The following is a 57671-nucleotide window of genomic DNA, read 5'->3' as shown; positions in this document are numbered from 1 at the left end:
TAGGCCTATACGCCTTACTTGGTGTTAGGAAGCGTAAGATTGGTACGATGCTATTTTATGAAAATATGATGATGGGGATTGGCGCAGTTGGCGTGGGGATTGTACTTGGCACATTGCTGTCCAAACTGTTCGCGATGATGTTCCTCAAGCTGTTGGATTCAACGATTGAAGTCAGCTTCAGCATTTCGTCCGAGGCGATCGTGAACACGCTTATCGTATTTGCGATTATCATCGTGGTGACTTCAATCCATAGCTATCGCTTAATCTATCGCTTTCAGCTCGTGGAATTGTTCAAAGCGGAGCAGGAAGGGGAACAGGTACCGAAGCCTTCCGTTTTCTCTGCCATACTTGCCATTGGACTCATCATTCTCGGTTATTGTACTGTATTTCAACCCATGACGACGTCAGCGCAAATGGGGCGGAATTTCCTCCTTATTTTCGGCAGCTTGATCGCGGGCACTTACCTGCTGTTTCGGTATGCACTTATTTACATCTTGAAAATCGCCCAGAAGACGAAATCTCGCTACTATAAGGGCATGAACATGATCTCCACGGCCCAATTAATTTATCGCATTCGCGGGAATACACGGATGTTCACCATGATTGCACTGCTCAGTGCGTTGACGCTCTGTGCAGTTACGGTAGGTTCAAGCGCGTTTTTTACAATTACGAATGACGCTGCAGATGAAGCGCCTTTCAGCTACATGCACATTTCGCAAGGAACAAAGTTTGATGGGCAGGTTCTTTCCATATTGGAGCAGGATGATGCACACCCAATTTCGGAAAAACTGGATGTGCCCATTATCCGAGTGAAGGCGGACGTGACTAATTTCTACTATCATCCATCGAATTATGATGTGAAAGCCGTTCCGATTAAGTTGATTTCGGCCTCGACATACAATAAGACTTCCGATTTGTTGAATCGACAAGGCCTGATTGAACTGAAAGACAACGATATCGCCGTCATTCAGCCGAGATACGCCACGTTTACCGATAATGAGGTGGTTGGGAATACGATTTCGTTCAATTCTCAGACGGGTAGTCAGACCCTGACGGTGAAACAGCGCATCGTAGGCAGAGTACTCCCGTGGAGCTTCCCGGATGCTTGCTTCATTGTGAGCGATAGCCTGTATGCAAAGCTGGTGCCAGGTTCGGATGAGGTCGTGTACAAAGGGTATGTGGTGAAAGATCAATCCTCGACGAAAGTAACCAGCGATACCCTGATGAAGCTGAAAACCGACCAGAACGGGATGTCCTCGTACTATTTCCAGTATCGTCAAAACATGGAATCCGCAGGGATGGATATCTTCACGTTAGGCTTCCTTGGACTTGTTTTTCTAGCCGCGACAGGGTGTATGATTTACTTCAAACAGCTCACGGACGCCAATGAAGATAAAGAACGCTATGCAATTTTGCGCAAAATCGGTGTTAGCCGCAAGGAAATCCGGACGACTATCGCCAAGCAGACACTATTCGTGTTCATGCTGCCTTTACTGATAGGTGTTGTACACAGCATCATGGTTCTCAAGGCACTAGCGACGATCCAATTGATTGGTGGAAATCTACTGATCCCAATTCTAATTACGACGAGCATTTACGCGGCTATTTATTTTTGCTACTTTGTGCTATGTCTCGGTGCTTCTAACCGTATTGTCAGCAGGTAAAATGGTAAACGTGACAGTATTGTTTTCATTCGCAGCACGAACGCTCATCGCGTGATGATCCATGATTTGTTTCACGATAGCCAGACCGAGACCGAATTGCCCTTTGCCGCCCGTGCGGAAAGGTTCGAACAGGTTATCTGCGATGTCTTGATCCAGCAGCGGTCCATCATTGCTCATCCTCATTTCAAAATGAGGAGCGGGCTTAACGCAGATACGAATGCAAGTCTCGGCATAGCGAAGTTGATTGTCGAGCATGTTTTCTAACGCGATTTTCCATTGTTCTTGATCACCGATCAATGTGTGCGGAGCGAGCTGCAGTTCCCAGTCCATCTCGGGACGCCGATAGCGGAGACGTTCAACGACATCTTCGATGACAGCTTTGATATCGAACGGATGGAAGGGCTTCTCCTTGGCCGTGAAATAATTCAACTTGTTCAACAGTAACAGATCGCGAATGCGCTTCTCTAGGCGTTCGCCTTCTTTCATAATGACGCCGATACTCGCGCTCAGCGTGCCTTTCGGAAAAACACCGTCTTGGATGGACTGCGCATAGCTGCGGATCACCATAACCGGTGTTTTTAGTTCATGCGAGGTGTGCTGCAAGAAGAATTGTTGCGCATGATCTTGCTTCACAAGTCGCTGGCGCATGAGTTCGATGGCTTTGCCTAGGCGGCCGATCTCATCTTTACGGCGGCCTGTATCGATGGGCTCGTGCCAATCGCGCTTGGCCATTCGGCCCACATGTTGCTCCATCTGAACGAGTGGGCGTGTGAAATAGCGGGCCAACAATAAGCAGGGCAGCCAGCTAGCTACGATTAGGCCTACCATCAGCAGCATCAATCTGCCGAACATCGACATAATCAGATCGTTGCGGTAGTTGCCCCAAGCGTAGGAAACGATAAAGTTCGGCGTTCCTTGGGTGACTTCTTTTCGAATCACATAGAAGATACTTTTGTTATCAATATTGCGTGAGTACTTCTCCACGGGCTGTAGTTGGGCTAAGGCATCTTTCTCCATAGCAGCCATGAACGGCTCTGCCGAATGGAGTGTTGTAGTTGTAGCCGTTGTAGCTGCGACGGCTTGAGCTGCTTGTGTGCCGCTAATGGTGAAATGACGGATGGAAGGGCCGGTCAATGTACTTTCCAGAGGAGCCGTGATCTGAGCAGATAACGTAGAGACTGCGGTCAATGTGCCGACAGAAGTGCTTATGCTCGGCTGTGCCCCCATATTGACCGTGCCGCTGGCTCCGCCATCAGGCACAACAATGACACGGTTACCGAGTGTTGGTTGTTCCTGTGACGTTGTAAGGTCGATAGGCTTTTGAGCAATAGGTGCAATAGGAATTGCAAAAGCAGGGCGTGGCTCAGCTAGGGTAGCTTCCACTTGGAGACCGCTTTGGGTATCCAGCAAAATACTATAAAGCTGCTCGGTGAAAAAGCCCTTTAATGTCCAGGGCAATAATACCGCGAGCAGTGTGAAAATCAGCAGGGTTAATGCAGCGAAGGCACTCCATAGTTTCATAGCGAGCGGCCACTGTCCTAGTCGAAGACTCATGATTTCACCATCCTATACCCGTATCCGTATACGGTTTCTAAGCGAAGTTCAGGTAACTTACGGCGTACTCTGCGCACTAAATCATCGACAACACGATCGGTGCCAAAGTAGTCGATGCCCCATACCGAGCGCAAAACTTGTTCGCGTTCGAGGACTTGTCCTTGATTTTGGACGAAATAGAGCAGCAGCTCAAATTCTTTCGAAGTCAGATCTAGCGTGTTGCCATCTAGATCGGTTACTAATCGCCCGGGTTCGTCGATGGTGTAGGTGGCGAATGTTGTGGCTGGCTTCACACGTCGCTCGGAAGAAGCAGTCAGAATCCCGTTTCCTTGGTGACTTTGGCCTGCATAGACACGTTCGAGTAGCTTGCGTGAACGAATCACAAGCTCACGAGGCAAGAATGGCTTGGCCAAATAGTCATCGCTCCCAAGCTCAAGACCAATAATGCGATCGATATCTGCATCGCGCGCGGAAATAAAAATGACCGGCTGCGTCGGTTGATCAGCTTTAATTTCACGCATGAGCTGGAACCCGTCTACGCCAGGCAGCATAATATCGAGGACCCACAAGTCCGGCCGCTCCGAGATGGCTTCTCTAGCTGAGGTTCCATCGGGGAACGAACGCACCTGCCACCCCTCTTTCTCCAAATAGGCCGCTAATACGCCTCGTAAATGTTCTTCATCTTCTACTAAATAGATCCTATACATCGTGTATCACGCCTTCCATGCCTTCTATAACATGAGGAAAAGTGGAGCCGAATCGCATCATATGCGACCGGATCCACCTTACTTATCCATTATTATTTTTTCTCAGTTTCTGTTGCTGGCTGTTCTTTGATATTTTTAATCATTTCACGCATGTCTTCTGTGCCCTTTACAAAATCCTTTAACAAATCTGGCAAGATCGCACGGATCGCTTCTGCATTATCCGCTTCTACAGCCTCTGTTAATTTTTGTTGTAGTTTCATGCTCTCAGACTCTACAGGCTTAGCTATCATTATATCACTCGTAACTCCAGCCTCAACTGGAAGAAGACGGGTAATCTGCTCGGGAGCTGTTCCATCGGACTTCGTGATGCTTGTAAGGAAGCCTTTTGTAGGATGAGTTACACCCTCTGGCAGATCTTTGATCTCGGTAGCTGTGAGCGTAGCTAATGGAGGCAAAGCTTCAATAGCTTTTCCGCCTTCAAATGAAGTTACGAAAGTAGCGCCTTCAGCAGGGATAGCTTGTACCGTACCATCCGCCGTAGCATCTTTACTTGAGATCGTTATGGTTTGAGCGAAGGAAGGCTTCGGTAGATCCGCTTCTACTTGCTTCCGATCGTCGAGTGCTTTCTTCCAGTCAGCAAGGGTATCTGGTGCGTACGTCGTAGCTAGCATTTTCAAATAGTTGCGCTCATGAGTAGGTTGGTTAAGCAAGCCTACACTCGAAGAGCGGAATTGAAGGGCTGGCACTGCTCCAACAGACTTTGCCATTTGAATGGCTTTGGCAGTGGGATGTACTTCACTTGTTGTATCCGCCGCAGATGCACTTACTGCACCGAATGCGATGGTTGTCATAATAGCTAGAAGGCTCGTTTGAACGGCGCGTTTTTTCCATGTTGTTTTCATAATGTGAAAACTCCTTTCGATTTATGTAGCATGCAGGGATGGTTGATTTCCCTTACACCCTTACTGTACCGAAAGATTATGGACATCCTATCGTAAGATTGTGGGAAATTATGTGTTTACACAAAAAAACACCCCTGAGGAGACCTCGGGTGGTGCTTACACGGAAGATTCAACTAAACATGTGAAAAGTGCAAATCTGCAGGCTTTTTCAGTGAAAACAGCCAAAAAGAACGAATGCCTGCGAAAATGCAGGTATTTAGCTGAAATATGCTCATAAGGCCGAGATTGTATGATAAAGCCTGCATATTCGCAGGCTTTATCTCTATCCGGCGGATTTATGAGTTGCAAAGATGCATATTCGCAGGCTTTCCGCACGCAACCCTTACATATTCAAATGCAGCTTCCGTGTATTCAACATCCCCTCAAGGCCCGTAGGGTCTTGGCTCACTTTGTACTGAACGAAAGTTTCGGCTTTCTCAGAGGTGCGAAGACGCAGTGGTTTAGGTTCCATCTCCGTCACGAGCTTGACGACAACATCAGCGACAGACTCAGAGGTTTGCGGTATGGAATTGCGGCTGGCAAAGGCGGCCATGTATTGGGTCAAAATCGGCTTGTAGTCATCTTCTAGGATGCCGCCGGTTTTTTGAACGTGGTCCATGACCGTAGCGTTAAAATTCGTGGCAATCGCGCCAGGCTCAAGCAGCGTGACGTCGATACCGAAAGCAGGCTTATAGTAAGTAGCTAAGCTTTCAAGCAAGCCTTCAACAGCAAATTTCGCTGCGCAGTAGATTTCATTGAAAGGTTGACCGACCAAGCCGCCAACACTCGTTGTCGCGATAAGATGAGCAGAATCCGATTTGCGAAGCAAGGGAAGTCCAGCTCGAATCGTATGCATGACCCCGTATACATTCGTATCAAATACGGATTGAATCTCTTTGAAGCTAGCTTGACCCAGCGCCCGCAGGAAACCGAAGCCTGCATTACAGAGGAGCACATCCAGATGCCCATGCTTCTGCTCAATGACGCCGAAGGCTTCTTCCATCGAAGCCGGATCCGTTACTTCCATTTCCATAAAATGCAGATTCGCGACGCTAGCATACTGATCTTGGTCCCGAGTGACATTGCGCGTACCTGCATAGACCGTCCAGCCAAGCTCGGCAAACTTCAGGGCGGTTGCAAGTCCGATACCTGAAGACGCCCCCGTAATAGCCATAATTTTAGTCATATGATGAACTCCTTATGTGTTTATTTATTTAACTGTTTAGAAACTAAACATTACAACTGGATATGGGATTCGTCAACTGGAAAATGAAAAAACCCAACCTTTGTTGGGATTTTAAACAGGCATTTTAGCTAGCAGCTGTTGCAATGTTGCGAGCTCTTCCTCTGTATAAGAAGTAAAGAGTTGTTCGATTTTGGTATTATACGCAGCGAGAATGTTAACTATGAGCTCATTTCCTTTATCCGTCATCTGCAGGAGGTGACTGCGGCGACTTGTCGGATGGGGTTTGCGGACGAGAAGGCCCTGTTCCTCCATTTTATCCAACAGCTGTGTAATGGCTCCTCGGGTTAGCCCGAATTCGTTGGCAATATCGACGGCAATGCAATCTGGATGCTTACGCAGGTACTCTAAGACGTACATCATGATCGGTGATATTTGAAATTGAGGCAGCACCTGCGTTAAGTAGGAGGAAATGACATTCTTGATCTCGCGAAATTTGGTCGTCATCCATTCATGTTCAGGTTTCATAGGTGTCATACAAAGCCGCCCTTTATCATTTAGTCTAAATCAGTATGCCAAAAAAAATGACCCACAGCAACGGGCTGTGGGTCTAAGTTTATATATTTTAAAGGGGGGTTGGTCTTTATTATAGGCAAGTTACATTAAAACAACATGAAAGTTAGATTTCATTTTCATTACAATTTTGACAGTGGTAAAATAAGTAGGAATGCCAAGCATAAGCTTGAGCTGGAGAGCGGGGTATTTCCTATTGAAGCATTATTCCATGAGGTCACATTTAACAATAACATTTGCCCTAATGGCCTTGGTTCCGATCCTGATTCTTGGCGGTTTCCAGGTTTCTCAAATTAAACATATTACGCAGGAAACGAACCAAAATCAGCGGCAGACAACGTATCGTCTAGGAGACGCGGTTGAGGCGTACATGTCCTATCATCGCAATGCAGTTGAAACTTTGGCGGCAACAATCTCGGCCTCGGATGCTGCTTTCAGGACCCGAGAAAGTCTAACGCTGAAGCTGCAATCGCTGCAAGAGAACTTGGAGGGATTTACAGGCATTTATGTGGTGGATGAAAAGGGGACCATTAAAGCGACACATCAGATGTCCATGGACCTAATTGGTGTAGATGTTAATGATCGGGACTACACTAAACGGGTGAGGGCCGGACAGAAAGCCATTATTTCTTCGTTATTTACAGGTCCAGAGAGCTTGAATCAACCAGCTTTAGCTATTTCCGTACCGATTTACAAAGGGAATAAACAAGTGGATGGTTTCGTTCTGGCTGTGTTGGAGCTAGCTCCGATTAAGACGCTTGTGACGAAGTACGATTACGGGACAGAGACGTATCCTGTTGTGCTGGATCATGCAGGCAAGCCTATTTATCATCCGAATGCTGCGTTAACGGCGTCCATGGCGGATTTATCGAAAGAGCCAGTTGTGGCAGATGCCAAAACGTTAAAACAAGGAGAAGGCACCTACACGCTAAGCACTTCATCACACAAAGAACTCATTACCTATAAGCTGATACCAGACTTGAATCTCATCGTTTGGGTAAGCCGATCAACAGCAGCTGTCAACGCAGCTTTCACCGAATCATTACGGATCACGCTGCTGTTGCTAGTGTTCACATTAATCTTAACCGTACTGCTAGGCAGTCTGTTGGCCCAAAGATTAAACGGCACGATCCATGCCTTAGTCGGCTATACACAGCGACTAGCTGGAGGATCGTTTGCCCAGCCTGATACGAAGGTCGTGCCGCGGGGAGCCCCTTCCGAGCTGCATCAGCTAGCGGAGCATTTCTTCCGCATGGCGGCACAGATTAAGGAGAACCAACGCGCCTTACTGCAGCTGAATAGTGAGCTTGAGCATCGCGTAGAGGAGCGAACACAGCGATTGCAGGACGAGCATGCGACGTTGAATGCTGTCCTAGAAAGCATGTCCGATGCGATCGTCTTGATTGATGTGCAGCATAACGTGCTGTATGCCAATCATCAGATGGCAGAAAGCTTCGCAATTCCGATGGGTGAATTAGCCCATATGCCTGAGGCTGATTTATTCGAGCGGATCGCCGAGCTTTTGACGGACGACCAGGATAAAGTTCAGCTGAGCAAGCTGACGGCTGAGCCTAGGGTACAAAGTGCTTTGACCGTGAATACCGTGCAAGGCAAGCCCCGATTTATGATGGTTTCTGCGTTTCAAGTTGCGCGGGAGGGGCGGGTTTTTGGCCGCGGGTATGTATGGCGGGACAGGACGAAAGAGCATGAAATTGACGCGCTTAAGAACGATCTCATCTCACTCGCATCGCATGAATTCAAAACCCCGATTACGAGTATTCGCGGTGGTGTGGAAACATTGCTGCGCAGGGATGCGCACTGGGATGAGGACTTTAAGCTGGAACTTCTTGAAGGTATTCATGAAGACATAGGCCGTATCCAAGATCTCATTGATGAGTGGCTGGATATTTCCAAAATCGAATCGGGAGCGATGGGCATTCATCCACAATCGTTGAAGCTAACTGCCGTGATTGAAAGTGCTAGAAACAGAATGCCTGAAGAAATCAGCGCAGCGAGGCCTCAATTCGAGGTGGAGTTGCCTGCAGAAACACCTCTGGTATTTGCAGATAAGCTCCGTATGGAGCAAGTTTTTTTGAACTTGTTTATCAACGCGGTTCGCTATAATGAGCGGCAACCGATCATAAGCGTAACCACCCATGCGGATGATCAGTATGTCTACGTTCACGTGCAGGATAATGGCATCGGTATTGCAGAGGAGCATTTGAGCAAACTGTTTGATCGCTTCTATCGCGTAGATGTCTCATCAAGCCGCCAAACGGGGGGAACAGGTCTGGGTCTGGCCATTTGCAAAGGGATTATGGATGCTCATGGTGGAACCATTCAAGTTGAAAGCCAGCTGGGTAAGGGAAGTCGTTTCACATTGATGATACCGCGATTTAATGGGGGAGATGAGCTAGCATGAGCGCAAAGAAAATCATGATCGTTGACGATGAGCCCAAAATCATCCGTTTCATCGCGGCGAATCTGAAATCGTTAGGATTTGAGACAGTAACCTGTCAAAGCGGAGCTGAAGCGTTAGAAAAGGCGGAAGCAGCTGATCCGGACTTGATTTTACTAGATCTAATGATGCCAGGGATGGATGGCTTCGAAGTACTACGCAGACTGCGCACCTATTCCAATGTGCCGGTCATTATGCTAACTGCCAGAAGCAATGGTGCGGATAAAGTGCAGGGCTTGAATCTCGGTGCTGACGATTATTTGACCAAGCCCTTCTCGTTGGATGAACTGTTTGCCAGAGTCAATGCGGTGCTTCGTCGCCTGGATGGACGCATGCCTGCTACATCGACAGTGAGTGAATTGACCGTTGGACCTGTTCAAGTCAATTTGGCTCAGCGACGCATTTGGGCAGGAGATGCCGAAGTGAAGTTTACGGAGACGGAGTACAATTTGTTTGTTCTGTTGTTGCAGCATGTAGGGAAAGTGATGACGCATGAGCAGTTGTTGAGCGAAATATGGGGAAGCGAGTACCGCGATGAGGTCGAATATTTGCGCGTTACCATCGCGCGGATTCGGCAGAAGCTGAAGACCCACACCGAAGGGCAGGAACTGATTGTGACCTACCCTGGTGTTGGTTATATGGCGAAGGGGGATTGATTGCCCACATAAATATGGTACATTCCTTTATTTGGTAGTATACTGGTAGTAATATTTTTATAGACTTACGCGTATCTTTCTAACGTATGATAGTTCGTCTTATTGGCGATACATCTACGTATGGGGGTGAGCGAGTTGTCTGACAAAAAAGGTGATGATGAGGAAATGATTAACAAGAGTAAAGAGGAACAAGTTCCACAAGTGACGACGGTTTCAAATGAACAAGCGATGAAAGCGGCTCTTGAGCAATTCGATACCTATCGCGATACTTTTAAAAAGTTGGCGAAGAATTAGTGTACATAAAAATTACTCTCGAGCAAATTGTTAAGTTTCACGACTATGCAATTATGCAAGACGGTGGTTTGCCGGGTATCAAAAATATGGGGCATTTGCAAGCGATCTGGGACACCTTTTCATAATTTTTTCGGAACTGAGTTATACCCAGGGCTCTCGTATAAAGCCGCTATTTATCTCGAATCTATAGCACAAGCGCATGCTTTCAATGATGCTAATAAGCGTACCGCCGTTCTTGTCATGCTAACTTTTCTTGCTTTGAATGGTCGACCTCTTGTAGTAAGTCAAGATGAATTGTTTGCTATGGTACTTGCAGTAGTAACTCACGAAGCTGATATTCCAACCCTTGCGGAATGGATCGAAAATAAAATATAAAAAACCATTTCCTGTATTAGGGTGAAATGGTTTTTTTATTGGAAGCGCGAAGGGGGATTAATTGGCTGAAACTAATTATTCGTCAAAAGCTGAACATCCAGCGGGTAATCAGGCAACTCGAATTCACGCGTCGTCCCTGCTGACAGGTCTACCACTGTCATCCCATTCCAGCCCGTATCGGCATAAGTGACGCCTCCTGTGAGATAGGCGTAACGACCATCAGCGCTGCTGGCGACCATTTGGTGCATACGACTTAACGGCAGGATCTTCTCCGCATAAGTGTTCACGTCGAGCACAGTCAAATTAGGCTTACCCGTTGCGCTGCCTGCCGAGCCGATACCAACGATTAGCAGCTGCTTGCCGTCCTGGGACAGTGTAACTCCCTCTTGATGCGTGTTGCCCGTCAAGGGTTCAGTTGTGTAGCTGCCGCTCTTCGGATCAAGCACCACAAGGCCGCGGCCTTGGTAGGGGAGAAGTAGGCGGCCATCTGAGCGGACAGCGGCATAATGCGGTTTCTCGAAGCCGCCTTTACCGAAAGGAGCAGCCTCTAGCGTGCGGCCTTTGAGGGTAAAAGGATCGACAGCCGTCACCGTATAGCCGTCGTGGTCGATACTGTATACTTCACGGCCGTCGAGGCTGGTTACGACATCAAAAGGTCGAACGCCAACGGGCACTCGGCCTGTCATCGTGAGCTTTTCAGTGTCTAAGATTTCTAGTTGACTCTTGCCGCCACTGAGATAGACACCGATATAAGCGAATTTACCATCGGGTGATACGGCAATGCCCATCCCGCCAGAGCGATATTCGCCAAAGTTTGGTTTACCTACATTAGCCTGATAAGGAACAAGAGCAAGCCGTGTACGAAGCTTTGTATCGATAACGGCTACACCTTCAGCTGTCGACACATAAGCGCGATGATCGGGCCCCTCAGCGATAGCAAAAGGGGCTTTACCTACGACAAGTTTCTCCATCTTGCCAGAAGTGGGATCGAGGAACGACATGTAGTCACTTTTCGAGTGTGTCACCATGAGGGTTGTAGCGGTAGTCGCCGATGGCGAAGGGTTTGGAGTCGTAGGTAAGGAACTTGGCGCAGGTGTTTGTGCGGCAGCGGTAGCAGTAGTTGGAGATGGCATTGATGTCTTCGTCGGAGTGATGCTGCCCACTGCACTCGGCTGTGGGCTGCTACAGCCAACCAAGACAAGAAACAGCGTGAGCGGTGTTAAGCGTGCGAATAGCGTTTTATTTGTAAATAGCATATAGATGGTCACCTCTGGTTTTAGAGTGAAATAAGCTAGGGAAACAGTACCTGTGGATAAGTTTAGCAAACAAAGGTAAGGAAGAGAACCTGATCCCAGGTCGTCTTCCTTATCTTTTTGTTATTCGGTTTTATGATCGCTGCTTACTTTTTCAAGTTTAAAGTGACGCCTGTTGCTATAGCCCATGCACCCACTGGCGCAACGGTGTACGTAGTATCTGGAACCAACTGAGCGTTATTGAGAAGCGTGAATGTACCAACGGCACCTTTGCGTGTCGTCAAGCTGTATTCAGCCGTCAGAACTGTGCCATCGGCAGCAGTAAGGGTTACACGGCGTGAAACGAAAATTTCATCCTTCGGATCTTGTGTTAGTGTAACTGCAATCGTCTTCGCATCTACGGCTGCTGCGGATTGAAGCTGAAGCGGAGCGATTTCTTTTGCCGTAAATGTAGGGTTCTTCAAAGTCGCCCAGTCAGCGGAAACCGTATATGTCACACCAGGGTGGAAGGTCTCACCGTTTGGCAAAATGAACTTCGGCGCTTGGCGACCATCGGTTGCTTGCGTAAATGGCAAGTAATTCGCTGTCATCGTTGCACCACCCTCAGGGGTGATTTGAACTTGGCGATTCCGCATGGAAGAAAGGATTTGGTAGGTCGTGCCGTTGTAGCTATTATTTTCGTCAACAATAAATGCACCTGGACGACCCTTGCTGTAAGCCGCGATAACATAACCATAATCCGCAACACCATCCGTTAGATGGGATTCAACTTCAAATAGATCATTGGCAACCTGAGCTGTGGAATCCAAACGGATTTGCTCTGTGCTAGCTGTGAAAGCAACGGCAGGTTGACCTTTATACGTCAGTGAGTAGGTTGTGCCTGCTTTTTGTGTTGGAACCGGAACGATATACGTGGACACAGAGCCTGTTTTGAGGCGCGGCACGTTATTGATGGCAAGGCCATTGTCAAAAACAAAGTTTTTGGACGCAGGATCCAGCTCTAATTCCGCAGTAGGAATCGGTTCAGAGAAGGTGACTTGTAGGGAAATGGCATTCAACACTTCTAGCTTCGTCACACGAACGGGAGCCACTTGTTGAGCTTCAACCAAGAGCAAGGCAGCTTGGCCGCGTGTTACTTGGCTGCTGAGTGAAGCGTAGCTTGGCAATTGGCGAATCGTAGCAGCGTCTACTTTAAGTACTGTTGCGATGATGCTGCTCAATTGCTCGGCAGTAATTGTTTGTGCCCCAGCGAATTGTTGGCCAGACACACTATTCATAGCACCTAGTGACTGAAGGGAAATCGCGTAGTTATAGAACCAATCTTTTGAAGTCACATCTTGAAAAGGACTAACGGTCGTTGCATCCACAGCAGTGTTTATGTGGAAAGAGAGAGCTACCATTTTGGCAATTTCACTACGTGTGACGGCTTGATTAGGTCTGAATGTGTTGTTCTCATAACCAGAAAGCACTTGCTGCTGAGCTAATTGCTCAATCGCAGTCTGGATCTGTGTAACACTTGCGGAATCTGTGAAAGGATTGGCTGCTAGAGCATGATAAGGAAGGATAGCGGATAATCCGATAGTTGCTGAAATCGTAAGAGCGGCTAGAACTTTTTTATTATTTTTCATCGAGAAACACTCCTCAAGTGGATTAGATTTGTTTGTTGCGCTGTTGTCTACAGGACTAAGCTTACTCCTTCGCGCATAACAATCGCATAAAAATGAGGGGGGAGACATTACAATTTCGTAAAAATGGATGAGGGTGGGGAAGGCAAATCCAGTGGCCCTCTGACTAGTTCAATCTAAAATAAATGCAAATCTACATCTTTTTACGCATGTTCAGACGTTTATAGTGAAATACCTGCAAAAATGCAGGAATTATCAGCAATTTAGCCTTATTAGCCTGTTTGTTGGCAAAAAAACTGCATATTCGCAGGCATTCAAATTCAACAGAACTATGATGAGAAAAAGCCTGCACTTTTGCAGGAATCGGACCCTATAAATATAAAAAGAGCCTTCCACCAGTAGTCGAAGCTACTAGGAGGACAGCTCTTCTTTAATGTAGGACACAATGTCAACTAGTTGGCGAGTGCATCCTGTTTATTCTCATTTTGAACGATACTGTGTGAAGATGAGCCCGTAAGACGTTGCGGAGGAAAGACTTGACGTACTGGCGCAATGATAAGCGCAGCAACGGCAGCTTTAATGGCATCCCCAGGAAGAAACGGATAGCAGCCGAGTGTCATTGCTTTGGCAAACGTGTAAGAAGGAACTTTATACATTAACCAAGGGACGCCGGCCAGATATAGAATCAGAGAGCCGAAAATTTCAAGAACAAGGAAAGCCGCGACATAGCCCATGATGCCTTTTAAACGAATACGAGGTAAAATGAGACCAATGAGCATGGCGGAAAACGGCCAAATCATAATAAATCCGCCAGTTGGTCCGAGAACTAAGCCTATTCCGCCGCTTCCATGTAGGAGTGGGAATCCAATGGCAGTAAGTACAACGACAAGCGCCATGCTAAGGAATCCGTAACGCGCACCGAGTAAACCTCCAGCGAGCATAACAGCTAATGTTTGAAGGGTAATGGGTACTTGTGAGTTAGGAACGGAAATACTGAAAAAGCTGAATAAGACGAGAATAGCTGCAAATAGGGCACTGAAAATAACACCGCGTAGCGTAAGTTTCATATTGTCGATCACTCCTGTTTCTGGTATTGTTAATCTATTGTCAACCAAATAGCGAATACCAAGTTGACAATACAGATGATAGCACAACTGTTTGAAAAGTGAAAGGAACTTTTTTACACATGCCTATAAGTGAGAATTTAATGTCATTAAAGAATGCTTCTATCATTTATCGAATGGAGTCTGGAGAAGGGCGGCGTGTGTGGTCGGGCGTCTCGTTAGATATTCATAGAGGTGAGTGGATAGCTGTTGTAGGCCCAAATGGAAGCGGGAAGAGTACACTTGCTAGTGTACTGCTAGGGTTGAACCCATTGTCAGAGGGGCAAATTCTGCGCAGTCCGGATGAGGGGACTTCAATGACGCGAGGCGTACTTCAACTGCCAGAAGCACAGTTCATAGGAGAAACGATAGCGGAGGAACTGGACTTTCTACCACAGTCTCAGCAGTTATCTGCTGAAGAACGTATGGACTGGTATGCCAATGTGTTAGCTACCGTAGGCTTAACGTTATCGCCTGAGCGAACAATGGCTACCTTATCTGGTGGGCAGAAACAGCTAGTCAATCTCGCTGCAGCTCTCGCGGCTAATCCAGAGATTTTGCTTTTGGATGAACCAACAGCGATGCTGGACCCAGCTTCACGGCTAGCAGTCCGCGCAGCTGTACGCCTTGCACATCAACGGGGAACGACGATTGTTTGGATTTCACATCGGCTGGAAGAGGCAACGGATGCGACGAGGGTGATCGGATTTGGCGATGGGAGAATTACATTTGATGGTGAGCCGCGTAATTTCTTTTATGGAGAAGCTGAAGGGGCTGGGAAGAAAGTTTCGCCTTGTGTGGAGCTTGGATTTGATCCCCCTTTTGCGATCCAAACGGCGATGCATTTGCTAGAACAGGGGCTCATTCTAGATCCACTACCGTTGAGTATGGAAGAACTGGCGGAGGCGATCTCATGTCGATAGACGTACAAGGAGTCCGTGTCACTGCACCAAATTCACCAGAAGTGACGCTGATTCAAGATATAAGTTTTAGCTTGGAAAAGGGTACCGTGACGCTGCTTATCGGGCATGCAGGATCAGGGAAATCTACACTGCTGCAAGTCATGTCGGGACTACTTCAACCGCAAGCTGGAAGGGTTACACTGGATGAACAGCCTCTTTGGCTCAAAAATAACAAGGTAGATTCAAACCTGCTGCTTCGATTCGGGTTAACGTTCCAGTTCCCAGAGCAGCAGCTGTTCGCACGGAGCATACGACAAGAATTCGCTTACTCGCTTAGGCCATACAAGCTGTCAACGGAAGAGCGTGAACGCCGCATCCATGATGCGACGCAAGCGCTCGATCCCCATGGCGTATTCGCCATGGATCGCTCGCCCTTCGCGCTCAGCGGCGGCGAGCAGCGCCGGCTCGCGCTGGCGACGACCTTCGCCACGGCCCCGGATTGGCTCCTCATGGATGAGCCAACTGCCGGCCTCGAGGCGGCCGCCGTCCGCGAGCTGCTGCGCATGCTGCGCGAGCGTAAGCGTCGTGGCGGACTCGTCATCGCCACGCACGACCTGGACACGTTCTTTCCGCTAGCGGACCGTGTCCTCGTTCTAGACCATGGCGAGCTCGTCTTCGACGGCTCGCCGCAAGAGCTCTGCCGCGCGCCCGAGGTGCTGGCGCGCGCAGGCGTTGGCCTCCCGAGCTGCGCGGAGGCCTCACAAGAGCTGGCGCGCGTCGGCATCGCCATCGCGCCGGATCTGCTCACGCCGGCGCTTGCCGCGTCGGCGATCTTGGCCGCGCTGCGCGACGGCGGCAGCGCTCCGGCGCAGGCAGCGGCCACGCGCGCAGCAAGCGTGCCGCCGCCAGCGGAGCGGCCGCTGCAGCAGCCCGCGCCGCTGGCCGGGTGGCTGCGGCTGGACCCGCGCGCCAAGTGGCTGCTCTACCTGCTGCTTGCCATCGGCACGATGGGGCAGCAGGGGTGGGGCAGCCTCGCGGTGGCCGCAGGGCTCCTCGGCTGCGCCTTTCTCGGCCTCCCGCGCACGGCGTTACGCGGGATCCGCAAAATCGCGGCGTCTTATGCGATTTTCTTGATTTTTTCCATTGCACTGGCGGGGATTCAATTCTCGCCGTTCGGCTACGCCGTTGACAAAGGCTGGAGCACGGCTTTCATTCTGACACGATTATTTGTCGTGTTGATGGCAGGCTATTGGCTTGCGACATCGACGCCATATGGTCAACTCGTGCAGGGATTGAACTGGGCATTGAAGTACTTGCATAAGGTGAAGTTGCCCGTGGCATCGTTCTCTTTAGCAGTTTCGTTTGTTTTTCGCTTCATACCGCTCATTATGCGGGAGTGGCAGCAATTCTCAGCCATTGTACGAGCACGAGGCAAAGCATCTGTCCGTCCAGGCAGTGTTCGCGTGCGCGACATCCCTGCATTGGTTGTGCCGCTTTTGCTAGCAATGTTCCACAAAGCGGAGCAAATGACGGTCGCGATGGAGATGAAACAAATGGATGGCAAAACGTTGCTGCTAAGGAAGAATACCTTGCAGTGGCAGCGAGGGGATACCATCTTAGTGGTTGTTGCTTTACTGGTTTGGGGAGTTTTGCTATTTACGTAGTAGGAGCAACAACCTAGTAGCATCGGTAGTCTAGTAGGTAACCAGCAAGCAGGCTGCTAACGGATAAGGCAGATGCTACTAGGTTGTATTTAATATGTAATACTCCCCACACATTATCGAAATCTAGGTATATTTCTCTCAACCATGGCTTACACATAGAGTAATAGACAATTACTCTAGAAATGGTTGGTGAGCTATGAACATCCAAAGAAAGAGATTCCTATTTTACGCGTGTCTAGCGGCGCTGCTTACGCTACTATCGTTGTTTCTACTTAGCGGTCTTAATCCTTCGTCAGCTCCGGTCCTCCTAGAAGTACAAGCGGAGGAACTGGTAGAATCTCCACAAGCAAATCAAGTCGAGGTTCCAGACTTTACGGAGGACAAGCTTGAGCAGCCATCCTCGGTTAATGTTGATGCACCATCAACAATGCCGTCCGAGACACCCCCAACGCCTATCGCAACCGTGACCGCGGACACAACTCCTACTCCTGCATCAACCCTAACCATAGACACGCCAATCCAGAAACCATCTGTGACAACAAATACATATATGCCTTCCTCATCCAAAGTCAGTATCCCCGTCCTCAACTATCACAGCGTCACAATTGATCCAGGGAATGTGGTCGTTATTTCTCCCGCCAAGCTGGAGGCGCAGATGAAATATCTGCATGACCATGGATATACGCCTATTTCTCTCTCTATGTTTATTGATCTTTTTGAAAATAAAAGCGGCATTACAGCCCCAAATAATCCGGTCCTGCTCACTTTTGATGACGGATATGTAGATAATGTGGAGGAGGCGATGCCGATTCTGGCTAAATACCATTTTCCAGCTACACTCTTCATGTCACCAGGCATGGTCGAGGATCCCAGTTATTTGAATTGGGAACAGGTCAAGCAGCTGCAAGAAGCCGGCTGGGACATCCAACCGCATGGCATGACACATCCTCATTTACCTAGGCTTTCCGCGGAACAGCAAGCGTATGAGATTAAAGAAGCTAGAAAGTTAATTGAGGAGAAGCTAGGTACACAAGCAGATGTATTCTGCTATCCATATGGCGAATATAACCAATCAACACTGAAGCTTTTGAAAGAGCACGGTTTTCGTTACGCGTTTACAATTGACCAAGGTTTCACGACGAATCAACAGTCACCCTACTTGCTGAAAAGGTTGTTTGTTAACGGGGAAGAGAGTCTGAAAGCGTTCATTAACAAGCTGCAGAAAACCAATTAGGGAGCCGTTTCTTTTATCCCCGTAGGTCTAGACAATAAAAGGAGTTAGCCCATATTGCAGAGGCTAACTCCTTTTATTCCTATTCAGCAATTCACACCATTACCTCAAACGACTACAATAAGCTTCGAGTTCGTGGAACGGTATCGTAAAGAGGGCTAAGTGGTTCACAATGGATTTGGTGGATCCGGGCAAAGCTAGGAACTTGGCCAAAAGCCGATCCAGCCCATCCTCGGCCGCTGAAGTCCAGAACTGAACCTGCCGGACGTCGGGATTGCCTTTTTTGATGGCATGTATCAGTGCACGTAATCCTTGTACGAATAAAGGTGACTTTCGCAGCTCTTTCTCAATAAAAGCAACTTCGATCTGACATATATGCTGGTCCTCATAGTCCGCGGGGCCTGTGCCGTAACCGAAACCGGCCGCGCCGACGATATCGTAGGACTCTTCGCTGATGATGAGCATGGCTTTACCTAGTAAAAGCGGGCTACTAATGAAACTGAGTTTCATGCCGAACGTGTAAGGCAAATTCAGTTCTTCATGATGACGCAGCAGGAAGTCCATATAAGCTTCATGATCCATTTCAAATTCGCTTGTTCGAAATTGAAAAGACATTATTGTGGCTGTACGCGAAGGGAATCGTTAACTTTAACGATCTTACCGAAGCCGCTTCCTTTTTTGGAACCTTTGTCGATTGTAGGGGGAACTGGAAACATACGGATAGCCTCCTTATTGTCGTTTTTTGGTACTTCTTCTACCATTATATCCTAGTGAATTTTTTTAGGGTATCCCTTAAAATGTTAATTTTCTCACAAAAAACGACTTCTTTCCCATGTGTACCCTCACGAACAGAGCTTATGCTAGTAAATTTGGCATACAGTCGGCATATATAATCGTTCTCGGCTAGTGCTGCAAGCCTGAGTTCCTGGACCTCTGGACCTCCCGCAATAATCTCGTTGACCATATACAACAGCCCTTGAATAAACAAGCGAGACCCTCGATAAGCTTTATCAGCAATGGCCACATCCACCAGGGCAATATCCGTATCGTGAAATTCCTGTTCTGGTGTTCCGTAGTAGTAGGCCGCGATTCCCACCACTTGGTTTTCAGCATCCTTTGCACAGATTAGGTGGCCCTGAGTCACGTAGGAATATAGGAGGGTGACCATTTCCAAAGTAGAATAAGCGGGGTGCAGGTCGCGCTTCCGGGCTAACAGAAATATACTGGCCTTAGCGAAATCGTCATCACTTACACACTTGTGATAACTTAACATCATTGTGTTCCTCCTTCCTAAACGCCTGATGTCCAGACCTTCTCTGGCTTCTTGTCGTCATCCAATTCTCTTCTGAAGCGTATGCTCCAAAGATTGCCTAATTTGAGGGTAATCGACCATTAAGCGGTGAAAAGCATCTTGTCTGACAGACAGCAACACCGATGGTCCTGTTCCCCTAACTGTCGCATTTCGAGGGACATTGTGAAGCAGAGCAATTTCGCCGAAATGATCCCCATCTTGCAGGACGGCAACCCGTCGTTCCCCACCATCAGGCATACGTTTTATAATTTCAAATTTACCTCGGACAATAATATAAAATTTGTTGCCCTCTTCGCCCTCGCTTACAATACTTTCGCCTTCCTTACAGGTTTCAGTTGTAAACAAGGTAGCAATGTTCTTAAGCAGCGGGAGTGCAATGCCTTCGAGAAAGGGAAGCTTGGCAAGCCTGTCCATATCTACTGTCGCGTAGAGACCATCCTGAGACAGGTTGAATCCGTACTGTTTATCCCAGAGGCTGCGGTATAGACTGTTCTTATGTAGAAGCTCTTGGTGAGTACCAGAATCCACGATTCGTCCGTCTTGGAATACATGAATGCAGTCGGCGTTCATAACGGAGGACAACCGATGTGTTACGGCAACAATCGTTTTCTCGGATCTCATACGATCAATGAGTTGATTAATGTCGGCCTCAGTAGCTGGATCCAATGCCGACGTTACCTCATCAAGCAGCAGCAGCTTCGGTTTCCTTAGAAGTGCTCTCGCAATCGATAAGCGCTGGCGTTCGCCACCAGAAAGCGATCCTCCTTCATGATGCACCTGTGTATCGTATCCGCCAGGCCAGCTTACAATGGTATCATGAATGTTCGCTTGCTTGGCAGCCTCTATCATTTCATTCTCCGATGCACCACTATCTAGCAGCAGGTTGTCTCGAATTGTTGTATTAAATAAGAAGGTATCCTGAGTAATGAGTGTTGACTGCTTGCGTAAAGAAGCCTCACTTATGGCACGCATGTCGTAGTCATCGATAGAGATAGCCCCCATCTTTGGATCATAAAAGCGGGACAGCAGCTGCAGTGCCGTGCTTTTCCCGGAACCACTGGGTCCAATGAATGCCACATAGCTCCCAGGAGCAATTTGTAAACTTACGTTATGTAATTGATTCGCCTCTTCGCTATAACCGAAAGTCACCTCATCCATCCGGATGGAAGGAAGAGAAGAAGGGAGCTCTAGTGGGTGAGCATCCTCTAGAACGCTTGGCTGGTGATCAAGAATTTCCCGTATCCGCTGAAAGCTGGTACTTGAATCGATAAGGCTCGGGATGAGAGACGCTAAATTCGAACCCGACTGTCCTACGCTTAAAAATAAGGTGAAAAAAGCCATGAAACCGCCGATGCTCATCATGTCGTGGAAGATCAAATATCCGCCGAAGCCGATCATAATCCCATTCAGAACCAGAAGAGATATAAGAGGTAGCCGCTCCATCATAGAACCAGCAAGCTGCAATTTCAGCCCGAAGGTAAAGAGTTCATGCACTTGTTTACGGGCACGCTCTTGGAACCTGGCTTGCAGATGTAAACTTTTTATCGTTTTATGTCCCTTAACCATCTCATCAATTGTATTGGTGAATCGCTCTTGCGATTCTTTATAGTTCACATTAGCGGTCTCCGCACGCCCTTGAAGCAGTCTTGGCCCAATAAACATGAGCGTGGAACCAGCAAGCATGGCCAGTGTGAGCTTCCATTCAATAGAGAATAATAAAATAAGTCCGAGCAGGACACTTAAAGCTTCCCTCAGAAAAAAGGGGAATACGATGCGAACCACTCGTTCCACGGAGCTCATATCTGTCGAGAATCGGGTGACAAGATCGCCAACACGGTATTTTTGATGAAAGGGAAGTGATTGCTTCTGCAAATGAGTGAACAGTCGGATCCGAAGTTTCTTGACGATTTGGCCGCCTAGATTTCCTAACGCATATTCACCGCCAATACTTGCACAAATATTGAGAAAGCCGCTGCAAAGCAGCACGATAAGGATGATAGCGAAATTGTGGAGATTTTTGGGCGTAAAAGCCTCATCCACCAAATATTTTAGGCTGATAGGAGCTGCTACCGAATATCCGACTTCTATTAAAAGACAAAACAAAAAAATACTCGTTAGTTGCTTATAGGGAATCCAAAGGTACAGTAGTGTTCGTAGGAATTGCAGGAATCATCGCCACCTTTCAATAAAATAAGATTACAGCACTTTTTTAGGGTTGTAAACGACACGATTTGTCATAATTCGGGAAAAATGAGCGATGGATAGAACTCGAATTCTCCCCCATCTAACGTGTATAATACAACTAACTATCCTCATAAAGGAGATGCCGAGCATGAAAGAAACCAAAACCGCCTTCGCATCTATCGACGCCTACATAGCAACCTTTTCCCCTGAGCTGCAGGAGAAGCTTCAAACGATCAGAGCGGTTATTAAAGAGTCCGCACCAGAGGCAACGGAGAAGATTAGCTACCAAATGCCTACCTTTGATCTGCATGGCAATTTGGTACATTTTGCGGCATTCAAAAATCATATTGGCTTTTACCCCACGCCGAATGGTATAGATGAATTTGAGGCGGAGTTGACGCAATATCCGAGGTCAAAAGGGGCTGTACAATTTCCGCATGATCGACCGCTGCCCCTAGCGTTAATCAGCAGGATCGTGCAATATCGAGTTGCAAGAAATAGTGAAAAAGCGCAGACGAAATCACCGAAAAGGAAATGAAGATATAAGTATTCTAATCATTGGTGGTGAAGCCATGGAACAGCCGTACACGATCTACGAAGAGCAGATGCAGCGAAAGCTGAAACGGTGGGAAATACGGCTGCTCAAGGAGCCGAACCTGATCGAGCGGGCCTCCAAATCCGTTCAAAATCGGATTAATCAAGTTATTCCTGAGAAAGTTCACAACACGATTACAGCAACGGTGAAAGGGATTGTCCAAACGACGCTATTGGGGATCACCTATATACCGGCTTCCGAGCCGCTGCGCGATCTATCCTTGGCGGAACGAGATGGGAAAGCGGAAGAGTTGTTGTCACTGTACAAAAAAATCGCCGCCGCCGAAGGAGCAGGAACGGGAGCGGGCGGTATTTTGCTCGGGTTAGCGGATTTCCCGATTCTTATCGGGATTAAGCTGAAATTCCTTTTCGAATTGGCCCATGTGTACGGCTACTCGACCAAGGACTATAGGGAAAGATTGTTCATCCTCTATGTATTTCAGCTTGCATTCTCCAGCTCCAAGAAGAAGCCTGAGTTGCTCAAAACGGTTAAAAGCTGGCCTATGATCTCACAGACATTCCCGCCAGCCGCGGACTACATGAAGCAAGTCAATTGGCAGCAGTTGCAGCAGGAGTACCGGGATACGATTGATTTTCGCAAAATGCTGCAGCTCATCCCCGGCATCGGGGCTGTCGTTGGCGCCTGGGCGAACTTTGGCTTGCTGGAGGAGCTCGGCGTGGCCGGGATGAACTGCTTTCGGCTGCGCTGGCTGCAAGATAAAAGCGTGGAGTGACGGTTAATGTTGTAGGTGATCTTACGAGATTGTTCGAACCGCTGTGAATGAGCAAATTCCTGCGAGAATACAGTTTTTTTACTCAGAAACTACCGTAAAGCAATGAATTCCTGCGAAAATGCAGGAATTTCACGATATGATTCCTCAAAACAGACGATTTGTTAGAAATACCTGCACTTTTGCAGGAATTAGTCTTTAACCGGTCCAATTGTTAGAAATGGATGCAGATTTGCAGGTTTTTCTCCACGCCAGGGGGGCCAATACTGGCTCCTATAAATCCATAGCCTGTTTCCTGCCCGACCTAGTTATTTTCAGCGCGCATGCGCATATATTAGAAAGAGGGCCGGTTACCGGCTCATCTTGTGGAAAGTTGTGATTATTTTCACAAGTATATATGTGATTAATTTCACAACCGGAGGAGTGTGGAGGCTATGAGTAAACCCAGAATTGTGATCCTAGGCGCTGGCTATGGCGGGCTTGTCACAGCGATACGACTGCAGAAGAAGATGAGAAGAAGTGAAATGGACGTGACACTGGTCAATAAACATGACTATCACTTTATTACGACACACCTGCATATGCCGGCTGCCGGCACGGATCATCATGATAACGCGCGCGTGAGCATTTCGGATTTGATTGATGAGCGGAAGATTCGGTTCGTGAAGTCGACGGTTAAAGAGATCGTACCTAGTGAGAAAAAGGTGGTCTTGGAGGACTCGACGCTCGATTATGACTATCTCGTGGTAGGGCTGGGGAGTGAGACGGAGACCTTCGGTATCCCGGGTATGCATGAATATGCGATGTCGATCAAAAGCATTAACAGTGTCCGCTTTATTCGGCAACACATTGAATATATGTTCGCCAAGTCCAAGGTGGCTCCGAAGCATAAGGATTATCTGACCTTCGTCGTTGGCGGCGCGGGTTTCACGGGTACGGAGTTCGTTGGGGAGTTGGCGGATCGCATTCCTGTTCTGTGCAAAACGTATGACGTTGATCCGGCAGATGTTCGAATTTATAATGTGGAAGCTTCCCCGTCGGCACTGCCCCCCGGACTGCCTGAGGATCTGATTGCCTATGGTATGGAAGTGATGCGCCGCAAAGGGGTGCAGTATAAGTTATCAACCGCGATCAAGGAATGCACATCGGAAGGGGTTATTCTGGGCAATGGCGAGTTCATCCGCGCAGGCACAGTCGTCTGGTCTGGCGGGATCCGTGGCAATTCCTTACTGCAGCAAGCTGGATTTGATGTGCAACGGGGCCGCGTTAAGGTAGATAGCTGCTTGCGCTCCTATCAATTCCCGGAGGTCTTCATCACTGGTGATTGCTCGATCGTAACGAGCCCAGAGGGCACACCATATCCTGCTAATGCGCAGATTGCTGTCCAACAGGGCTATAATGCAGCAAGGAATCTCATGCAAACGGTTCGAGGCAAAGAGTTGAAGCCATTTGTGTATGATTACAGGGGGACGGTTGCATCCTTGGGACGCGGTGAGGCAGTGGGGTTACTAAGAGTCAAGAAAGTGAAAGGACGTCGGGCTTCTTTGATCAAAAAAATGATCGATGCTCGGTATTTATACCTCATCGGCGGCCTTCCACTCATTTGGAAGAAAATGATCTGGAAGCAAAAGTCCACAACCCGCAATTATCATGTGCCCAATTAATGTGCGTATAACGTAAAATCCCCTTCAAGTAGATACTTGGAGGGGATTTTCAGTCTTTGTACCACTAGCTATAGCTATTGGATCGATACTGGCTCGGAGATACGCCTTCACGTTTGCGAAACGCTCGTGAGAAATTATTTTCATCCACAAAACCAACCTGTTCCACAATTTCCTTAATGGAGAGATGGGTGGTTTCGAGTAACTCTTTGGCTTTCTCAATGCGAATTTTGGAGACGTATTGCATTAAGGGAAGGCCATTTTTATTTTTAAAATAACGTGTGACATATGATGGTGTAAGGGACAACTCCTCAGCAACGGTGGAGAGGCTTAGATTATAGTCCATATAATGCTGGGATACGTACTCTAACATAGACGCATATAAGCGGTTATTATTGGCATCTTCGCCTAAGCTGTCTTGAATGCTGCGTGCCGCATCAAGCAGATTGGCACAAGCTTCGGCAACGGTTTTGGATTGGAATTCTGCGAGTGACTCCAGTTTATACTTGATCGCTTCGCGATGAGAGAGCGGAATATTATTGACGAGTTGATTTAAGGTGAAAATGATTTGTTGAAACGTTAAGCGGAATGTTGGCGCGTCCTCCAACCGAGTAAAACTTTCTTCCATCTCACGAATCAGCAGTTGCAGATGCTCGGAGCTTTTGGAGCAGACCGCCGCATGAAGCGCTTCGGCTGAATCGGAAATTTGCTGCTTATCGATCGTTGTATGCTCTATTTTCTGCTGAGACCCTTCAGAAGGGGTGATGATGGACTGTTTACCGGCAAAAATCCGATACTCCGCAAGAGATGTGGCTGAACTGAACGATTGATGCAACTCATTCGTTGGTTGAGGTTCACCTACCATACAGGACAACGAAAGAGAAAAATGCCTTTGCATGAATGCAATAATCTGCTCGGAAAAGGCACGACTGCGAGTCTCCCACTCCTCCGCGAACTCGTTATTCCACGAAACAATGCCGACAATTCCATTATCGATGGCTAGATCAAGTGCATAATTCACGCTATGGACGCCAGATAAATTCTCCAACACATTACAAATGGTATATTTCATTAACCACTGTTCACTAAGCGGCTCTTTACTTACCTTTGCATTGTAATCGTCAAAAATAATGACAAGCACGTTGCTTGTATGGCGTGTACCAAATAGTTTTTGAAACGCACTTCGGTTATCTTGCGTCGTATTGTCTACGTTCAACTTCCCCATTAATACCGCTAGCAGCAGCTGGTTCCTCGTCAAAACCTCCTGATTATGCATCATATGGGACAAATGGATGCTCTCATCTCTCATTTGCTCAATGTAGCGAGTAAGCTGGTCTAATTCATCGTTATTGTCTGTCACCTGCTTGTCCGATGGCAAGGTTGGAAAAAGATTGGAAAGCTCCTGTATCGGTTGATAGCTTTTGCGGGCGGACCGGAAGGCAATCACGATGCCGAGAGCGAGAGATATCACAAAAATGGTTAGTGAAATCGTGAGCGCTACATCATACTCATGAAAATACCCACTGCGTTGAATGGCGTTTACGACATGTATGTTTTGTTTCGACGACGATTCCTGCAACAGGAGATAGCCAGGAATTCGCGCATTCGCATGTTGCGCCGCTGTCGCAAGTTCACTCCACGTGAGATCGGAAGATCCTTTTAAATAGAGAAAAGGCGTATGGGATTGGTCAAAAGCAATCAAGCTGCTGCCACTGTCTATGGTCTGTTGGAAATTACTTACCAGCGCCGCATAGTTCAGTTTGTAAATCATAATGCCACTCGAGAATGGTGTGCTGTCAAGCGGAACTAAGAGCAGCAGCACTTGTTCTTTGCCATCATCAGGATAATCTTCATTAGTCAGTGAAGACAGAAGTAGGGGTGATTTTAACTGCTCCAGCTTGCTCTGTAAAATTGCTGGCGAGATTCGACTATCGGTGACGAGTCGGCTGTAGCTCTCAGGTGAGTAAATCCCCGTATCGGTGAATATCGTGTTTTTAAGCGAGCTATAGGCTGTGTTTCGATAGAACAGACCCATGGAATCGAGATCGGCAGACAGCGCCTTTAACTTTTCAAGTTCATCGGCAATTAAATACGGATATTGTAGTGACTCTTGTAATTGATAAGGAAGCAATTTGGTGTCTCGTGACAAAGTTAAAGTCAATTTCTGCAGGTCCAAAATACGCGTATCCAGCAGGCTGGTCGTATTGGCCATAGAGCGCTGAGTATTATCCATTAGCCGATTATAGGTATTGGATAGCGAAATGATATTGGTCACCAAAAATAATAGACCAGTTACGGCCAGAATTAGAAGGTGCCTTAGAAGAAATTTTCGATAGAGCTTGGACTGAATCGCTTTCCGCAAACTGAACACATCCCCTGGTCGAATAGGCCTTGATTTCTTAAGAGTATATAAATTTTGCGCTATGTTATCAATTCAAGACGGGCAAAAAGCTGAAAATTGACTAGATATTGAGAAAAATGCAGGGTGCCATTTAGGGGCTGAAACCATTTTTTGCTGTGAAAAGCCGATTATCAAGCGTTGTCGGAGGTTCCAAACTTACGTATACTCGGAGCCATAGGAAAACGATTCAGGCGCCGAATCAATTCTGGATATCCACTTTTCTATCGTTCGACGAAGGAGGCAGCGATATGACTGCGAAGACCAAAGCTGCACAGGCACCCTTACCTAGGACTAACCATAAAAGGTTTGGGCTGCAAAACAATTGGGATTATCTAATCTTTGTCATCCCTGTTGTCCTTTACTTTCTAATTTTCTGTTACGGACCTATGTATGGTGTACAACTTGCCTTCAAACGCTTTAACCCCATCCACGGTATCATGGGTAGTCCTTGGATTGGTTTGGATAACTTTGAAAGGCTTTTCAATTCATTTCAATTTTATCGCATTGTGAAGAACACGCTGGTTATTAATCTATTTAAAACACTGATTAGTTTTCCCATTCCGATCATGCTCGCCCTCATGTTCAATGAGATGAGAAAAGAGAGATTGAAGAAGACGCTGCAGACGATCACGTATGCTCCGTACTTTATTTCGACGGTCGTCTTTGTCGGTATTATTAATTTGTTTCTCGGTGGGGAAAATGGGTACTTGAATCATTTGCTGGGGATGATCGGAATCGATGCGATTCCTTTTCTGACCAGTCCGGATTATTTCCCAGGCGTATATATTGGTTCTGACATCTGGCGGAATAGCGGATGGAATTCGATTATTTTTATTGCGGCGTTAGCGGCTGTAGATCCTCAACTGCATGAGTCTGCGCAAATCGATGGGGCTAGTCGGTGGAAGCGAATGATTCATGTGAATCTGCCGTGTATTATGCCGGTTATTGTTATTCAGTTTATTTTAATGATGGGGAAAATGATGACTCTCAGCTACGAGCGCATTCTTCTTATGCAAAATAGCTTGAATATGGAAACCTCAGAGGTCATTTCCACTTACGCTTATAAGACGGGTCTAATCAATATGGATTATGGATTCTCTACCGCTGTGGGTCTCTTTAACAATGTCATCAACATCATTTTGCTGCTTGCAGCCAACAAGATTGCCAAACGATATAGCAGCAGCAGTCTGTTCTAAAAGGAGAGGTGAACATGGAGGTCGTTTCCCACAAAATTAGAGAGTCTAAAGGAGATCGGATCTTTCTGGCGATTACTTATGTACTTATCGGAATTCTTGTATTAATTGTGCTTTACCCACTGATCTATGTCGTTAGTGCCTCATTCAGTGATCCCAAGCTGGTGATTGCCGGCAAAATCGGGCTGATCCCGAGCGGCTTTAACGTGGAAGCCTACCGACGCGTATTTACGAATACGGAAATATGGATTGGTTATCGAAATACATTGCTCTACACGGCCATAGGAACGTTCGTCAATATTTCATTGACCATGATGGGGGCTTATCCGTTGTCACGCCGAAATTTCCGATGGCGCCGCGGGCTTATGATATTCTTCACCATTACGATGTTTTTCAGCAGCGGTATGATACCGATGTATCTACTCGTTAAGAATCTGGGACTTTATAATTCGATGTGGGCATTAATATTGCCAACGGCGATCAGTGTATACAATATGATTGTCGCTCGTACGTTCTTGGAAACCAACATTGATGAGCAACTCTATGAATCCGCCTATATGGATGGCAGCGGCAATATCAGGTCGTTTTTCTCCATTGTGCTGCCTCTGAGTGCGCCGATCATGGCAGTTCTAGTGTTATTTTATGCCGTGTATCATTGGAACTCCTATTTCGAGGCGATGATTTATTTGAAGGAACGTTCGCTGTATCCGCTGCAGCTCTTCCTGCGGGAAATTCTAGTCATGAATCAGTCGGATAACGTGATGATGGATTCCATTGAGATGGATACAAGCAAATTTCTCGTTGCAGAAGGTGTTAAATATGCCGTTATTATCGTATCCAGCGGACCCATTCTGATGCTGTATCCCTTCCTTCAGAAGTATTTCGTCAAAGGAATGATGATTGGTGCGCTTAAAGGTTAATGTGATTAATAATTGAGGAGATGACTGACGATATGAAACGAAAATTAGTTGTGCTGACAGCTGCTATGCTGATCACGTCAATTCCAGTGCTAAGCGCTTGCAGCGATAAGGATAAGGGGACTGAGCCTGTTGCAACGGGTGCGAATAAAACAGGTGCGAATATTACGAAAACAGGTATGCCGATTGCAAGCGAGCCTGTTCAATTGAAAGGGCTTGTCTCCAAATATGAGCTGGTCAAAGATTGGAACGAGCATAAAGGGTTGAAAAGTTACGAGGCCAAATCGAATGTGGTTATTAAATGGGATACAGTCCCGCAGAACGCTTTTGATGAGCGTAGAAATCTGATGTTTGCTTCCAATGATCTGCCGGACTTCGTCATGCGGGCGAATTTGTCACCGCAATTGATTACTTCCTATGCCGCAGCGGGTCAGATTATCCCGTTGGATCCTTTGATTGAGGCTGGCTATGCGCCGAATCTGGCAGCACTTATGAAAGAAAATGACGGGATTCGCAAATCGATTACCTCGGCTGATGGCCATATTTATTCCCTGCCGAATATTAGTGAAGCAGATGGACGTATCTCTTCCTCTTGGATCAATAAGAAGTGGCTGGACAAACTTGGACTTCAAATGCCGACAACAACGGATGAGTTTTATAAAGTGTTGAAAGCCTTCAAGGAGCAGGACCCTAATGGGAATGGCAAAGCGGATGAGGTTCCGATTTCGGGGTACAAAGAGGGCAACAAGAACTATGGTGATCAATTTATTAAATCGTTTTATGGCAGTTGGGGATTCGGAGCGAATTCTGGCATCATCGCGCCTTTTATGGATATCGATAACGGGGGCAAAGTGCGATATATCGCAACAGACAACACCTTCAAAGACATGATTACTTTCTTTAATAAGCTCTGGATGGAAGGTTTAATTGATAAAGAAATTTTATCGCAGGATATGAAGCAAGAGATCGCGAAGGTTGATAATGAGCGAGTCGGCTTTGTGGCGAAGGGCAATAACAATTTGTGGCTGGGCAAAAATCGGAATAATTACGTCCAGAACCCTGTCTTAAAAGGCATTGACGGCAAAGTGTATTGGACGGGCATCTCCCCGAAAGTTCGGGATTTAGGCTCATTCGTGATTACGAACAAAAACCCGAATCCCGCTGCGACGCTGCGCTGGGGAGATTATTTCCTGAGCGAAGAAGGGACAGCGCTGGCTCGACTTGGTATCGAAGGTGTGACATACACGATCGGCAGTGATGGGTTTTATAAGCTGAAGGATGAGTTTGCCAAAAATCCGAACGGACTCACAGTCGATGAGGCGCTATCGGACTATACGATTTTCCAAGGTGGAGGCATTCCACAGCGTGTAACGCAAAAGGTCGACCAAAGTGCTGCTGTTCTTCCAGAGATGATTGCGAATAAAGATGTCATTCGACCTAATTTGGTACCCGATGAGAAATTGATGATTCCTACGTTTACGGAGAAAGAGAATATCGAATTAAGCTCATACGCAACGGATATCGAAGCTTATGCAGATGAGAACATTGTTAAATTTATAACGGGTGCTAAACCGCTTAGCGAGTGGGATAAGTATGTAAGCACGCTGAATAAAATGCAGCTTGATAAATATTTAGCAATCTATCAAGCCGCTTATGACCGCTGGAATCAGAAGTAATCAGCATATAGAAGGAGGGACTACGCATGAGATTTTACGGCACAAGTGCAGCCGAAGGCATACCGAATCCATTCTGCTCCTGTTCCGTGTGTAACAACGCACGGGAGGTAGGCGGTGCAGAGATTCGCCGCCGCTCGATGTTTAGAATCAATGAGGAGATGTGTATTGATTTAGGCGCGGATTCTTTTCAACAAGCCATTGAATATGGGGATTTTACTAAGCTTCAGCATGTTTTAGTGAGCCATACGCACGAAGACCATTTCAACTATATGATGATGAATGTTAGAAACATGTCGATTGAACGCTTGAAGGAGCCGCTGCATTTTTACTTTACAGATCAAGCGTATGATATCGTCGATTTCTATCGTCAAAGCCGGCCGATCATGAAAGGCATGACTGCCGATTTGGAGGCGCGCGGCGTTGTAGTTTTTCATAAGCTGGCGTTTAACGAATCAGTGACTATCGCTGGTATGGAAGTAACGCCGCTTCGCGGGAATCACAAGGGAAATATGGGAGAGAATTGTGCAAACTATCTCATTCAGCAACCAGATGGCCAGAAGCTATACTACGGCGTGGATACAGGCTGGTACTTGCCGGAAGCGTTCAAGGAGCTGGAGAATGCCTCACTGAATGTATTGATTAGTGAATGCACCTTTGGATTAACTACTGGACGCGGCCTCCATCCAAATGGCCATTTGGACGCCTTTAGCTGCATGGAGCTATTCCATAAGCTGTTAGAACAAGGGACGATTCATGTCAATACGCGTATTTATCTGACTCATATTAATCATTTTAATTCTACACATGCCGATTTGGTCGGCTGGTTTCAAGAGCAGCAATTCCCATGCCCGATTACGGTGGCATGGGATGGCATGATCATTTAACAAACGAAGAGAGGCTGTCCCCGAAGTCATATCAAGATGACGGAGGGACAGCCTTTTCTTGTGGAAAGGGGGAGCAACGACTTTGGATAACGTTATAGAATAACGCTATTCAGAAGTTTCCTGCGTATTTCACCACTTTAACGTTATGCCTGCACTTTATTCCAAGTGAGAATATGTCCAAGCCCAGATTAAGATGATATCATCACCTTAATCTGGGCTTGGGCGCTATCTGGCGGTATTTATTCAGCTGCAGGCTTAGGTATCGCCGCTCTTCCAACCGACTCCGTTGCGGCGAGATCGGTAAGCCTCTTTTTTGCATAATTGTTGTATAAGATAGAGCTGCCAATCGTTAGGAACGCAATGACCGCCATCCCCCAGATAAGGTTATCGAAAGCACGTTCAAGCGGCAGCGATTTCTGCCAAACGAGCGCGCTCCCCGAGAGCGCCACGGCGAATGCGCCGCTGAAAAATTGCAGCAATTGGAATAAGCCCATGCCGGAGCCGATGCGTTCCTTCGGCAATTGCCGGGAGAGCTCATTGGATACTGCGCTGGAGAGTGTCGTGAAGCTGATGCTGACCAAGATGTAGAGTGCAGCAATCCAGTAGTAAGAGTAGCTGGCTGTCAGGGCCAATAGCACGGTAGAGAGTAACATCAACCATGGCACGTAACGAAGTAGTGCTGAGTTACCATAACGGTCAATGATACGTCCAACACGATTCGACACCAGCATGGCTAGGAGTGCTCCTGGGAAAAGCAATAGTCCTGAGGTAAGCGGAGCTAAACCGAATACACGAGCGAGCATCTGTGGCGCAAGGAACAGGAAGCCGAAGCTAATCATGTAGGAAAAAACGCCGATCGCGCTAAGCGCCATATAAGGTCTGTCGCTGAATAGCGCGGGCAGAACGAATGGCTGCGACGCCATACGAATGCGCAGAGCGAATAGGGCAATCGCGAGTATACCTACTAAGAGGGCAACGATGCTCTTGGACGTTAAGAAGAGCAATAGCCCAGTCGTTCCAACGCCAAGGAGCAGCGCACCGATGAAATCGAACGAGCCGCTTTCTGCTTTTTCTTTTGGGAGCAAGATTAAAAATATAGGGATAAGCAGAAGCGTAATCCCGGTAATCACGAACAGGAAGTGCCAGCCCAAATACTGAACGATAGAACCGCCTGCGACGGGGCCGAGCCCTAAGCCGAGTGAGGCCGCGGATAAGATGAGCGACATCGCTCTGCCTCTGCGAGACAAGGGGATGTAACGGGTGACGAGAACGATGCCCAGCGATGGGATCGCGCCTGCGCCAGATGCTTGAATCAGCCTTGTAAGCAGCAACAATCCGAAGCTGTTCGTGAACAGTCCTAAGACGGAAGCGCCGCCTAGTGAAAGCAGAGCAATGACATAGAGTTTGCGAATCGGCACGAAGTCGGACAAGCGGCTGTAGGTAATCGATGCAATGGCGAAAATGATGGAATATCCCGTGACAATCCACGATGCTGTCGAGGGGCTGAGCTCGAATTGCACTGAGATTTTGGGAAGTGCCAGGTTGAACATCATCGTATTCATGATCACCAGTACAATGGTAAAACAGAGCAACCACGATACCGGCGTTTCTCGTAAACGACCTGGCATCTCAGGTTGCGCATGCGTTGTTCCTTGTGCTGAAGAGTTTGCGTTGTCTGACATGGTACACCATCCGATCTGAACTATAATTTTATTTGTGACAGTTTAGCATGAGGGTTAGGGTGTGTCAATGAATTTAAGTATATGACCATTGTAATGTTGTATATTTATCCAAATAATCGTATTACTATACAAAAAAGATGAGTGGGGAATATAATGGGACACCTTATCATAGTTTTTCCAGTTATTCACGACTCATTCCGGGCACCTAAGAGGTGTCCTTCCCCGAAATTCCTCCTTTTGAAGGGACGATGGAATGAATGGAACAACCTCTGAAGGATACAAGCCACTTCTTTTCATCAAATACCCCGATTACGTACGATAATGGAAGAAAATCAAAGAATCATGTAATTGTAAGCGAATTATTGCGTTATACAAGAGGTGGGAGGGGGCTTTTTACGTTTTTTCCATCCTTTACTATGTGAGTAGAAGAGAGTAGTATTCAACACGTACCAGAACAGTTGAATATTTCGCTTAATTTTCTGTTAAGAAAAGCGGGGGAACCAAAAGTATCATGGGGTGAGTAGAGGTACGAATACCAAGTACCTTTTAGGGCAGATTTCTCGCGGCCCGAACCCGGCAGCTAACCTCGTAAGCGATCGTGAGAAAGGAGAACATGTGTTTAAAACACAAGGTCATTCCTTGTGTTTTTTTGCGTCCATTTTTCAAGTGTGGTGCGTGATATTCGTTTTATTGGAGGAACAATCGCGAAATGACAAGTGAATCATTGAAAAAAATTGTGTTTGGTAAGCCGCTAAAGTCGAGTGAGATTGAGTCGGAGAAAATGCCTGTCTGGAAAGGACTTCCCATCCTGTCTTCCGATGCCTTATCTTCCGTATCATACGGGACAGAGCAAATTCTGTTAGAGCTTGCAACAGTTGGTGTAGCTGCATTTGCCTTCTCCTTGCCGATTGCGATTTCCATCATTGCTTTAATACTTCTGCTAGTGTTGAGCTACAGACAAGTGATTGAAGCTTATCCTATGGGTGGCGGCGCCTATATGGTTACGAAAGAGAATTTAGGGATGGTATGGGGTCGACTTACAGGAGTCTCCTTGCTGATTGACTATACCCTGACCGTTGCTGTGTCGATCTCGGCTGGCGTCCAGGCGATTACGTCTGCATTCCCATCTGCCGTACCGTACATTGTTCCGCTTACCATCCTGCTGGTTTGGATCATGGTGTGGCTAAATTTGCGAGGTACTTCTGAGTCAGGCACGGTATTCGCCATACCTACTTATTTTTTCATCCTATGTATCCTGTTGTTAGTTGGAAAAGGTATTTTCGATTTGCTCACGGGTTCGCTGAACACACACGCTATCGAATTCGTACCCAGCGCAGCAACGAGCTCATTGACTTTATTCGTTATTCTTAAGGCGTTCTCTTCTGGTTGCTCTGCAGTCACAGGGATCGAAGCGATTTCGGATGCGGTGCCCCATTTCAGAACACCTTCCGTCAAAAATGCCCAACGCACACTGCTCTCCTTAGGTGGCCTGTTGGCGATCGTCTTCGGTGGTGTAACGCTGATTGCTTTAGGGTATGGGATTGCACCTGACCCGAATGGTCATACATCGGTCCTATCGATGGTGACGGAGCAAGCTTTTGGCCGTGGCACGATGTATTATGCGACTCAAATCGCAACGATGCTCATTCTAGTGCTTGCAGCGAATACGAGCTTTAATGGCTTCCCGATCTTGGCGTCGATCATGGCTCAGGACAAAAACTTCCCGCGCATGTTCTCTTTCCGTGGGGATCGTCTTTCCTATCATTATGGCATCATTACGCTGGGCGTATTGGCGAGTCTGCTTCTGATTGGTTTCAAAGGTAAAACCGATGCACTTATTCCGCTTTATGCAATTGGCGTATTTTTATCCTTTACCTTGGCTCAAAGCGGTTTGGTTCGCAAATGGCTGAGAGAGCGCGTCTCCGGTTGGATTGGCAAATTAATTATTAATGGTCTAGGCGGCATTGTGTCTCTGGCAGTTCTTGTTATTTTCTGTATCACCAAATTCAGCGAAGGCGCTTGGATCGTTATCGTTGTGACGCCGATCTTACTATGGCTCATTACGAAGATCAGTCACCATTATGATGATGTAGCCAAGCAACTGCGTATTGATATCACACAGGACCGTGTGTGTACCAAAGAGCCCGTCATTATCGTACCTGTGGCTGGGATTCACAAAGCGGTTGAGCAATCTCTGAACTATGCCAAATCGCTTTCTCCTAATGTTATTGCGTTCTATGTGTCCTTCTCGGATGAGGATGAAGAATCGATGCAGGAGAAGTGGCAGATCTGGGATCCAGGCGTTCGACTCGTTGTGTTCAAATCACGATATAGAACGATCCTGAAACCGCTGGCCGAATTCATTGATCGCATCGACACGCATGTGTCTGAGAAGCAGTCTATCATGGTTATTCTTCCGCAATTCATGCCGAAGAAATGGTGGCATCGTCTGCTCCATAATCAGTCTGCGGCGCGGATTCGTTCGAAGCTTCAAGCCGATAAGGATATCGTTGTTGCAACAGTACCGTATCATTTACATCAATAGAGGTGTACAATAATAGGGAGAACTTGTAGGCGAGGTGACCTTATTATGGTGAAAAAGAAAGCAAAAATGACGCCAGCTGCGGCTAGCGTGCAAGATAAACCTGCAACGCTGAAAGATCTGCTGCGTCCGGAAATACTAGAAGGACTCAAAGCCCAGGCTGACGCGATGAAAGCGGAAGAGCAAGCGAAGAAGGACGCTGAGAGAGCCAAGGTAGAGGCGGCACGCAAGGCGGAAGAGAAGCGTCTTGAGAACGATTTTGCCTATCAGCTGGAGAAAAGTAAATTAGACTGGCGGAAACATAAATGAGGGGGCGCACGATGTGCCTCCTTTTCTTTATGAGTGCCATGTTAGCGCTTGCAGGTTGTCAGGTGGAGCGGCATGCTGTGGAAGTGGAAACGGCGGTTGCTTCGACATCGGTACCGGCACCGGCACCGGCACTATCGCTAACAGCCGAACCAACGGCAAACACAACATTAACAACACCTGTGAGTAGTCCTATCGCGTCAACTGTCCCAACGACCTCATCCCATCCTTCATCCGATAGTCCAACGGTTAAAACGGTAGATACTGAAGCTGTCCCAGCTTTCGCGTCGGTAGAACAAACCGTGCTTGCCCGTTATGCCTCAGCGAGCCCAACGAAGTGGGGAGAGCGTGTCCCTGGTGTCCGAACACGCTTACAAACGAAGGACAAAGTGATTGCCCTTACCTTTGATGCCTGCGGTGGGAAGGATGGCAGTGGCTACGATGAGAAGCTGATCCAGTATCTGATTCAGGAGCAGATTCCAGCTACGTTATTCATCAATGCCAGATGGATCGCTGCGAATCCGTCTACCTTTCAATCTTTAGCCGCGAATCCCTTGTTTGAGATTGAAAATCATGGCACCGAGCACCGCCCTTTATCCGTAACAGGCAAGCCAGCATACGGTATTGCGGGTACGAAGAACGTCAAAGAAGTCATTCATGAAATGAATGATAATGCGGATCAAATCGAGAAGCTGACGGGGAAAAGGCCCCTATTTTTCCGTTCAGGCACCGCATTTTACGATGAAATTGCGGTATCTGTTGCCCATGATTTGGGATTTGCGATAGCAGGTTACTCTGTGCTTGGTGATGCGGGAGCGACGTATAACACGGAGCAAGTGTACAACGCGATTTCAAAGGCCACGAGCGGGTCCATCGTTCTCGCACACATGAATCATCCCGAGAAGGATACAGCGGAGGGTATCATCAAAGCAATTCCGGTGCTGCGACAAGCGGGCTTCCATTTCGTGCAACTTGCTTCTATGGAACTTAACGATTAGGAAGACAAAGCTGTTGTAATAAATAGTTTACAAGAAAGCGTTTTCATGATACTATCTTCGTAATTTATCATTATCTCATTTACGGGGTTGTTGTCAGCATGAATGGACTAAAATTGGGAAATCCAACGAACTTGGCGTTTACTGTTTTATTAGTTTCTAGCGTTTTATTTTGTCTCTATGTTGTATTGCCAAACGCATCGTCGAAGTCCTTGGAGCAGACCATCAGTCCAGAACAAGTAAGTAGTGAAGAACACCTTGTGCCATCCTATGAACCGTTAGCAGAACTAGTTGCAGAAAAAGAAGCAAAACAAGAAGTGAAGCCAGAAGTGAAGCAAGAAGTGAAACCTGTCGTTCAGCAATTAGAACTCGAAACGCAACAACTACAACCTCTACAGCGTCAAGGAAATGCACTAGCTTTTAATCAAGGGGATTATAGTAAGCAAAAGGTTCACTACACGGACAAAGTCATTGTACTGGCCTATCATCACATTGATGAAAAAGAAAACGGGATTACCATTTCCCCGAAAAGATTTAAAAGTCATCTGCAGAGGTTGAAAAAAGAAGATTACAATGTGATTTCGATGGAACATTTTCTTCATTTCATGAAGGGTGAGGCTGCGGTTCCTCAAAATGCGGTTCTCATCACATTTGATGACGGTTATGAATCATTTTATACCCACGCGTATCCTGAATTGCTTAACTTTGGTTTCCACGCAACTAAATTTATCGTTGTTGATTCGATTGATCATCCTAAGGCACCCCGTTTGACATGGGATCAGATGAGAGAAATGAAACAGAACGGGATGAGTTTTTACTCTCATACCTACGATCATCATGATAAGGTCAAGGCGGGTTCTGGCAATACACTGATGCCAATGCTAACCAATCCTATCTATTTGGAAAACGAAAAAAGAATGGAAACGGACGATGAATATCGCAAACGAATTAAGCAGGATTTGTTAAAAGCAGAAAATCGTATTGTGGAGGAGTTAGGACCACAGTATCGTCTACTTGCATTTCCTTTTGGTTCCTATAATGACACGGTTATTGGGGTCGGAAAGGAATTGGGAATTGAGCTTTTCTTTACGACCAAAGAGGGGATCAATACCAAAGGGAATAATGAAATTTATAGAATCCATGCAGGCACTTCGTATATGTCCGAAGATGATTTGATGTGGAAAATGAAGTTATATCATAAAAAATAAAATGAATTAATTGCCAGGAGCCGCATTGATGCGGCTTCTTTTATTTGGCTGCGTACTCAGAGGCACACAGGCGTGGAATGAATACCCATTGATTTTTAACCTATGGATAATTAATATAAGTAGGGGTCAAGCACGTTACAATTAAATAGGAACCCTCATCGATCTAGATGAGGTAGAGGTCGCATTGTTGATGAGTACATCGGAGGAAGTCCAGTAGAGACTATTGATCCCGATGAAAAGGTAACATTGCCGAAGCCATACGGTATACTGACCGTTGTGGCTGGGGTCGTTTTCGAAAGGGACGGAACTGTCATACTGTTTGTGAAAACAAATTAGTATGTTGTGCTATCTTGAAAAAGATATGATGAGGAAATGTGAGCTGCCTTTCTTATTCATTGGAGAGAGTCGGCTTTTTTGCGTTTTCGGCCTTTGGGAACATGCAGGCTAATTGAATAGATATAGGAGAGTTTGAAATTGACTGAGAACAAATTACGTAGAGGGTTGAAGTCGCGTCACATGACGATGATTTCACTCGGAGGATCGATTGGAACCGGATTATTTTTAGCAAGCGGAGGAGCCATTCATGCTGCTGGACCGGGCGGGGCCTTATTAGCTTACTTTATTATTGGTATTATGGTTTATTTCCTCGTAACAAGTTTGGGAGAAATGGCCACCTATATGCCGGTATCTGGAACCTTCAGCACGTATGCGACAAAATTCGTAGACCCCTCACTTGGCTTCGCCTTAGGTTGGAATTACTGGTACAACTGGGCAATTACCATCGCTGCTGAGTTGTCTGCGGCAACGCTAATTATTAAGTTTTGGCTGCCTGACAGCCCATCATTTCTTTGGAGCGCTTTATTCCTTGCCCTGATGGTAGGTCTTAATTTGTTGTCTGTGAAAAGCTATGGCGAGTCCGAGTATTGGTTCGCGATGATTAAAATTGCAACGATTATTCTATTCATTGGCATCGGTTTGTTGATGATTGTCGGCATTTGGGGCGGGGAAGCCGTTGGATTCCGTAATTTCACAGAAGGGGATGCGCCGATTTCAGGCGGCTTATTAGCCGTTCTTGGCGTATGTATGGCTGCTGGCTTCTCATTCCAAGGAACAGAGTTGGTTGGGATAGCAGCGGGTGAGTCTGAAAATCCACAGAAGAGCATACCTCGCGCAATCCGCAGTGTGTTCTGGAGAATCCTTTTGTTTTATATTTTGGCTATATTCGTGGTGGGCATGCTGATACCTTACGCAACAGATACCTTAGCTAGCGACAGCGTTGCGGCAAGTCCGTTTACGATCATTTTCGAAAAAGCAGGTTTAAGTATCGCTGCATCTGTGATGAATGCTGTCATTTTAAGTTCTGTGCTGTCTGCAGGCAACTCCGGTATGTACGCTTCCACACGCATGCTGTGGGTATTAGCCAAAGAAGGTAAAGCCCCAAAACTGTTTGCTAAATTAAATAAAAGCGGTATTCCCGTATTCGCACTTCTTGCGACAGCGGCACTTGGGATGCTAGCTTTCCTTGCCTCTTTTTTCGGTGATGGTCAAGTGTACTTGTGGTTATTGAATGCCTCAGGGATGTCTGGCTTCATTGCGTGGTTAGGTATTGCCATTAGTCATTACCGTTTCCGAAGAGCATATGTTGCGCAAGGCCGTTTGATCTCTGATCTTCCATACCGTTCCAAATGGTTTCCGCTCGGGCCTATCTTGGCAGGTGTCATGTGTATGATTGTCATTATCGGTCAAAGTATTAGCGCGTTCTCGGAGGGCCAAGTGGACTGGAAATTATTAGTTGCTTCCTATATTGGCATTCCTTTGTTCTTAGTCTTGTGGCTGGGTTATAAATGGAAATATAAAACGAAAGTCTTAAAACTGGATGAATGTCAGTTGAAGGTAGAAGAGTAAGCCTCTTCTATCTTTTTTTCATTTCAAAAAACTCACAAGCTGCTCGGTCATAATAGGTCAAATCGCTGACGCGCGTTTGCACCACGACTGTCGTATCACTGAAACGTAGAACAACTGCATTGGAATCGACGATATGATCATCCTTAAAAATGCGAACAACACCCTGTCGGTCAATGACCTCCTGAAAATCTGCATCCGTATGTAAACGTTGATTCCTAGCCATGTATGTATGTTCCCCTTACCTCATTAAAATAGTTCTTTTTATTGTACCACAAGGTGACGAAATGCCCGAATTTAGACGAACGCCTATGCCTAGCCGAGCATAGAATGTAGCACCAATTGCTGCTAGGGCAGAGAAGGCGTGTGGTGCAGGATGGATATTCAACTTTTACCGATTCATTGGGTCTATTTAGTGTTCATTGGTTTCATTCTTACGCTTCTTGTTAAAAGAAGAGATACGACGATGATTTGTGTGGTGGGTATTTTTACATTAGGGCTGTTAGCAACGGAGACGTTGAGCGGCTCTGTATCAGGTGTATTTAACAGTTTTATTTATGCGACCAAAGAGTTAATGGGGACGATTATGATTATCTCCATTATCGTGGCCATGAGCCGCGTCTTAATTCGCACGGGGATTAATGAAACGATGGTAGCGCCGCTGACCAAATTTTTGAGAACACCAGCACTCGCATTCTGGGGTATTGGGATCATTATGATGGTGACGTCCTGGTTTTTTTGGCCTTCCCCTGGGGTTGCGCTGATTGGCGCTGTGCTATTACCCGTGGCTGTTCGCGTTGGTTTGCCGGCACTTGGTGCCGCGATGGCAATGAACCTCTTCGGACATGGGATTGCGCTATCTGGTGATTACATTATTCAAGGCGCGCCTAAATTGACAGCGGATGCCGCAGGATTACCGGTATCTGCCGTAATGGAAGCGAGTGTTCCTCTCGTCATTGTGATGGGGCTTGTGACGACAATAACAGCTTTCTGGCTGATGCGCCGCGATATGAAAAATGGGAAATGGCGCAGCGGGCTCGTCGACTCCCGATTAGAGGAAAGCGGAGGCCTCGTTCCTGTGGAGGAAGAGACCAAAGTGCTGATCGGAGAGCGTTTAAAACGAACACTAGCTATCCTAATTCCTGTGCTGTTCGCGCTAGATGTTATTGCTATGTTTGTCTTGAATTTGCAAGGCGGTGATGCAACCGCTCTCGTGGGCGGGACTGCGGTGTTTATCTTAATCGCAGTCACCTTAATCGCTCATCGCAATGCGGGTGTGGAGAAAATCACATCGTATTTAATTGAAGGCTTTGTGTTTGGTTTCAAAGTCTTCGGACCCGTCATCCCGATTGCGGCTTTCTTCTATTTAGGTGACTCCGCGATCACGGAGCTATTTGGTAAAATACTGCCTGAAGGTTCACACGGTCTCGTGAACGACCTAGGCGTGGCACTCGCAGGCGTTGTGCCTTTGAATGGAGCCATTGGTGCCGTGACATTAACCGTCGTCGGCGCCATTACAGGCCTTGATGGCTCCGGCTTCTCGGGCATTTCCTTGGCGGGCTCCATCGCGCAGCTGTTCGCGACCGCCATTGGTTCAGGCGCAGCAGTGCTGACTGCGCTAGGGCAAGTAGCCGCCATCTGGGTCGGCGGCGGGACTTTGATCCCGTGGGCGCTCATTCCGGCCGCGGCGATCTGCGGTGTGAGTCCGTTCGAGCTCGCGCGACGGAATCTGAAGCCTGTGCTGATCGGATTGGCTGTGACAACGATTGTGGCGATGTTTTTGGTGTAGGTAGCCGCAAAAATGGAAAATGGGCACCTCCATGTTGGGGTGCTCTTTGGTTTGGGGGCTAGACGCGGGGAGAAGAGTAGAAAAGAGAAGAGAAAAGTAGAAAACCTGCGAATATGCAGGTTTTTTTACCGATTTCCCCCTGTAGAGGGGGGATTCCTGCAAATATACATCTTTTTCTCCTCATTTGAACCCAGATAGATGAAAAACCCTTTAATACCTGCATATTCGCAGCAATTTGCCGATTGTTATAGAAATGCTTAAAAAAGCCTGCATTTTCGCAGGTTTTACTAAACGAGTACCTACTCAGTCACTATCATCTTCCTAATCCAACTACTCACTTCCCCATTCACCTCACACTGCTCCTCTTCCACAACACCGCTTCCCTCCACCACATACCGCACCCCACCGGAGCACCCACCACATCTCACTGCAGCACATTATTCCCCTCAAAACCACACACTGAACCCCACCGGAGCACCCACCGCATCCCACCGGACCACACGCCACTCCTCACCTCTTAATACCACACACCGCTCCCCTCCACGCACACTAGTCCCATCAAACTAGCCCACTCTCCCCAACACACTCCATCGACTTCAGCACATACGAAAACTTGAAAATCAACGATAATGCAGCGCAAGCGATGAAAGCCACTCCTATTCTCCGCCAAATGACCAGTAAGATCCTCTAAATGGCAGTTGCCTATTGTCTATCATTCGCAGTAAGCTTGCATATAAAGGAAAGATTTCCAAAGGGAGCTGGGACAGATGGAAGCGAAATTTTGCAGCAGCTGCGGAGCTGCCATGGAGACGCGTGATGTGGATGGTACCGAGCGAAGAGCCTGCACAGCATGCAGTTTCGTTCATTGGGGGAACTACAGCGTTGGGGTTGGCGCACTAGTGATGAAAGATGAGAAAATTTTACTTGTTCGTCGAGCACAAGAGCCAGGTAAAGGAAGATGGACAAATCCTGGCGGCTATATTGAGCAGCATGAACTCATTCAGGATACAATCACCCGTGAAGTGATGGAAGAGTGCGGTGTTGAAGCTTCCGTTTCACGTTTAGTTGCTCTGCGTGATTTGCCAAGAAGCATACATAATGTGTACATTGCTTTTGAAATGGACTACATCAGCGGAACCCCTCAGCCAGATGGCGTAGAGGTAGATGCAGCAGGTTTTTATAGCCTTGAAGAAATGGCTTCCATGCCTGTAGCCGATTTTACCAAGTGGCTCATCGATGTTGCCATGCATGCCAAAGGAGATGGGCTCGTAGAGGATACGGATCCAGTAATTACGATGCCTGGATACGGATTGTACCGTGTGCCCAGGGTAAATACTGTATGATCGAACCTATCATCCAGCTGCGTGGCCACCATTTGCTATGTCTACTGGGCTATAGAGGGATGGGGTACTCCCCTGCATTTTGTGAGAATATGACGACGGTGTACGAGCAATTGCGGACTGAGCCTGAGACGATGATTCGCGTTGTGCTGGGTCCAGATGATTTATGCGCCGAATTTCCGAAAGATGAAGTTGCGCATTGTGAGAACCGGACCGTGTATCAGCGTGACGCCGAAATCGTTGCCAAGCTTGGCTTAGCTGTCGGTATGGAGCGGACGTGGGCGACCATATGTGGTCAAGTTGCTCTAGAAGTGCGGCCTGCGGACATCAACAACTTATGTGCAACCTGCCGCTGGGAACCCTATGGCGTATGCGCGGATGGTGTGCGAATCATCGGAGAGGGTGGCGCCTTGCCGCCCGTACCAAAGAAAAAATAAAAAGAACTGTCCACACGTAGAGTCAATTGTCTACATGAGGACAGTTTCTTTATTTTGCATTCCGAGTTATTTTATACAAAAATACTGACATCCGAACCCATCTCCAGCTTCTCAGCAGGGGATGTCAAAATATTTGCGACCATCCGCATCTCATCGATGGGTTGAAGAAAAGATCGTAGCTGACGGCTGTCCTTCTGATCAGGCTGCAGCCACTTCTCCATGTGCTCCTCATCGAGAATGGCTGGCATGCTAGCGTGATACGGAGATACAACGGAGTTGGATTCCGTCATTAGCATCATGCACGTACGCAGCTCCTCTCCACCGGAAGGTGCTTGCCAAATATCGTAGAGCCCCGCGATGCCGAATGTTCCGCTCCGCATTTTGAAACGAATCCACTCAGTCTCCTTCCCTTCCGTCCGCCCCACGTAGAAACTGCTGCAAGGGATGACGCAACGTTGCTTTTTGACAATACGCTCGAATACGATGTTGGAGAATATGGAGTTGCGTTCACCGCAGACAGCATCTTTGGCCCAGAAAGGCATTAGTCCCCAACGAAATTCATCTAACAGACGCTCTCCTTTGCGATTAATCATCACCGCAGACACAGATTCAGTAGGTCGCACCTCATACCGATTGGAACTGTAAGATAAGAGCCGATCGACGCGGAATTGCTTCATGACTTCGTGCACATCAGCCAGTATGGCTATGGAATGACACATGGTTATCACCTCATTAGATTTTGGTATATTATTTTCCTAATGCAACCAATTCATGTATGAGGCTTAACACTTTTTTCCACGGCAACTTCAAATGAAAAACCCAGAAGCATTATGCTCCTGGGTGTAAGGGTTATTCAGCTATCGGAACTTGAATATCTGCTGCATGGACATGAATGCGATTCTTGCCGTTGCGCTTGGCGATGTATAAGCATTCGTCAACAAGCTGAAACCATGCTTTTTTCATCGTGTTTCGATTATACGTTGCGAGTCCGATGCTCATGGTCAATTTGTAATCAGGCATTTCTGGAATGACGGTATCACGAATGGTTTCCATAATTGTTTCGCAAATGGGCAGCACATCCTGATGCGACTTCCCAACGAATAGAACAGCAAACTCCTCACCGCCGTACCGAAAAGACATATCATCCGGGCCAAGCACGTCTTTGAGGAGGCTGCCGATGGTTTTGAGAACAACATCACCAACCCAATGACCATAATTATCATTAATGAGCTTGAAATTATCAATATCCATCAGGGCGAGCACAAGAGGTGTATCGTGGGGCATATGGGAAATAAGGTGGTCCGTATGCTCTTGAAAAGAGCGATGATTGAAGAGCTCCGTAAGTGCATCAACTTTGGAAAGACGGTCAATCATGACGTTGCGAATCAGTAGATCTTGCTCGCGTACGACCGAATTCTGAAGCCTGGCAAGCAGATCAAGCCCGCGGCTCATAATCGCAAAACAAAGCATGGATGTTGCGGTAATAATCGTGAGGGATACAATGATCTCGTAGGGGGTTGCGGATTGTCCTCTAGCCATTTGGATGCATAGCAGTAAGAGTAAATAAGCGATACCGAGACTGTAAGCGAAAATAACATATCTTTTCTGAAAATAGATCGATGCTAACAAAACAGGCATGCTGAGCAGCTCGTAACTGTGTGTCATTTCAGGTATACAAAGGATGAATATACTAATCATGGTCATGGTCCATGTGATCATGATAAAATCTCTATAGTACTTTAGATAGTGCATGGCCAAATAGCCTAAGCCCATAACAAGTAGCTGCAATGATGTAGGAACAAGTTGGAAGCGGATGAAGCTATCGAACCCATTCATCGGTTGCTCACTAATTTCAAAGCCTAAAGCAATCGTAGCAGCTATTTCATAAATGATGAGGATCCACCACAGCATTCGAATGAGCTTTCGATTCCAAGTTGGATCATGTGCTGGAAATTGTTCCATCAAAAGGAGGCCACTTTCCTTTCAGGGCAGTAGGTGTCGATATAATTTGTGCCTTATCCTGATATTGTAAAGAATAACCCCCTCTTTACGCAAGCAATTAATGATGTTAACCGTTTGTTAATAAAAATATACAGAGTCATTGGGGAGGCTTATGACAGCTCTAGGGTATGTGCATGCATGGGAACATTATAAGGACGAGCTTCTGCTGCTTGATAAAAAGCTAGAGCTTCTCTATAAGCGTCGTCAAAAGCTGACGCCTGATCCGCAAACGGATTCATTCCGCGGAATGTTTGTATCGGAAGACGAATTTATTCGTCTCATTGGCGGATTCAGTTCGGAAGAAGAAATCGATGAGGAAGAGCATGAACTGCTTGGACGAATAGAGTTGCTGGACAGCTCAATCGCCGATCGCTTGGCTCATAGCCGCAAGTCAGGTGTTTTTCTGCCGTTGGCTTATTTGTCTACGGTTTTCGGCTTTTCTTCTATAGAAGAGCGCATCGTTATGCTGGGGCTAGCTGTGGAGTTGGATCGGAAGTATGAGCGTATTTTCGGCTTTCTGTTAGACGATCTAACGAACAAAACGCCTAATATCAGCTTAGCGCTGCAAATTGCTTGCCAAAGTCCGGAGGACATGCGGGCTGCGCGTACGACATTTATGGCGCCGGATGGCAGATTAGCCCGCTATGTGCTGCATCCAGACACACTTGTCGTGGGCGGTCAGACCCTATTGTCCAAACCCTTGCAGCTGGATAAACGGATTGTGACCTTTCTGTTGGATTCAGGGGAGTTAGATCCGAAGCTGAAGCCGGCGGTTGAGATTGTGTATCCGGACGATGAACTCTCTCCCTTGCTGGTTCAGGAAGATTTTCAGCAGCGGCTGCGCGGTTTTATTGCCGATATGTACGAGGTGCCCGTGACTGAGCGCAAACGCCTTGCTTTTCACTTATGGGGAAATGCCGGGTCTGGTAAAAAGCTGCAGGTGAAGCATCTCAGCCGCTCCTTCAATAAGCCGCTGCTGCTTGTGAATCTGGCAGATGTCCTTTTGCATGCGGTGAGCTTTGAAGAGCAGATCAGCATCATCGTGCGCGAAGCGATTCTGCACCAAGCTGTGCTGTGCTTTACACAGCTGGAAGTGCTTTACCCCGATGAGCCGGACTTGGCTGCCCAGCAGCGGCTCGGTCGCTTCCATGAGCTGCTCGACGGCTATGGCGGCATGGTCTTTCTCTTAGCCGGTAAGTTCAACCGGCTAAGCTGGAAGCCCAAGGAGCGGCTGCTCCTTGAGCATGAGCTTGCCGTGCCAGACGAAGGCGGGCGCGAACGCCTGTGGCAGGCATTCGCGCAGGAGCTCGGCGTCGCTGGCGATGTAGATTACCGGGTGATGAGCGGCAAATTCCGCTTCACCCCAGGGCAAATTCGCCGCGCGCTCACGCTGGCGCGCGGGTACTCGTCCTGGCAGACGACAGCTGCCGGGACGGGCAATGCCGGCGCACTGCGCAGCGATGCGCTGTATAAGGCTTGCTACCAGCAGGTGCAGCATAAGCTGGAGCGTAAGGCAACGCGTATTGAGCCTCGCTATGGGTTTGGGGATATCATCCTCCCCCCAGAGCAGAAGGATCAGCTCCGCAACGCGTGTAATCAAGTAAAGTATCGCGGCGTCGTGTACAACGATTGGGGCTTCGAGAAGAAGTTAGCCTACGGCAAGGGGCTCAGCATGCTCTTCGCCGGGCCGCCAGGCACAGGGAAAACGATGTCGGCGCAGGTTGTAGCCGGGGACTTACAGCTGGAGTTGTACAAGGTAGACCTCTCCCAAGTGATCAGTAAGTACATCGGTGAAACCGAGAAGAACTTGCACGAAATTTTCGAAGAGGCGCAGTTAAGTAATGCGGTGCTGTTTTTCGATGAGACGGATGCACTGTTTGGGAAACGCTCCGAGGTGAAAGATTCCCACGATAAGTATGCGAACATTGAGACTGCGTATTTACTCCAAAAAATGGAGGAATATCAGGGCATCACGGTTTTGGCTACCAATCTATTAAATAACATTGATGAAGCCTTTTTGAGGCGGATCAATTATGTCATTAAGTTTCCGTTTCCGGACCCTGAATATCGGGAGAAAATTTGGCAGTCCATGTTTCCGCCAGCAGCGCCTCTTAACGATGATGTTGATTTCAAATATCTAGCCCAGCGTTACGAGATTGCAGGGGGGAATATCAAGAATGTTGTTCTCTCTTCCGCTTTCTTGGCGGCGGAATCAGGTGAATCTATTCGGATGGGGCATATTATCAAGTCGATCCGACATGAGCTTCAAAAATCAGGTAAAATCCTTGCACGACAAGAGTGGGAAGATTACTAGATATACTAGAATATGTAAGTAAAAAGGCGGACTCACACATTGTGTGAGTTTGCCTTTTTGTATGCTGTATACGCCATTATTTGGTCATAAATCGCCAAAATTCGCGGAAAATGCATAAATAAATAATATAATTCCTATAGTCAACCTGAGGGTTTACATCTATAATAGAAAAAGATACATAATGCGACATAAAGATCATCTTTTTTACAAGATTAATAGGTATTTAGAGGCAGGAAGTGACACTCATAGGCAATTATTCTGTGATCGCTGACGTAAGTGCATCATTAGTTAAGCTACTTAGAGAAAACATGACCCCAGATCCCATTCCACAACCAGAAATGATTGGTCTAGCATCACCAGTAGATAAAGGGGACTTCTATCTCTCTCTCTATCTTTATAATGTTCGTGAGAGTGGCAACAATCGCCAAACCCATATGATTGCTAGAGGAACGAATGAAATTCAGTTTCCTCCTATGGTTGTCGATTTATCATATCTAGTTACCGTGCAGTCGCCGGCTGAACTCTCATCGCGAGCACTGGATGAGCATCGGATTCTTGGCAGAGCGATGCAGGTATTCTACGATCATTCCATCCTTAGAGGTTCAATGACAGTCGGTACGTTAGCTGAGCAAGATGAAGAAGTTCGTATCGTCATGGATCCTTTTAAAGGTGAAAGTCTCATGAATATGTGGAATTTCTCAGACACCCCATACAGACTCTCAGTCGCCTATACGGTGGGGCCAGTACATATTGATTCAACGCGTATCAAAACAACTAAAAGGGTTTCGGAAACCGATTTTCGTATTCAAGGTTAGGAGGATCCACCTGTGGATCAGATTCGAATATCACAATTGAGATCCCGTGTATCCCTTGTTGTGTGTGTGATTGACGCACTCTCCTCTGGGGCTCCTCTTGGCAACAAGACCACTGTACACCTAGAAGGCTCCCGTTCGAAAGCAATTCGCAAATCGAATGGTTCCTATATATTCAACGATTTATCCCCCGGCGAATACCGATTATCGGTACATAGCGAGTATTATTTTCAAGAACAAACAAACATCACGGTTGGCACACACAATTTTATTGAAGTCGTTCAAATGAAACCGTTACCTTCATACCCATTTTCCCAAGGGGCAGGACTTATTCGAGTCATGTTGCAGAATGCAGCAGGGGCTCCGATCTGTGATGCTCACTTACAGTCGACCGTGCTAACGGAGGACTGCGCGCGCGCGCGATTAATGGTTGATCAAGCTGACAAAGGCGCGATGGAAATGACTTTAGGCTCATTTACAGGCGGCATTGTGGCTGGTGATGTGTATCTGCTGCGTGGAAGAGGTTCTCAAGCCTCGGAAGAGGTTATTCGGATTTCTGAAGTGCTCGAGCATCAGAAAAGATTCCGATTATTGAATCCTCTGACCCAATCCTATTCCCGTGGCGCTATGCTGTTACCTGTGCAAGAGACCCGAAGTACAGAGCGTGGCGAGGTTGCCATTGCTTTTCGAGGGAATCGAATTCCGTCGTTTCAGACGGACTTGGTCATTACGTATGGGCCGGGTGGCAAGCAAAGTCACAGTATCCAAGATCTCGCAGTAGCTGAAGGAACAACAACCAATCTTGGCACGATACGTCTCGCGTAACCCTAATTAGCAGAATGGACACGTCCATCTTCTATACAAAATGACAAGCAGAAAGGAGAGAACTGGTTTCATGTCTTTGGCCATATTTATTGAGTAAGCAGTGCCATCTGACTGAACTGGGGAACAATGGCTGACTATTTATCACCTGGAGTCTATGTGGAAGAGTTTGACAGCGGAGCACAACCGCTTGAGGGTGCAAGCACAAGTACGGCCGGGTTTATAGGGCTTGCGCAAAGAGGGGAAATTGAAGGTGTCCCTCAACTGGTTACGAGCGTAGCTGATTTCCACCGTTTATTCGGTAGCTACTTGTCCGAGAATGAATTCGGCGAATATCGTTTCCTTTCCTACGCAGTAGAGCATTTCTACTTAAACGGAGGTAATCGCTGTTTCGTTATGCGTGTAGCGCCAACTGACGCGAAAGTTGCAACGAACAAAGCGGCTACGAATAAAGAATCAGCAATTATTGAAATTGCTTCCAAGAACCCTGGAACATGGGGGAACCAAGTACGTATCGTTGTTGTGCCAGCTAGCAAAGCAAAGACGCAAATCTATGAAGTGCTAAGTGAAACACAATATCGCGTGAAAAACAACGCTGGCTTCAACGTTGGCGACGTAGTTGCTTTCGAAGCAGCAGGCGCGAAACAATACAGCAAAGTAGTCGCTTCCCAAGATAACATTATCGAGTTGTCTGTGGCACTTGAAGGTGATGTTGTTGATAGCGGATTGCTACCAGCAAAAGTATTGACGACAAGTGAATTTACACTTCACGTATTCTACGGTGACGAAGCTGAGACGTATGAGCGCGTTTCCTTGAACATTACAGCAGCGAATCACATTGAGAAAATCGTTTCCCGTTCTAACATTATTACGGTGAAGGATTTGACAGAAGGTCAAGATCTTGGCGCAATCGCTCCTTTCGAGGTGCTTTCTGGCGAGAACGAGTCCGTAGGCAAATTCCAAATCGCTTTGTCCGGCGGCAGCAACGGTTCCATCGCAAATGTAACGCCTGATATTTATATGGGTGTTGACCGTGGTCCTGGCAAACGTACAGGGATTCAGTCCTTCATCGATAACGATGTGGTATCCATCATTGCGATTCCAGGTGTAACTGAGCCTACGGTTCAATTATCCCTAGTAGCGCACTGTGAAAACTTGGGCAGCCGCTTCGCGGTTCTCGATATTCCACGTGAGAAAACAAAAGTTGCAGATGTGATGACACACCGCAACATCTTCGACAGTTCTTATGCGGCTATGTACAACCCATGGTTGCAAGTTTTTGATCCATTAGACAAACGCAATATTTACATACCGCCATCTGGCTCTGTCATTGGTATTTACTCCCGTTCCGACCAAACTCGTGGCGTACAAAAAGCGCCTGCGAATGAAGTCGTTCGCGGTGCCGTTGGCCTAGATTGCCAATATAACAAAGGCGAGCAAGATATTCTAAACCCACAAGGCGTTAACTTGATCCGTCATTTTGCTGGACAAGGTATTCGCGTTTGGGGTGCTCGTACAACATCGTCGAACGGTTTATGGAAATATGTGAACGTTAGACGTTTGTTCATCTTTATCGAAGAGTCCATCAAGAACGGCACGAACTGGGTTGTCTTCGAACCGAATGACGAACAGCTTTGGGCACGTGTACAGCGGACGATTGATGCGTTCTTAACGCGGGTATGGAGAGATGGTGCTCTAATGGGCGGAAGTCCTTCAGAAGCGTTCTACATCAATATTGGCCGCAGCACCATGACACAGGACGACATCGATAATGGTCGACTCATCTGCGTAATCGGGGTTGCACCGGTGAAACCTGCCGAGTTCGTCATCTTCCGCATTACTCAGAAAACAAGAGAAGAATAGTCTAACGTTAGATATCACGCATATTAGGAAAGGGGTATACTATGGCTGGCGAACGTAGGGATCCATACCGCAATTTTAGATTTAGAATTGAAGTAGAAGGTATTCAACAAGCTGGATTCAGCGAAATCTCTGGATTTGATGCTTCCCTATCGGTAATTGAATACCGCGAAGGAAACGAAACTATCACGCCTCGGAAGCTTCCGGGACTTGCAAAATACGGGAACATCTCATTGAAATGGGGAGTTACAGACTCCATGGATATGTACAACTGGATGTCAGAATCCATTCAAGGCAAAATCTCCCGCAAAACGGTCACGATTATCGCGATCAACGAAGAGGGCGGAGATGTAGCTACTTGGCAAGTCATCGAAGCATGGCCATCCAAGTACTCAGCACCAAGCTTTAAAGGGACTGGGAACGAAGTAGCTATCGAGAGCTTAGAGCTTGCTCATGAAGGTATGACACGTACGAAGTAATACAAGGTTAGAGTAGGTGCCGGAGCGTATGTCTCCGGTTCCTAACTCTTCTTTTTGTTAAGAGGCTTAGCCTCATCACCACAAGATTATACTTATGAAGCTAGTTTTCTGGAGAAAACTTTAAGGGGGTAACAACAACATGGCTTTCAAAACAGAATATGAATTTGAACTTCCTAGAGGATATGTGGATGATAACGGTACGCTTCACAAAAAAGGTGTTATGCGCTTAGCGACAGCTGCGGATGAAATTTTACCGATGCGTGACCAACGTGTTCAGCAAAACCCAGGCTACTTAACGATCATTTTGCTTACACGTGTCATTACCAATTTAGGGGACTTGCGTGCGATTGATACACGTGTCGTTGAAAAGTTCTTTACAGCAGATTTAGCATTCTTGCAAAACTTTTATCGTCAAATTAACGAAATGGACGCGCCAAGAGTTCATACAAGCTGTCCAAAATGTGAGCATGAGTTTGATGTGGACGTGTCTTTTTTGGACGAGATGGCGTAACGGGTTATCCCATAGACAAAATATATGAAGAAGTAGGCTTCATCGCTTACTATTTTCATTGGTCACATGATGAAATTATGTCCATGGAACACCGTGAACGCCGTACGTGGTGCGAGGAGATTTCCCGCATCAATCGCAATTTGAACGAAGAAGGTAAAAAACAGCCAGACAATCCGTTTGATGTGTTTCGGTAAGAGGTGAGTAACAAACAATGGCGAAGTCATCCAAATTGCATAATGTAGGCGGTAACTTTCGTTTTCTCGTTGAGCTTGATGGACTGATCGTTGGAGGATTCTCCGAAGTGACGGGCATGAAGTCAGAGATCGAAGTAAAGCCGTATTGGGAAGGTGGCTTGAACACCCATCCACACTACATGGTCCAACATACGAAGTACCCGAATATCGTGCTCAAAAGGGGCATTAGCAATGCCAGCGAGCTATGGGATTGGTACAATAACGCTGTTCAAGGCAAAATTAGCCGTAAGAATGGTTCCATTCTTTTGTACAATGTTGAAGGAAAAGAAATGTGTCGTTGGGAATTTACGAGTGCATTCCCTGTGAAATGGAACGGCCCAGACCTGAATGCAGGAAGTGCGAATGTCGCGATTGAATCGATTGAGCTCGTGCATGCGGGATTGAAGACGATTTTTAAGAAATAAGTTTACGAAAACATTTAGGGGGATTGTTCATGAAATCTCGACAATCGCATAAACCCCTTGGTAAGAAGAGTAAAGGTAAATTGCGCTTTGCTAAAGGCTATCGCACGACAACGGTCGGTCACACTTCTCGTCAGGCGAAGCAATTTGCTTCTGGCATTATGGGGAAGTATGGATGGGATCGCGATAATTATTTAGGCATGTTTGCTCTTATTTTTAAGAGCAAGGGTTTAATGACGGATAAAGAATTAGCATCCATTAAGAACCCCAGTGATCGCGCATGGATTTTGCAATTACAATTACAGCTGCAAAGCTTGAAACACCCAGAGTCAGCACCTTTAATAACGAAACAACAAACGATTGAACATATACAGAAGTTAGTCGCACAAAGCGGTTATCGTCTGCCCAAGCAAGTGATTTTAGAAGAGAAACAACAAGAGCATAAACGATTGTCCTCTGAACTGGCACCAGCAGTTGCTGATCTGCCAATCAAGAAAAAGAGAGGACGCAAAAGTAACAAATCCAAAGTATTAGAAAGCCAACTCCTGACTAGGGAAGAAAACGAACATGTCGCTAAAGATGGCGATGTGAAGTCTGTCCAAGCAGGAATTAACGTCGTTAATAAACGACATTCACCGATTATTCAGCGTTCGATGAGGCAGCTCGTTGCTTCGATAGGTATGCTAGCTCATTCTACAAGCAGCAAGACGAATCAACCGAGCCCGATGGTGAATGGCGTTCAACATACAGGTCCTACAACGAATATTCAGCGGAAAACATTACAATTATTATATAAACAGGCGTCGAGTAACGGAGCGCAGACCTCAGCCCGGGCAATCAAAGGTGATGAGAACAAGGAAGGGAAGACCAAACATTCCAATGTTGCTGATCACGTTGATGCGATACGAAATACGTCCAATTGGTTGGAACAATTCCAATCTGGGAAACTGATTTTGGGGCATAGCGAAGACAAATTCACTGGTGCTCTCGCATCTGAGCAGGCAAGTCTGCCGGCAAGTCCATCGCTTTTGGGAATGGCTAAGGCTATTTTACAAGAGGTAACACAAACGCCAATTCAGCATAGAGGAACGTCATCGTCAGGTTCGCCAATTAGGCGTAAGGCTGAAGTGCTAGGAACAAGCTTTACAGAGGAACTATCGCCAATTGAAACTAGAAAGTCGTTGAAGCTTGGCGAGGGTCCGTTTTCAGGAAAATCTTCTCCGAGTGCCGTGCGTTTTATTCGCAGTTTATTGCTCAAACACGTCGAGGAGCAGGAAACACAAGCAAGTAAGCAAGCTTACCTTGAACAAGCTGAGACTGAGGATGCTACACGTAAAAGTAGTGATAGATCTTCATTAGCATTAGCGAAAGGTTTTCTTTCCTCAAGTGGACAACCCTTGGCAATTAATGCTGCGAGTTTAACGTCGCGTTTACCTAGATCTATGCATGCCTCAACCAGAACGGCTAGTCCTAGTCGCAGCGGAATGAGAGAATTTGATTCCAGTACGACAAGAGTATGGCGCAAAATAACTGGGCAAGAAGAAGCTTTGCAGCAACAGGCATCTTCCGGTGAACGGCAAGAGCAGGGCTCTGGCACAATGGAAGTTGTTCAGAGACTACACCAGTTACAAGAGCAGCATCAAACATTACAGCTGAATGAGCAGATTGAATTATTGGCTGCCAGACAAGGTCTAGCGCAACAGCAAGAACAACAGGAACAACGAGTAACACAGATACTGCAAGAAAATCAGATGCAGCAAGAACAGCAGATACAACAAGAAAATCAGATACAACAAGAAAGACAGCAATTACAACCCAAAAGCAGTTTGTACGAACAGAGTGAACAACAAGAAACACCAAGTAAGGACAGTGCGGGATCGCCACAAGGGAAAGATGGATACCAAGAGCAATCCGATCAGCAAGTAAGGAATGAGGATGCTGGATTTACCGAATTGGTAAAATTGCAACCCGTGGAACAACCAGTTAAGCGAAAGAGAGGAAGACCACGCAAAAATAGCGGGGGCATTCCGACGACGCAAGAAGCGGCGAGTATTTCCGTTAATGGCATTAATGAATCCATCGCTAGTCTTCCGGATATAAGATTACAAACAGAAGATGCAGTACCTGTGCCTGGAGCTTATCAAGAGCCAGAACAGGACACAGCAGCTTCCATACGAGTTAAGAGTGTGACGGCCTACCCAAGTCAGGTGTACACAGAGCCTGTTCGGATGGAGAAGAGGCGCGCAGCACAGAAAATACAAAGCAACGAGAGCTGGTTGCAGCAACTCGTTACCATACAAAGACAACCCTCTTCTGATGATTTCTTCATTAGAAGTACAAATAGTGTTAGTAAGGGCAAAGACATACGAACTAAATCAGCAGGTAAGCTTATTCAACAAAGCTTTAGAGAATCATTAAATCAATCAGCCAAGAGAAATGAGCAGTTGCTTGGTAGTCAGCCACTGCATCGTCAGAATCGTCAAAAAGAAAATCAAGTGAGCCGAGGCTCTCATCTCCAACAAGAACAAAATCAATTGGAAGAAGCAGCTCCGAGTGTTTTTCAGATGAGACCTATGGCACAAGCAGATGATACCCTTCATACAGAAGTTACGTTTAGAAGGCAAGCTGATAACGATAGGCTGCAAACCATTAGGCCAGACAATCAGCAGTTCCGTAGTCAATCTCAAGTTGGGAAGAGCAATCGACCTGCTGGGGAATTAGCTAAAGAGATTGCAGCTAGAGTTACAGATGCAAGCATTCGCTCCATTGGAATCTTAGTTCCAATGTCTGCTAAGCAGGGGGAAAGTAAAACTAGCCGAGAGGTTGTGCGTTTGCTGCGTTCTGCGCATCGCCAATCTGAAGCAGGTACTAATCAATTAACAGGTCAGGCACAGCCAGGCACCACCGGAAATAATATCCCCTCAGTAGCGCAAGGAACGACGGTTCAACAATCTTTAGGAGCTGAAATTGCATCGAAGGCAGCACACAATAGCATCACTTATGTGACATCGAGTAATAAGTCTAAGGTTGTAGAAGGATCCCATCAGCTTCAACGCAGGTTACTTGGACCAACTAGTTCAGTCGAAGACAGCATAAGGAACGTTTCAACGGAGATGTCAGGTGTCAGTAAGTTAAATGGTCGTGTTGTTGCTTCAAGCCAGACGCAATCTCTTGCGAACGAATCAAGCTTGCATGAGACAACTAGCGCACGTACGAAGGGCAGATCAACGGGACTTTCACCTCTGGACATGGTTAGAAGGGCTGGAAGTCAGTCTCGCGTTAATCGTGTGAGAGAGCAGCAAGCTACCATTCAGCGTAAAATTGATTTAGGACAGTTTACTTCACAAAAGTCACCGATAGGTACGCAATCATCATCTGTATTAAGTGGTGAGATGAGTACTTCGGTTACCCGATCATCCCCAACATGGGAGAGAAGTCTGTTAACCCTTCGAGCAGGCCGAGTAGAAGATGGCACGGTAACAAGACGAATAAGTGCTATCGATCAGCAGCAACATACTCCAATCTTTCAGACTTCCAGTGCGTCCGAATTAAGCGCGCAGGAGATACGATCCACGGATAAAGAGCAGGAAAGCCAAAGTAGGAATCTACAATTAGGACAGGCACAGGAATCCCTAACCAACGATTCTATACAACAGAATTCTTTATCAAATCAGATGCAGGGAAATAAAGAAAACGTAGAAGCAGAACAACATCGTTCAGATTTTGCTAATTCTTTACAAGAGGATCGTGTAGATGGAGATAGGAACGCGCAGTTTAATCCACCATCTAGAGAGCTTGTACGTGGGCAGCGTGTACAATCGGAAGATAGTCGCATAGGTCATTCTCTGCAGCTGAGGAGAATGCGGAGCGTAGAACAAGGCTCGCTCGTTCAACGTTCCCTAGGCATCGAGAACGGTGGTATTCAAGCAAGAAGAGCTAATCTAGTAACAAGTCCCGTAGAGCAATCGTCTGGCAACTTGATAGCCAGGAAGGCCATGTCGGGCTCTGTGAATGAATCTGCAGGCATAAGCATGACAAGCTCTGCTCAAACAGGACGAACTGTTATCCAAGCACAAGGTCAGTTGCCAAGTCAGAAAGCGGCCATGCAAAGCGCGAATAATCTTATTCAACGAGTTAGCGAGACGAGAATTAGGCAGTTAATGAATAGAGCAACCCAGGGTGATAGTAGGCAAGGTTCTAACCCAAGAACTGAGGCGTCAGAAACCTCACGAAACGGCACGGTAACTTGGTCAAAGGCGCAAGCCGAACACGTTCAGAGA

At 46.9% G+C, this 57671-nt stretch carries 48 protein-coding genes, 1 pseudogene and 2 riboswitches (2 of these 51 cut by a window edge); of the genes and pseudogenes, 32 read left to right on the top strand and 17 right to left on the bottom strand.

Annotation, left to right across the window (positions count from 1 at the left end; translation table 11 throughout):
• Positions 1–1664 carry the 3' portion of an ABC transporter permease gene (locus AC58QT_RS25200; RefSeq protein WP_497411398.1) on the top strand. 262 nt of this gene lie to the left of the window's left edge, so the window shows 1664 of its 1926 coding nt (coding positions 263–1926); its start codon lies beyond the left edge, outside the window; its stop codon occupies positions 1662–1664.
• On the opposite strand, the gene AC58QT_RS25195 is transcribed toward AC58QT_RS25200, so the two are convergent.
• The 5 genes from AC58QT_RS25195 to AC58QT_RS25175 all read right to left on the bottom strand — a co-directional run bounded on the left by AC58QT_RS25195 (position 1626) and on the right by AC58QT_RS25175 (position 6586).
• Positions 1626–3218 carry an ATP-binding protein gene (locus tag AC58QT_RS25195; protein WP_497411397.1) on the bottom strand — a complete coding sequence of 531 codons (1593 nt, stop codon included), beginning with the start codon at positions 3216–3218 and terminating at the stop codon, positions 1626–1628. The genes AC58QT_RS25200 and AC58QT_RS25195 overlap by 39 nt on opposite strands.
• Positions 3215–3925, bottom strand: coding sequence for a response regulator transcription factor (locus tag AC58QT_RS25190; RefSeq protein ID WP_497411396.1), 711 nt, complete (start codon positions 3923–3925; stop codon positions 3215–3217). The genes AC58QT_RS25195 and AC58QT_RS25190 overlap by 4 nt, the downstream gene beginning before the upstream one ends.
• A gap of 92 nt (positions 3926–4017) precedes the next feature.
• Positions 4018–4827, bottom strand: coding sequence for a hypothetical protein (locus AC58QT_RS25185; RefSeq protein WP_497411395.1), 810 nt, complete (start codon positions 4825–4827; stop codon positions 4018–4020).
• Between the two features lie 382 nt (positions 4828–5209).
• On the bottom strand, positions 5210–6052 hold the full coding sequence (locus tag AC58QT_RS25180; protein ID WP_497411394.1) for an SDR family oxidoreductase: 843 nt from the start codon (positions 6050–6052) through the stop codon (positions 5210–5212).
• 111 nt (positions 6053–6163) lie between these two features.
• Positions 6164–6586 carry a MarR family winged helix-turn-helix transcriptional regulator gene (locus tag AC58QT_RS25175; RefSeq protein ID WP_497411393.1) on the bottom strand — a complete coding sequence of 141 codons (423 nt, stop codon included), beginning with the start codon at positions 6584–6586 and terminating at the stop codon, positions 6164–6166.
• A gap of 247 nt (positions 6587–6833) precedes the next feature.
• Here AC58QT_RS25175 and AC58QT_RS25170 point away from each other — a divergent pair, with 247 nt between their 5' ends.
• From AC58QT_RS25170 to AC58QT_RS25155, 4 genes are all read left to right on the top strand, one after another.
• On the top strand, positions 6834–9044 hold the full coding sequence (locus AC58QT_RS25170; RefSeq protein ID WP_497411392.1) for a sensor histidine kinase: 2211 nt from the start codon (positions 6834–6836) through the stop codon (positions 9042–9044).
• Positions 9041–9736 (top strand): response regulator transcription factor, encoded by a 696-nt coding sequence (locus AC58QT_RS25165; protein WP_497411391.1) that lies wholly within the window; start codon positions 9041–9043, stop codon positions 9734–9736. Before AC58QT_RS25170 ends, AC58QT_RS25165 begins: the two co-directional genes overlap by 4 nt.
• 135 nt (positions 9737–9871) lie before the next feature.
• Positions 9872–10030, top strand: a complete 159-nt coding sequence (locus tag AC58QT_RS25160) for a hypothetical protein (RefSeq protein ID WP_497411390.1) — start codon at positions 9872–9874, stop codon at positions 10028–10030.
• Between the two features lie 45 nt (positions 10031–10075).
• A complete protein-coding gene (locus tag AC58QT_RS25155; RefSeq protein WP_497411389.1) occupies positions 10076–10405 on the top strand; it encodes a type II toxin-antitoxin system death-on-curing family toxin in 330 nt (109 codons plus the stop codon).
• A gap of 71 nt (positions 10406–10476) precedes the next feature.
• Here AC58QT_RS25155 and AC58QT_RS25150 read toward each other — a convergent pair whose 3' ends face one another.
• The 3 genes from AC58QT_RS25150 to AC58QT_RS25140 all read right to left on the bottom strand — a co-directional run bounded on the left by AC58QT_RS25150 (position 10477) and on the right by AC58QT_RS25140 (position 14350).
• On the bottom strand, positions 10477–11661 hold the full coding sequence (locus AC58QT_RS25150; RefSeq protein WP_497411388.1) for a YncE family protein: 1185 nt from the start codon (positions 11659–11661) through the stop codon (positions 10477–10479).
• A 143-nt stretch (positions 11662–11804) separates the two neighbouring features.
• Positions 11805–13286 carry an S-layer homology domain-containing protein gene (locus AC58QT_RS25145; protein ID WP_497411387.1) on the bottom strand — a complete coding sequence of 494 codons (1482 nt, stop codon included), beginning with the start codon at positions 13284–13286 and terminating at the stop codon, positions 11805–11807.
• 449 nt (positions 13287–13735) lie between these two features.
• Complete coding sequence (locus AC58QT_RS25140) at positions 13736–14350, bottom strand: biotin transporter BioY (protein WP_497411386.1); 615 nt, start codon at positions 14348–14350, stop codon at positions 13736–13738.
• A 140-nt stretch (positions 14351–14490) separates the two neighbouring features.
• Between AC58QT_RS25140 and AC58QT_RS25135 the strand changes: the two genes are divergently transcribed.
• From AC58QT_RS25135 to AC58QT_RS25125, 3 genes are all read left to right on the top strand, one after another.
• Positions 14491–15309, top strand: a complete 819-nt coding sequence (locus tag AC58QT_RS25135) for an ATP-binding cassette domain-containing protein (protein WP_497411385.1) — start codon at positions 14491–14493, stop codon at positions 15307–15309.
• A complete protein-coding gene (locus AC58QT_RS25130) occupies positions 15300–16952 on the top strand; it encodes an ATP-binding cassette domain-containing protein (RefSeq protein WP_497411384.1) in 1653 nt (550 codons plus the stop codon). The genes AC58QT_RS25135 and AC58QT_RS25130 overlap by 10 nt, the downstream gene beginning before the upstream one ends.
• A 196-nt stretch (positions 16953–17148) precedes the next feature.
• Complete coding sequence (locus AC58QT_RS25125) at positions 17149–18186, top strand: polysaccharide deacetylase family protein (RefSeq protein WP_497411383.1); 1038 nt, start codon at positions 17149–17151, stop codon at positions 18184–18186.
• Between the two features lie 99 nt (positions 18187–18285).
• Here AC58QT_RS25125 and AC58QT_RS25120 read toward each other — a convergent pair whose 3' ends face one another.
• From AC58QT_RS25120 to AC58QT_RS25110, 3 genes are all read right to left on the bottom strand, one after another.
• Entirely contained in the window at positions 18286–18798 is a 513-nt protein-coding gene (locus AC58QT_RS25120) for a hypothetical protein (RefSeq protein ID WP_497411382.1), read from the bottom strand.
• Positions 18799–18943: 145 nt separating this feature from the next.
• On the bottom strand, positions 18944–19459 hold the full coding sequence (locus AC58QT_RS25115; RefSeq protein WP_497411381.1) for a hypothetical protein: 516 nt from the start codon (positions 19457–19459) through the stop codon (positions 18944–18946).
• Between the two features lie 54 nt (positions 19460–19513).
• Positions 19514–21598 (bottom strand): ABC transporter transmembrane domain-containing protein, encoded by a 2085-nt coding sequence (locus AC58QT_RS25110; RefSeq protein WP_497411380.1) that lies wholly within the window; start codon positions 21596–21598, stop codon positions 19514–19516.
• Positions 21599–21827: 229 nt separating this feature from the next.
• On the opposite strand from AC58QT_RS25110, the gene AC58QT_RS25105 reads away from it, so the two are divergent.
• The 3 genes from AC58QT_RS25105 (at position 21828) to AC58QT_RS25095 (ending at position 24668) form a co-directional block, all read left to right on the top strand.
• A complete protein-coding gene (locus AC58QT_RS25105; RefSeq protein ID WP_497411379.1) occupies positions 21828–22217 on the top strand; it encodes an iron chaperone in 390 nt (129 codons plus the stop codon).
• Positions 22218–22251: 34 nt separating this feature from the next.
• Entirely contained in the window at positions 22252–23007 is a 756-nt protein-coding gene (locus AC58QT_RS25100; protein ID WP_497411378.1) for an EcsC family protein, read from the top strand.
• Positions 23008–23438: 431 nt separating this feature from the next.
• Positions 23439–24668, top strand: coding sequence for an NAD(P)/FAD-dependent oxidoreductase (locus tag AC58QT_RS25095; protein ID WP_497411377.1), 1230 nt, complete (start codon positions 23439–23441; stop codon positions 24666–24668).
• A 64-nt stretch (positions 24669–24732) separates the two neighbouring features.
• On the opposite strand, the gene AC58QT_RS25090 is transcribed toward AC58QT_RS25095, so the two are convergent.
• On the bottom strand, positions 24733–27027 hold the full coding sequence (locus AC58QT_RS25090; protein WP_497411376.1) for a helix-turn-helix transcriptional regulator: 2295 nt from the start codon (positions 27025–27027) through the stop codon (positions 24733–24735).
• Positions 27028–27314: 287 nt separating this feature from the next.
• Here AC58QT_RS25090 and AC58QT_RS25085 point away from each other — a divergent pair, with 287 nt between their 5' ends.
• Genes AC58QT_RS25085 through AC58QT_RS25070 form a run of 4 tightly spaced genes read left to right on the top strand, consistent with a single transcriptional unit; the run spans position 27315 to position 31736 of the window.
• Positions 27315–28262, top strand: a complete 948-nt coding sequence (locus AC58QT_RS25085; protein WP_497411375.1) for an ABC transporter permease — start codon at positions 27315–27317, stop codon at positions 28260–28262.
• A gap of 14 nt (positions 28263–28276) precedes the next feature.
• A complete protein-coding gene (locus AC58QT_RS25080) occupies positions 28277–29179 on the top strand; it encodes a carbohydrate ABC transporter permease (protein WP_497411374.1) in 903 nt (300 codons plus the stop codon).
• 32 nt (positions 29180–29211) lie between these two features.
• Positions 29212–30852 carry a type 2 periplasmic-binding domain-containing protein gene (locus AC58QT_RS25075; protein ID WP_497411373.1) on the top strand — a complete coding sequence of 547 codons (1641 nt, stop codon included), beginning with the start codon at positions 29212–29214 and terminating at the stop codon, positions 30850–30852.
• Positions 30853–30878: 26 nt separating this feature from the next.
• On the top strand, positions 30879–31736 hold the full coding sequence (locus AC58QT_RS25070) for an MBL fold metallo-hydrolase (RefSeq protein ID WP_497411372.1): 858 nt from the start codon (positions 30879–30881) through the stop codon (positions 31734–31736).
• 239 nt (positions 31737–31975) lie between these two features.
• On the opposite strand, the gene AC58QT_RS25065 is transcribed toward AC58QT_RS25070, so the two are convergent.
• On the bottom strand, positions 31976–33418 hold the full coding sequence (locus AC58QT_RS25065) for an MFS transporter (RefSeq protein WP_497411371.1): 1443 nt from the start codon (positions 33416–33418) through the stop codon (positions 31976–31978).
• A 458-nt stretch (positions 33419–33876) separates the two neighbouring features.
• Positions 33877–34028: riboswitch (cyclic di-AMP (ydaO/yuaA leader) on the top strand.
• A 99-nt stretch (positions 34029–34127) separates the two neighbouring features.
• Between AC58QT_RS25065 and AC58QT_RS25060 the strand changes: the two genes are divergently transcribed.
• The 3 genes and pseudogenes from AC58QT_RS25060 to AC58QT_RS25050 form a co-directional block, all read left to right on the top strand.
• The gene (locus AC58QT_RS25060) at positions 34128–35963 is read left to right on the top strand and encodes an APC family permease (RefSeq protein ID WP_497411370.1); all 1836 of its coding nucleotides are present in this window, start codon (positions 34128–34130) and stop codon (positions 35961–35963) included.
• Between the two features lie 45 nt (positions 35964–36008).
• Positions 36009–36269 carry a YqkE family protein gene (locus tag AC58QT_RS25055; RefSeq protein ID WP_057309125.1) on the top strand — a complete coding sequence of 87 codons (261 nt, stop codon included), beginning with the start codon at positions 36009–36011 and terminating at the stop codon, positions 36267–36269.
• Positions 36266–37036: pseudogene (locus tag AC58QT_RS25050) on the top strand (polysaccharide deacetylase family protein); the annotation flags it as partial. The gene AC58QT_RS25055 and the pseudogene AC58QT_RS25050, both read left to right, overlap by 4 nt.
• 81 nt (positions 37037–37117) lie before the next feature.
• Here the strand turns inward: AC58QT_RS25050 and AC58QT_RS25045 are convergent.
• Positions 37118–37237, bottom strand: coding sequence for a hypothetical protein (locus tag AC58QT_RS25045; protein WP_497411478.1), 120 nt, complete (start codon positions 37235–37237; stop codon positions 37118–37120).
• Positions 37238–37362: 125 nt separating this feature from the next.
• Between AC58QT_RS25045 and AC58QT_RS25040 the strand changes: the two genes are divergently transcribed.
• Both AC58QT_RS25040 and AC58QT_RS25035 read left to right on the top strand, forming a co-directional pair.
• Positions 37363–38469 carry a polysaccharide deacetylase family protein gene (locus AC58QT_RS25040; protein ID WP_497411369.1) on the top strand — a complete coding sequence of 369 codons (1107 nt, stop codon included), beginning with the start codon at positions 37363–37365 and terminating at the stop codon, positions 38467–38469.
• A 165-nt stretch (positions 38470–38634) separates the two neighbouring features.
• Positions 38635–38825, top strand: a riboswitch (Lysine riboswitch).
• A gap of 160 nt (positions 38826–38985) precedes the next feature.
• Entirely contained in the window at positions 38986–40374 is a 1389-nt protein-coding gene (locus AC58QT_RS25035; protein WP_497411477.1) for an amino acid permease, read from the top strand.
• Positions 40375–40381: 7 nt separating this feature from the next.
• Here AC58QT_RS25035 and AC58QT_RS25030 read toward each other — a convergent pair whose 3' ends face one another.
• On the bottom strand, positions 40382–40597 hold the full coding sequence (locus AC58QT_RS25030; RefSeq protein WP_173116080.1) for a hypothetical protein: 216 nt from the start codon (positions 40595–40597) through the stop codon (positions 40382–40384).
• A gap of 150 nt (positions 40598–40747) precedes the next feature.
• Between AC58QT_RS25030 and AC58QT_RS25025 the strand changes: the two genes are divergently transcribed.
• The 3 genes from AC58QT_RS25025 to AC58QT_RS25015 all read left to right on the top strand — a co-directional run bounded on the left by AC58QT_RS25025 (position 40748) and on the right by AC58QT_RS25015 (position 43937).
• Entirely contained in the window at positions 40748–42160 is a 1413-nt protein-coding gene (locus tag AC58QT_RS25025) for a hypothetical protein (RefSeq protein ID WP_497411368.1), read from the top strand.
• Between the two features lie 767 nt (positions 42161–42927).
• Positions 42928–43503 carry an NUDIX domain-containing protein gene (locus tag AC58QT_RS25020; protein WP_497411367.1) on the top strand — a complete coding sequence of 192 codons (576 nt, stop codon included), beginning with the start codon at positions 42928–42930 and terminating at the stop codon, positions 43501–43503.
• Positions 43500–43937, top strand: a complete 438-nt coding sequence (locus tag AC58QT_RS25015; protein ID WP_497411366.1) for a DUF1284 domain-containing protein — start codon at positions 43500–43502, stop codon at positions 43935–43937. The genes AC58QT_RS25020 and AC58QT_RS25015 overlap by 4 nt, the downstream gene beginning before the upstream one ends.
• Positions 43938–44008: 71 nt before the next feature.
• Here AC58QT_RS25015 and AC58QT_RS25010 read toward each other — a convergent pair whose 3' ends face one another.
• Positions 44009–44656, bottom strand: a complete 648-nt coding sequence (locus AC58QT_RS25010; protein WP_497411365.1) for an SOS response-associated peptidase — start codon at positions 44654–44656, stop codon at positions 44009–44011.
• Between the two features lie 130 nt (positions 44657–44786).
• Positions 44787–45899, bottom strand: a complete 1113-nt coding sequence (locus AC58QT_RS25005) for a GGDEF domain-containing protein (protein WP_497411364.1) — start codon at positions 45897–45899, stop codon at positions 44787–44789.
• Between the two features lie 151 nt (positions 45900–46050).
• Between AC58QT_RS25005 and AC58QT_RS25000 the strand changes: the two genes are divergently transcribed.
• From AC58QT_RS25000 to AC58QT_RS24960, 9 genes are all read left to right on the top strand, one after another.
• On the top strand, positions 46051–48252 hold the full coding sequence (locus AC58QT_RS25000) for an ATP-binding protein (protein WP_497411363.1): 2202 nt from the start codon (positions 46051–46053) through the stop codon (positions 48250–48252).
• Between the two features lie 236 nt (positions 48253–48488).
• On the top strand, positions 48489–49067 hold the full coding sequence (locus tag AC58QT_RS24995; protein ID WP_497364043.1) for a Pvc16 family protein: 579 nt from the start codon (positions 48489–48491) through the stop codon (positions 49065–49067).
• Between the two features lie 12 nt (positions 49068–49079).
• A complete protein-coding gene (locus AC58QT_RS24990) occupies positions 49080–49889 on the top strand; it encodes a carboxypeptidase-like regulatory domain-containing protein (protein WP_497411362.1) in 810 nt (269 codons plus the stop codon).
• 126 nt (positions 49890–50015) lie between these two features.
• Positions 50016–51749 carry a phage tail sheath subtilisin-like domain-containing protein gene (locus AC58QT_RS24985; protein ID WP_497411361.1) on the top strand — a complete coding sequence of 578 codons (1734 nt, stop codon included), beginning with the start codon at positions 50016–50018 and terminating at the stop codon, positions 51747–51749.
• Between the two features lie 41 nt (positions 51750–51790).
• Entirely contained in the window at positions 51791–52225 is a 435-nt protein-coding gene (locus AC58QT_RS24980) for a phage tail protein (protein WP_056612231.1), read from the top strand.
• 139 nt (positions 52226–52364) lie between these two features.
• Positions 52365–52736, top strand: a complete 372-nt coding sequence (locus AC58QT_RS24975) for a hypothetical protein (protein WP_068664310.1) — start codon at positions 52365–52367, stop codon at positions 52734–52736.
• A gap of 11 nt (positions 52737–52747) precedes the next feature.
• Positions 52748–52930: a DUF6760 family protein gene (locus AC58QT_RS24970; RefSeq protein WP_081787256.1), complete on the top strand. Its 183-nt coding sequence runs from the start codon at positions 52748–52750 to the stop codon at positions 52928–52930.
• 17 nt (positions 52931–52947) lie between these two features.
• On the top strand, positions 52948–53394 hold the full coding sequence (locus AC58QT_RS24965) for a phage tail protein (RefSeq protein WP_497288638.1): 447 nt from the start codon (positions 52948–52950) through the stop codon (positions 53392–53394).
• Between the two features lie 29 nt (positions 53395–53423).
• Positions 53424–57671, top strand: the 5' portion of a protein-coding gene (locus AC58QT_RS24960) for a hypothetical protein (protein ID WP_497411360.1). 879 nt of this gene lie beyond the right edge of the window; only the first 4248 of its 5127 coding nucleotides appear in the window; the start codon lies at positions 53424–53426; its stop codon lies beyond the right edge, outside the window.

It is taken from the genome of Paenibacillus sp. J31R109, from assembly GCF_059692055.1.
Note: the sequence above shows the minus strand (reverse complement) of the source record. Positions and strands in the feature narration are given on the sequence as shown.

Coding starts and splice junctions, on each gene's coding strand:
- AC58QT_RS25195 (WP_497411397.1), bottom strand. CDS start 3,218: ATGAGTCTTCGACTAGGACAGTGGCCGCTCGCTATGAAACTATGGAGT.
- AC58QT_RS25190 (WP_497411396.1), bottom strand. CDS start 3,925: ATGTATAGGATCTATTTAGTAGAAGATGAAGAACATTTACGAGGCGTA.
- AC58QT_RS25185 (WP_497411395.1), bottom strand. CDS start 4,827: ATGAAAACAACATGGAAAAAACGCGCCGTTCAAACGAGCCTTCTAGCT.
- AC58QT_RS25180 (WP_497411394.1), bottom strand. CDS start 6,052: ATGACTAAAATTATGGCTATTACGGGGGCGTCTTCAGGTATCGGACTT.
- AC58QT_RS25175 (WP_497411393.1), bottom strand. CDS start 6,586: ATGACACCTATGAAACCTGAACATGAATGGATGACGACCAAATTTCGC.
- AC58QT_RS25170 (WP_497411392.1), top strand. CDS start 6,834: ATGAGGTCACATTTAACAATAACATTTGCCCTAATGGCCTTGGTTCCG.
- AC58QT_RS25165 (WP_497411391.1), top strand. CDS start 9,041: ATGAGCGCAAAGAAAATCATGATCGTTGACGATGAGCCCAAAATCATC.
- AC58QT_RS25155 (WP_497411389.1), top strand. CDS start 10,076: ATGCAATTATGCAAGACGGTGGTTTGCCGGGTATCAAAAATATGGGGC.
- AC58QT_RS25150 (WP_497411388.1), bottom strand. CDS start 11,661: ATGCTATTTACAAATAAAACGCTATTCGCACGCTTAACACCGCTCACG.
- AC58QT_RS25145 (WP_497411387.1), bottom strand. CDS start 13,286: ATGAAAAATAATAAAAAAGTTCTAGCCGCTCTTACGATTTCAGCAACT.
- AC58QT_RS25140 (WP_497411386.1), bottom strand. CDS start 14,350: ATGAAACTTACGCTACGCGGTGTTATTTTCAGTGCCCTATTTGCAGCT.
- AC58QT_RS25135 (WP_497411385.1), top strand. CDS start 14,491: ATGTCATTAAAGAATGCTTCTATCATTTATCGAATGGAGTCTGGAGAA.
- AC58QT_RS25130 (WP_497411384.1), top strand. CDS start 15,300: ATGTCGATAGACGTACAAGGAGTCCGTGTCACTGCACCAAATTCACCA.
- AC58QT_RS25125 (WP_497411383.1), top strand. CDS start 17,149: ATGAACATCCAAAGAAAGAGATTCCTATTTTACGCGTGTCTAGCGGCG.
- AC58QT_RS25120 (WP_497411382.1), bottom strand. CDS start 18,798: ATGTCTTTTCAATTTCGAACAAGCGAATTTGAAATGGATCATGAAGCT.
- AC58QT_RS25115 (WP_497411381.1), bottom strand. CDS start 19,459: ATGATGTTAAGTTATCACAAGTGTGTAAGTGATGACGATTTCGCTAAG.
- AC58QT_RS25105 (WP_497411379.1), top strand. CDS start 21,828: ATGAAAGAAACCAAAACCGCCTTCGCATCTATCGACGCCTACATAGCA.
- AC58QT_RS25100 (WP_497411378.1), top strand. CDS start 22,252: ATGGAACAGCCGTACACGATCTACGAAGAGCAGATGCAGCGAAAGCTG.
- AC58QT_RS25095 (WP_497411377.1), top strand. CDS start 23,439: ATGAGTAAACCCAGAATTGTGATCCTAGGCGCTGGCTATGGCGGGCTT.
- AC58QT_RS25085 (WP_497411375.1), top strand. CDS start 27,315: ATGACTGCGAAGACCAAAGCTGCACAGGCACCCTTACCTAGGACTAAC.
- AC58QT_RS25080 (WP_497411374.1), top strand. CDS start 28,277: ATGGAGGTCGTTTCCCACAAAATTAGAGAGTCTAAAGGAGATCGGATC.
- AC58QT_RS25075 (WP_497411373.1), top strand. CDS start 29,212: ATGAAACGAAAATTAGTTGTGCTGACAGCTGCTATGCTGATCACGTCA.
- AC58QT_RS25070 (WP_497411372.1), top strand. CDS start 30,879: ATGAGATTTTACGGCACAAGTGCAGCCGAAGGCATACCGAATCCATTC.
- AC58QT_RS25065 (WP_497411371.1), bottom strand. CDS start 33,418: ATGTCAGACAACGCAAACTCTTCAGCACAAGGAACAACGCATGCGCAA.
- AC58QT_RS25060 (WP_497411370.1), top strand. CDS start 34,128: ATGACAAGTGAATCATTGAAAAAAATTGTGTTTGGTAAGCCGCTAAAG.
- AC58QT_RS25055 (WP_057309125.1), top strand. CDS start 36,009: ATGGTGAAAAAGAAAGCAAAAATGACGCCAGCTGCGGCTAGCGTGCAA.
- AC58QT_RS25040 (WP_497411369.1), top strand. CDS start 37,363: ATGAATGGACTAAAATTGGGAAATCCAACGAACTTGGCGTTTACTGTT.
- AC58QT_RS25035 (WP_497411477.1), top strand. CDS start 38,986: ATGACGATGATTTCACTCGGAGGATCGATTGGAACCGGATTATTTTTA.
- AC58QT_RS25030 (WP_173116080.1), bottom strand. CDS start 40,597: ATGGCTAGGAATCAACGTTTACATACGGATGCAGATTTTCAGGAGGTC.
- AC58QT_RS25025 (WP_497411368.1), top strand. CDS start 40,748: ATGGATATTCAACTTTTACCGATTCATTGGGTCTATTTAGTGTTCATT.
- AC58QT_RS25020 (WP_497411367.1), top strand. CDS start 42,928: ATGGAAGCGAAATTTTGCAGCAGCTGCGGAGCTGCCATGGAGACGCGT.
- AC58QT_RS25015 (WP_497411366.1), top strand. CDS start 43,500: ATGATCGAACCTATCATCCAGCTGCGTGGCCACCATTTGCTATGTCTA.
- AC58QT_RS25010 (WP_497411365.1), bottom strand. CDS start 44,656: ATGTGTCATTCCATAGCCATACTGGCTGATGTGCACGAAGTCATGAAG.
- AC58QT_RS25005 (WP_497411364.1), bottom strand. CDS start 45,899: ATGGAACAATTTCCAGCACATGATCCAACTTGGAATCGAAAGCTCATT.
- AC58QT_RS25000 (WP_497411363.1), top strand. CDS start 46,051: ATGACAGCTCTAGGGTATGTGCATGCATGGGAACATTATAAGGACGAG.
- AC58QT_RS24985 (WP_497411361.1), top strand. CDS start 50,016: ATGGCTGACTATTTATCACCTGGAGTCTATGTGGAAGAGTTTGACAGC.
- AC58QT_RS24980 (WP_056612231.1), top strand. CDS start 51,791: ATGGCTGGCGAACGTAGGGATCCATACCGCAATTTTAGATTTAGAATT.
- AC58QT_RS24975 (WP_068664310.1), top strand. CDS start 52,365: ATGGCTTTCAAAACAGAATATGAATTTGAACTTCCTAGAGGATATGTG.
- AC58QT_RS24965 (WP_497288638.1), top strand. CDS start 52,948: ATGGCGAAGTCATCCAAATTGCATAATGTAGGCGGTAACTTTCGTTTT.